Below are 56,494 nucleotides of genomic sequence, written 5' to 3'. Positions count from 1 at the left end.
AGCGCAAGGAGATCATCGCCGACGCCCAGAAGGCGCTGCAGAGCATCGACACGACGGCCCAGGAGATCGCCAACCTGTCGCGCTCGACCCAGGGCGTGGTCGACGGCGACGGCCGCAAGGCGATCAAGGACCTCGGCGCGGCCGCCGACGAGATCAAGGCGGCCGCCAAGGACGTGCGGACCATGGTCAGCAACCTGGAAGGCCCGACCAGCGACTTCGCCTCCACCGGCCTGCCGCAGCTGTCCTCGGCCATCGTCACCCTACAGTCGGCCGCCGAGTCGCTCGACCGCCTGGTCGGCGAGGTGGAGCAGAACCCGCGCGGCCTGGTGGGCAAGGCCCCGGCCAAGGAAGTGGAGATCAAGCCGTGAGCGCATTCCGGATCAAGACCCTGGTCGCCGGCGCGGCGGCCCTCGGCCTGGCGCTCAGCCTCTCGGCCTGCATCAGCGTGTTCCCCAAGGCCAAGCCGTCCGGCATGTACCGCTTCGGAACCACGCCTCCGGCGGCGGCCAAGGGTCCGCCCGGCGCGATGTTCGGCGTGCTCAAGGCCCCCACGGTCTTCACCCGCCCCTCGGCCGGCGACCGCATCCTGACCACCAGCCCCGGCGGCGAGGCGGCCTATGTCGCCGACGCCCGCTGGATCGCCCCGGCCAGCGTGCAGTTCGACGAGGCGATCGCCCGGGCCTTCGACGCCGATCCCGGCCGCGCCCGCCTGATCGGCCGCGGCGAGGTGGCCAAGGCTCAGATGGTGGTCCGGCTCGAGGTCCGCGCCTTCGAGGCCGCCTATGTGAACGGCCCCAAGGCCCCGCCCGAAATTGTCGTCCAGGTGCGCGGCGTCATCAACCGCACCGGCGACCGCGCCCTGGTCGGCGACCAGCTGTTCGAAGCCAGGGTGAAAGCCTCCGACAACCGCGTCGGCGCCATCGTCGCCGCCTTCGACCAGGCCAACGCGAAAGTCATCGGCGACATCGTCGGCTGGATCAACGCGGCGGGCGCGGGTTTGCCGGCGGAATAGGGACCCTCCCCCTCTGGGGGAGGTGTCGCGGAGCGACGGAGGGGGGCCGTTTTCAGCTTCCGAAGCGCTTGCCTTCCCCTCCCCCGTAAAATCCCCGCGAAAGCGGGACAACGGATCCCTCTCCCCCTGCGGGAGAGGGTGGCCTGCGAAGCAGGTCGGGTGAGGGGTCTCTCAAAACCCAACACCGCGTGGAGCGGTCAGGCCGGGCGAAGCGTCTCACATCTGAGAGACCCCTCATCCGTCGGCCTTCGGCCGCCACCTTCTCCCGCAAGGGGAGAAGGGTCGCTGACGGGAATAGAGCGCCCTCTATCCCCGCCGATCGCGCCAAAGACCCCAACCAATCCAGCCGCTTGCAACTTTCTCAGCGCTCTGGATCAGACGCGCTGAAACCCGCTGCATAATGGACCCGTCCCGTCGCAGGGAGAGGGCGCAAGGATCCGGCCCGAAGCGTGCGATGGCGATGCGATCGAGCGGGGCCGCCGGAGCTGTGTGAGCAGGGCCGAACGGCTTAAATGAGGATGGAGGACGTAAACCCATCCATCGGGAGCTTGCCTGTATCGGCTCCCGCCCGTCCGAGGGTCCGCTCCGGCGCCTTCTGTCTGCACGCGATGGCTAGCGAAGCTTACAGCCCGGTTCCGGGGAAGGCATACGCCGAAGGGGGTGAAGGGCGGAAAAGGCCCGCGCGCCCCGGCCTGAGGGATAGAACGATCGCGCGGGGCGTCCAGCTTCGTCGAAACGGTATTCAAACTCACAACTCCGGGCGAGGCCCGGACGCCCCGCGCCCTCTCCACACCCTCAGCGGTTCACCGCGTGAGGGCGAAGCCGCACGCCAAGGAACCTCCCCCTGTGGCGGAGGCGGCCGAAGGCCGGTGGGGGGACGTTTTCAGCTTTCGAGCCGCTGGCCGATCCCGCGCCAACTCCCCCCTCCGATCGCTGCGCGATCGCCTCCCCCACAGGGGGAGGTTCCTCGGGAACGGCCGCCACCTTCTCCCTCAAGGGGAGAAGGACGCCCTACCCCGCCGCGCGGGCCTTGAAGCCCGCCAGGCGGTCCAGCTTGTCGAGGAGGTAGTCGTGCTCTTCGCGCGAAACGGCCTGGGACGAGGTCAGGAACCGCTGCAGCATGTGCTCCTGGAAGCGCTCGCGCTCGCCGGGGCGGCCGTCGAATTCCATGCCGTGATAGGCGTCGACCCCGGCGCGGAAGGCCGGGAACAGGCGCGACGGCAGGCCGGCCCGCTCGTAGACGGCCTTCAGGCCCAGGGCCCCGGCGTCGTGCACCATCAGCCAGGTGCGGTGATGCGGAACCCCGGCCAGCTCGGAGAGGCCCCACTCGAAGAAGGTCATGTGGCCCTGGGCCACGGCCCGCAGCAGCAGCGACGGCGTCAGCCGGCCGGCGCGGTGCAGATGGGCGGCGAAGGCCTGCGGGTCGGCGGTGCGGCCGGCCTGGTCCACCAGGTCGATCGTCGCCCGCTCCTTGGCGCCTACGATGATCTCCAGCGCCCGCTCGGCCGAGAGGGCGTGGTTGTCGAGGATGTGCTCGCGCAGCTGGTCGCCGACCATGTCGATCAGGCGCTCGGTCACCGACAGCGGCAGCACCGAGCGGTAGGCCACGGCCTTGAGCACGGTCTCCGACTTGGCGAAGCGGTCCAGGGCCTTCTGCAGGGCCATGTCCGAGAAGCGGGCGTTGTCGTTGGCGCAGGCGGCGGCCACGACGTCTTCCGGCGCCTGGTCGACCAGCAGGCCGGTGACCTTGCTCGACAGCTTGGGCCGGCGGGCGATGGCCATCTGGCGCACGGGGCCGCCCAGGCGGATGATCTCGGCCAGGTCGTTGTCGTTGAACACCGGCGAGAAGCTGATCACCGGCAGCGACACGCTCTCGACGTCGCGGGCCAGGCGGTTGGCGACGTCCGGCGGCAGCAGCGGCGAGGTCTTCAGCGTCACGGCCAGGGCGCGGCGCACCAGCTCGGCGGCGTCGGCGGCCATGACCCGCAGGATGTCCTGGGCCTGGAGGCGTTCGTCCTCGCTCAGTTCGGCGCGGTCGATCTTGCGGCACAGCTTGTGAGCGGCCAGCGCGCGCTCGTCAGGCGTCGCGCCCTTCACGAGCATGCGGATGTCGTCGGTGGTGAGCGCGGCGCGGGTCGTGGCCATGGGCCTGGCCTTCTGCGAATGAACGTCGAATCAAACAATGTGACGGTTAGCGTTAACGATTGTTTGCCCTGGATACCTCCCCGATTAACGATACCCCGTAACCAGCCGCAAACCGTGAGCGCATAGCGTCCTCCCCTGACTGTCCGAGGATCCGATTCTTGCTCGCCGAGCGCCGAACCCAAGACCTGACCAGGCCCGGGGCCGACACCGCGCTCGCCCTCGGCGTGCAGAGAGCGTTGCTGCCCTACGCCCTGGCCATCTTCGCCGTAAGCCTGCCGTTCTTCGTCTGGGCGGGATCGCACGCGGCCAACGCGCTGTGGATGACGATGACCTTCGCGGTCTTCGCCATCAACTGGGGCGTGTTCTACGGCGTCACCAACTGGCTGAGGACCCCGGAGGCCGAGGACCTGACCCGCCGCATGCGGCTTCAGGTCGCGGGCGGCCTGCTGTGGGCGCTGGCCGTCGTGCAGATGTCCGCCTTCGCGGAAGGATCCGGTCCGGCCCGCGAGACCCTGCTGCTGCTGGCCGCCGCCGCCGGCATGGTCTGCATCTTCTTCGCCGCCCCCGTGCTGCCCTGCCTGATGGTCGTGGCCCCCGTGGCCGCCGCTGGCCCGCTGGTCGCCCTCTTCAGCCGGCCCGAGAGCCGCTCGGCCGGCGTCATGGCCTGGGGCGGCCTGGCGCTCGCCATGGCCATGGCCATGATCTTCAACCGCATGCTGCGCCGCCAGCACGCCCTGGCCGTCGCCCACGAGGCCCTGATCGAGGAACGCCTGCGCGTGCTCGAGGCCGCCGAACGCACCGCCCGCTCGAAGTCCGACATCGTCGCCACCCTCAGCCACGAGATCCGCAACGGCCTGACCGGCGTCACCCACGTGCTGGCCGCCGCCGCCGGCAAAGGCGGCCGCGCCGCGCCGTCGCGTGAGCAGCTGAACGCCGCCCTCGACGCCGCCCAGGACCTGATCGCGGTTCTGAACGCCACGCTCGACGCCGAGACCGCCGAGGCCGGCCGCCTGGCCGTCGAGCGCCAGGCCTTCGAGCCCGTCCGCCTGGTCCGCGACCTGGCCTTGCTGGAACGCCCCCACGCCCTGGCCAAGGGCCTGGAGCTGGCCGTCCACGTCGATCCGACGCTGGAGGCCCGCCTCCTCGGCGCCGCCGTCGCCGATCCGATGCGCACCCGCCAGATCATAGCCAATCTCGTCGGCAACGCGGTGAAGTACACCGTCCGCGGCCGGGTCGAGGTGCGGATCGAGCCGCGCGGCGACCGCATCGCCATCGAAGTCGCCGACACCGGCCCCGGCCTGTCGGCCGAAGAACTGGAGCAGGCCTTCGAGCCCTTCCGCCGGGTCGAGCGCACCGGCGCCGGCGTCAACGGCGCGGGCCTTGGCCTGTCGCTGTCGCGCCAGCTGGCCAAGCTGATGGGCGGCGCGCTGGAGACCAGCAGCGCCCTGGGCGTCGGCAGCTGCTTCACCCTGCTGCTGCCCTACGACGTCGCCGCCCCCTGCCCGCAGGAGCCGGTCGAGGAGACCCTGGCCGCCGCCGATCAGGCCCCCGACGTCCAGCGCAGCCTGCGCGTGCTGATCGCCGAGGACGACGCCCTCAACGCCGCCATGCTGCGCGCCATCCTCGAGCAGCTGGGCCACCAGGTCGTCCACGCCCAGAACGGCCGTCGCGCCGTCGACCTGGCCAAGGTCTGCGAGTTCGACCTGCTGATGCTCGACGGCCGCATGCCGGTTCTGGACGGTCCGGAGACCGCCGCCGAGATCCGCGCCCTGCCCGGCGCCAACGGCCACATGCCGATCATCGCCGTGATCGGCGGCGACGCCGACGAGGCCCGCGAGTGCACCGAGGCCGGCGCCGACACCGTGCTGCGCAAGCCGGTCAGCGTGGCGGGCGTCGCCCGCGCCGTGGCCGACGCCGCCGCCCTCACCCGCCAGCCACGCGCCGAAGGGGTTCGCGGCGCGGCCTGAGCGGGCTTTCCAACGAGCGTTTGAACGCCCATCCTGCCCGCAACGAGAAAAGCGGGAGGAAGCGGATGCTGCGGGACCTCAAGGTCGTCGAGCTGGCCACCTACATCGCCGCCCCCGGCGCGGCCGGGATCATGGCCGACTGGGGCGCCGACGTGGTCAAGGTCGAGTCGCCCGAGGGCGACCCGATGCGGCGCTTCTTCGAGACCATCGGCGCCGACCAGGCCGCCAACCCGATCTTCGAACTCGACAACCGCGGCAAGCGCTCGGTCGTGCTCGACATCCGCAGCCCCGCCGGGGCGGAGGCCCTGAAACGCCTCGTCGCGACGGCCGACATCTTCCTGACCAACGTCCGCCCCGCCGCCCTGCGCCGGGCGGGCCTGGATCACGAGACCCTGCTGAGCGCCTTCCCGCGCCTGATCTACTGCAGCCTGACCGGCTACGGCCTCACCGGTCCCGATGCCGACAAGCCGGGCATGGACGTCGCCGCCTTCTGGTCCCGCGCCGGGGTCGGGGCCCTGACCGCGCCCAAGGGCGCCGAACCCTTCCCGATCCGCACCGGCATGGGCGACCACGTGACCTCGCTAGCCACGGTCTCGGCGATCCTGGCGGCCGTGCACGAGCGCCATCGGACCGGTGTCGGACGGCTGGTCGAGACCTCGCTGCTGCGCACCGGCGCCTATGCGATCGGCTCCGACCTCGCCATCCAGCTGCACTTCGGCAAACTGGCCTCGACCCGCCCGCGCCGCGAAGCCGTCCAGCCCCTGGCCAACTTCTTCCAGACCCGGGACGGCCGCTGGATCTGCCTGCTGGCCCGCCAGGGCGCGACCGACTGGCCGCGCATCGCCGCCGCCGTCGGCCGGCCCGAACTGGTCGACGACCCGCGCTTCTCCGGCGCCCGCGCCCGGCGCGAGAACACCGCCGCCCTGGTCGACATCCTCGACGAAGCCTTCGGATCGATGGACTACCAGACCGCCGCCGCCGCCCTCGACGAAGGCGACATCACCTGGGCGCCCTGGCAGACCCCGCGCGACCTGGTCGAGGACCCGCAGGCCCTGGCCGCCGGCTGCTTCGTCGAGACGACCGCCGGCGTCCGTTCGCCCGCCGCCCCGGCCCGCTTCCCGGGGATCGAAGAACACGCCCGCAGCCCCGCCCCGGCGCTCGGCGCGGATACGGCGGCGGTGCTGGCGGAGCTCGGCTATTCGGAGGAAGAGATCAGGGAGATGGGCGCTTAGCGCGCCTTGCCGCTCGAGCCGACGTTGGCGTCCGACAGCATGCGCAGCATCTCGGCCGAGAACAGGCTGTTGGCCACGCGGCTCGTGCTGCTGCCTTCGCTCTTGCCGGCCCCGAAGGCGCCGTCGAAGCCCTGCGAGCCGCGCAGCACCAGATCGACCACCGCCTGCTGCTGCTGGATGCGGTCCATCCGGCGGCCGGTGGCGTACTGCAGGAAGCCCTCGCCGTCGTCGGCCTGGCTCTCACGCGCGGCCGGCGCGGAGACCGCGCCGCCGCCGCCGGCGGTCTTGGTCAGGTTGGCGTAGACCTCGCTCACCGTGGCGGCGCGGCCCTCGCGGTAGAAGATCGAACGGTTGGCGGCCGCGGCCTCGGGGAACATCGAGGCGGCGCTGGCGCCGGGATTGTTGTTGGCGGCCTCGATCAGCCGCGCCGAGCCCTGCGGACCCAGGAAGTGGGCGGCGTACAGCTCGCCCGAGGTCGGCGACCGGCCGACCCGGCCGCGCAGGTAGGAGGCGTGGTCCGAAGCCAGCTCGCCGGCCATCAGCGAGGCGGCGTGCGGATCGAGCTTGAGGCCCAGCACGGCCTTACGGGCCTCGTCGCCGGCCACCCGGTACTTGCCGTCGGAACCTTGCTGGATCAGGTCGGCGTAGCGGGCGTAGCCGTACTTGGCGCCGTGCTTCTTCAGCGTGGCCAGCCAGGTCTGGTCGACGAACTGGAACAGGCCCGAGGCCGAGGAGGTGCGGGCCTTGGCGGCAGGGTTGTAGCCGCTTTCGCGCTTGGCCGTGCCCATCAGGAACGTGAAATCCACCCCCGTCGCGCTGGAAGCGCGCTGGATCGCCGATTCAACGACGTTGCGGATGGATTGGACGGCCATGCCCTGAATGTCTGAACGAGCATGGTTAACGCCGCCTTAACCACGTTTAACGACCCCGCCCCTGCGCGCTCCGGTCGCACCCGGAGCTTACGCCCGGCGACAAAATATCACGTTCGTAATTTTATCTGTTTACACGCGTCATTCCCCATGTGAGCGTCGGGGTGTCGAAGTTGATCGACGCCGCTCTTTGGAGGTCGCCATGATCGCCCAACCCGCCGACTTCAACCCGCGCATCGCCGGCCTGGACCGCGACGACAAGCGCAAGCTCTCCAAGGGCCTGGTCGCCGCCCTGGCGATCTCCGGCGCGGCGCACGTGGCCCTGTTCGCCTACATCGCGGTGCAGAAGTACGTGACCATGCCGACCGAGATCGTCGATCCGGGCGGCATCGAGATCCTGCCTCCCACGCCCAAGCCGCCTCCTCCGCCGCCTCCGGAAAAGCCGCTGCCGACGCCGAAGGCTTCGAACCCGATACCGCTGCACACGCCCGTGCCCACGCCGATCCCGACTCCCGAGCCCCTGATCGCGCCGATCCCGAAGGACGCCGGTCCGCCCACGACCGCCCAGCCGCCGACCTTCACCGACGATCCGCCGGCGCCTCCGGGACCGCCCGCGGCCCCGGCGCCGAAAACCATCACCCGGGCGACCTGGCTGAGGATGCCCAGCGCCGACGACATGTCGCGCTACTACCCCGAAAGCGCCCAGCGGCGCGGGGTGTCGGGCGGCGCGACGCTGAACTGCGCGGTCACCGTCAAGGGCACGGTGGAGAACTGCATGGTGGTCGACGAAAACCCGGCCAGCGAGGGCTTCGGCTCCGCGGCCCTGAAACTGGCGCGGTTCTTCAAGATGAAGCCGCAGCTCGAGAACGGCCAGGCGGTCGGCGGCGCGCAGGTGAGGATCCCCATCCGCTTCAACGCCGCTGACTGAGGGGGCGTCGGACGGGCGACCGCGTATCGGGTCGCCCGTCCGAGTTCATCAATAGCTCTTGGCCTAATAGCTCTTGGGAAGGCCCAGCACGCGCTCGGCGATGAAGTTCAGGATCATCTCGCGGCTGACCGGTGCGATACGGGCGATCATCGCCTCGCGGAAATAGCGCTCGACGTCGTACTCCTTGGCGTAGCCCATGCCGCCATGGGCCAGCACCGAGGCCTCGCAGGCCGTGAAGCCGGCCTCCGCACCCAGGTACTTGGCGGCGTTGGCCTCGGCCCCGCAATCCTTGCCGGCGTCGTAGAGCGCCGCGGCCTTGAAGGCCATCAGGTTGGCCGCCTCCAGCTCCGCCCACGACTTGGCCAGCGGGTGGGCCACGCCCTGGTTCTGGCCGATCGGCCGGCCGAACACCACGCGCTCCTTGGCGTAGGTCGAGGCTTTCGCCAGAGCCGCCCGGCCAAGGCCGATGGCCTCCACCGCGAACAGCACCCGCTCCGGATTGAGGCCGTGCAGCAGGTACTGGAAGCCCTTGCCCTCCTCGCCCACCAGGTCCTCCTGGGGCACGAACAGGTCCTCGATGAAGAGCATGTTACACTCGACCGCCTTGCGGCCCATCTTCGGGATCGGCTTGGCCTCGATGTGCTCGCGGTCGGTGTAGAACAGCGACAGCCCGCCGGTCGGCTTGGCGCACTGGTCCTTGGGGGTGGTGCGGGCGATGATCAGGATCTTGTTGGCGCGCTGGGCGCCGGTCGTCCAGATCTTGCGGCCGTTCAGGCGATAGCCGCCGTCGATCTTCTCGGCCCGGGTCTCCAGGCTCGAAGTGTCCAGGCCCGAATTGGGCTCAGTGACGGCGAAGCACATCTTGTCTTCGCCCGAGATCAGGCGCGGCAGCAGGCGCTCGCGCTGCTCGTCCGTGCCGAACTTCACCAGCGGCATCGGGCCAAAGATGTTGAGGTGGATGGCCGAAGCGCCGGAAAAGCCCGCGCCCGACTGGGCCACGGTCTGCATCATCACGGCCGCCTCGGTCAGGCCCAGGCCCGCACCGCCGACGCTCTCGGGCATGGCCACGCCCAGCCAGCCGCCTTCGGCGATGGCGGCCACGAATTCCTCGGGGAAGTTTCCGGTCTCGTCGGTCCGCCGCCAGTACTCGTCGTCGAAGGCGGCGCACACCTTGGCCACACCTTCGCGGATCGCTTCCTGTTCCTCGGTCAGCCAGAAACCGGCCATGTCGTCCCTTCCCTGCGCTCTGTCGTTCTTTTTCTAGCCTTCGAAACGCCGCGGGTCGAAGGCGGCCGCGTCCTCTCCGGGATCGGCGCCCGTCAGATACGCCGCGACCATGTCGGCCACAAGCGGAGCGAGCAGCCAGCCGTTGCGGCGCGCGCCAGCCGCCAGGATCACGCCCGCCGCCCGGCTTTCGCCGACCAGAGGAAGACCATCCGGCGTCGAGGCGCGCACACCGACCTCGATGCTGGCCGAGGCCCCGGCCAGCTCTGGACGCAGGCGCACCGCGGCGACGCGCAGCGGCTCGACCACCGCCGGGTCGGCCTCGCGGTCGTCGCGCCCGGCCTCCATCGTCGCCCCGATCGCGGGTCTCGGTCCCGGCGCGACATAGACGCCCTTGCCGCGCAGCACCGGACCTTCAGCCATCGGCGCGTCGAAGCGCAGGATCTGGCCCTTGATCGGAGTCAGGACCGAGAGTTCGGGCGCGAGCCCCTCGCCGCCCGCGCCGGTCGCCACGACCAGGGCCTCGAAGGCCAGGACCGCGCCGTCGGCCAGGGTCAGTCGCCCCTGCGCGAACGCGCTCACGGCGCGGGGATCGAAGACGGCGCCCGCTTCCGAAGCGGCGTCACGCAGGGTCGCCAGGGCCTGGCGCGCGTCCAGCCGCCAGTCTTCGTCGCTGAACAGGCCGTCCGGCGTACGCGAAAAGTCCGCGCCGGCCTCGACCAGGGCGGCCTCGATGTCGGCCAGAAAAGACGCTTCGCCCTTGATGGAGAGACCGCCGCGATCAAGCGCGATCCCCAGGTCTTCCGCGAAGGCCGTCCAGCGATCGCGGCCTCGCCGCAGCACGGGCATGTGCCCGCGCGACACCGGATCGAACACCGCCTCGGCCGCCGGCGCCAGCATGCCCGCGGCCACGCCGGAGGCGTTGTCGCCCGGCGCCGCGGGGTCGAACACCGTCACCTGGAAGCCGAGTCGGGAGAGAATCAGCGCCGTCGCCGACCCGAAGGCTCCGGCTCCGGCCACCGCCACGGGCGCGCCTGACTGCAAAATCATGGGCGGCAGACACCGCCCGGCGACCGAAAGGTCAAGTCAGAATGCTTTTACGTCGCCCAGACGACGTTTCAGGGACTGCTTTTGTGTCGAGTTAGCGACATGCGACGTCGTGGCGACGTGACGGAATACGATCAGCGGTCTATTCTGCCCATTAAACAACCGCACCACGTGCATCGCGGTCCGCCGAGGACGAGACAGAATGACCCAGAAGCCCGCCGTCGATCCCGCCCATCCCGTCGACATCTATGTGGGCGCCCGTATGCGGATTCGACGCAAGGTCCTCGGCTTGAGCCAGACTCAGCTCGCCGACGCTCTGGGCATCACTTTCCAGCAGATCCAGAAGTACGAGCGCGGCGCCAACCGCATCAGCGCCAGCAAGCTCTATGACGCCGCCCGCCTGCTGCAGTCGCCGGTGTCCTACTTTTTCGAAGGCCTGGACGAGACCGACAACGGCGAGGACGATGGCGTCGCCCAGCGCATGACCCAGTTCGTGGCCACGCCCGAGGGTCTGGAACTGGCCGACCTGTTCCCCCGCCTCGGCGACCGTCGCCTGCGCCGCCGCGTGGTCGACCTGGTCAAGGCCATGGTGGACGACGATCCGGCCTAACCCCCGGACCTCGTCCCTCCCTTCGAGCAACGCCTTCCTCGCCGCCGGCCAGGAAGGCGTTTCTGTTTTGAGCCGAGCGCTCCCTACAGCGCCGCCCGCAGCGTCAGCCCGCCCACCCAGGCGTCCGGGATCGAACCCGTCGCCCCCGGGCGGTGGATGAACTGCAGGTTCGGCCGCACCACCAGCCATCCCGTCGCCTGGGCCGCATAGAAGGCCTCGACCGAGCTCTCGCTGGTCTGCACCCCGCTCCAGTCTCCGGTCAGGGTCGCCCGCTCGCGCTGAGCGTCTTCCAGCCGCTCGTTGACCCGGACATAGGCGACGGCGACGCCGGCCTTGTCCTTGGGTCGGCTGGCGAACGGCGCGGTGCGCACCAGGCCCGCGCTGTAGAAATGGCTGTAGCGCGCCGTCGAGCGATCGAAAGCCAGGGCGTTGGCGAAGACGCTCAAGGCCGCCGGTCCCTTGCGCCAGACCATCTGCTCGCCCATCGCCCAGGCGCCCCAGCGGCTGTCCTCCAACGCCGGGCTCGTGCCGTTCAGCACGTAGGACCGGCCCAAGGCGTCACTGTAAACGTTCGAGCGCTCGGCCGTCTCGTAGTAGCCGCCCACGTGATAGAAGCCCGGCAGGCTGCCCGGCCCCTTGTCGGGCTTGCTCCAGCCGATCTCGACCGGCAGCAGCACACCGTTGGAGTCGATGGCCAGGTTCCAGCCCTTGTTCTCCTGCACGCGGTAGGCGTTGACCTCGTAGACCCCGGCCGTGACCGTCCAGTCCTTGGCCGGCCGCAACCGCGCCCGCGCCGCCCAGCGCGGGGCCGGATAGCCCGAGAAGCCGCTGTTGTAGAGCAGCGCCGGCGAGCGCGGACAGAAGGCGAAGTTCTGGAAATTGCAGTTCAGGGCCGACGAGCCGAAGTCGTCCCCCGTGTGCATCAGGCCGGCCTTCACGTTGAACTTGTCGCCGGCGAAGGCCTGCGCCCAGGTCAGCTCGGAGATGCGGAAGTCCATGCCCGCGCCGTAGAGTTCCTGCACCATGAACAGGTTGCCGACGCCCTCGGTCGAGAGGTTGCGGCCCGTACGCTCCTCGACGGCGATGTTGACTACCGCGCCATCGATCCCGGCCAGCTTGCTCATGTCGAGCACGGCGCGGGCGTTCAGTTCCTGGGTGTAGCCCCCGACGCCGCCGCCCTCCTTGCCACCCGACAGGGTCAGGGCGCTTTCGGAAGCGTAGCCGAGGCTGAGGGTCACGCCCTTGGCCTTGAGCCGCGAGCGCAGGCCGCCCCAGTCGCCGGTCAGGGTGGAGCGGACCTTCCAGTCCGGTTGGACGGGCTCGGCCGCTTGCGCTGCACCGGTCAAAGCCAGCACTGAGGGCGCCAGCATCGAGGCGGCCAGCATCAGGATCCGCGACATGGAACCTCCTTCGCGGTCCGGCAGGATCCGCGTCTCTAAAGTCGATGGGGGACCGGGCTCCGCCGTTGGGGGCACGCGGAGCCCGGTCGTTCAGCGCGCCAGGGGGGATGGCGCGCTGAAGCTGGACGTCGCGCCGCCGGCCGAGGTGGCCGTGGCGGTCAGGAACTGGGCGGACAGGTCTTTCGGCAACGGGATGGCGAAGCGCGCCTCCCCGTCGGTATTGGCGGCGACCACCTGGTCGGCGACGAAGGTCTCGCCCTGGTTGGCGTCGGCCGTGCGGTTGGCGAAGAGCTCGATCGTGACCACCTGACCGGGCGCGGCCTTGACCGTGCCCTCGGCGGCGCCCGCCTTGACGCCCTCGATGACCGGCGCGGCCTGGCCGCCGTTGGGGAGGCCCTGGCAGGGCTGCGCCTCGGGGCAGATCCGGGCCATCTTGCTGGTGTCGGTCGAGACGCCGTAGCCGCGCTTGCCCACGAAGCTTGCGTGCTCCAGGCCCGGCAGGCCCAGGACGATCCCGCCCTTGGCCAGCTTTGGATCGCAGCTGCCGCCGGCCGAACAGCGGCTGATCGGGGCGGCGTTGGCGAAGATGCGGTTGCGGCTGATGCGGTTGGCGGTCGCGCCGGCCTCGGACCGCACGGCCACGCCCACGGCGTTGCCATTGATGACGTTGCCGTCGACGATGTTGCCGTCGCCGGTCAGGCTGATCCCGAAGCCGTTGGCCCGAAAGACGTTGGCGCCGAGATAGTTGCGGCTGCCCCAGTTGATCTGCAGGCCGTCGGTGTAGTTCTGGAAGAGGTTGCGCACGACGGTGTTGTCGTTGCCGCGCAGGATCTCGATGCCCTGCGAGGGCTCCAGATTGTCCACACCAGCGTCGAACACGTTGTCGGCCACCAGGTTGAAGGCCGCGCCGCGCGTCAGCTCCAAGCCGTCCCCGTTCTCGTAGAAGACGTTGCGCAGCACCTTGTTGTTGATCGTCGTGGTGGCGGTCGAGCCGCCCTGCCCGTCGTCGCCGCTGAACATCACCCCGGCCCCGCCGATGTTCCGCACGAAGCGGTTGTCGTGGAAGACCGAGTTGCTGGTCCGCAGCACCAGCACGCCGATGCAGAAGTTGCGCACCTCCAGGCCCGTCAGTTCGACCTCGCGGGTGTCGATCAAGGCCAGGCCCGGCTTGGTGGTGGTGCGGATGTTGGTGCCGTACTCGGCCGGATTGGCCCCGGGGCAGTCCTTGAGGTCGCGCTTGACGTAGCCCGAGCCGTCGATGACAGCGTAGCGGCCGTCGGCCTTCCAGGCCGTACCCTCGATCTTCACCGGCCCCTTGATGGACGGCAGCGGCGAGTCGACGCGCAGCTCGATGGGTCCGGGACCGGTGGGCACGATCTCGATGCGGTAGCGACCGGGTGCGGCGTTGCTGGTCTCCAGCGCCCAGCGCAGCGAACCGGGCTGGCCGTCGTCGGCCGGGCGGTCGACCTTCAGCACTTCGCGCGTGTCGGGCGTGACCGCGGTCTGGGCCTGGGCGGCCGCCGGGAGAATGGCGGCGACGGCGGCGAGCAGGAGGAGCTTTCGCATGGCGTCTTCCTTGTGGTTTTGCGTCAGGCCGAAGCCAGGGCGCGCGGGGCGTGCCGGCGGATGAGCGCCAGGCTGACGAGGGTGAAGGTCATGGTCAGGGCGATGGCGCCGAAATAGGCCGCGCCTCCGGTCGAGACGACCGCCGCCCCGACGAAGGAGCTGACGATCGCGCCCAGCCGTCCGACGGCGGCGGTTGCCCCGACGCCGGTCGCCCGCACCGCGGCCGGATAGACCTGGGCGGCCAGGGCGTAGAGCGTGGTCTGCACGCCGTTGATGAAGGCGCCGGCGACGAACAGCCCGGCCATCAGGCGGGTCGCTCCGTGACCGGCGTCCAGCGGGGTCAAGGCCAGCAGGGCGCACGAGATCACCGCTCCGGCCGCCATGACCAGCATCGAGACCCGCGAGCCGTAGCGCAGGATCGCCCAGGCCCCGGCCACCGCGCCCAGCACGCCGCCGAGGTTGAAGGCCGCCAGGCCGTTGCTCGACACGGCCAAGTCGAAGCCCGACGCCGACAGCATCGACGGCGCCCAGCTGAACACGACATAGGTCGACAGGATGCAGAAGAAGAACGCGCCCCACAGGGCCACGGTGTCGAGACGGAAGGCCTGGTCGAACAGCTGGCCGAACGAGGCGCGCTTTACCTGGGTCTCGCCATGGTCGGTGAAGCCGGTGCCGTCGTGGGCGTGACCCATTCGCGCCATGACCTTGTCCAGCTCGCCGGCGCGGCTCGGACGGCCAGCGAGGTAGCGCGGCGATTCCGGCAGCCAGACCGCCAGCACGCCGGTCAGGATCAGCGGCGCGATCCCGCCCATGATGAACAGCGCCCGCCAGCCCAGGCTCGGCAGGGTGTGGGCGGCGATCAGGCCGCCGACAAGGCCGCCCAGCGGGATGCAGACGATGCCCAGGGTCACCGCCAGGCTGCGGCGGCGGGTCGGGCTGAACTCGGCGATCAGGGTGGTGGCGTTGGGCATGGCCGCGCCGAGGCCGAAGCCCGAGATCGTCCGCAGCACGCCCAGCCAGACGAGGTTCGGCGCGAAGGCCGAGGCCAGGGTGGAGACGCCGAACAGGGCCACCGCCGCGATCAGCGCCGTGCGCCGCCCGGCCCGGTCGCCGAGCATGCCGCCCAGGGCCGTGCCCAGGCTCATGCCCAGGAAGCCGATGGCGAAGATAGGAGCGAAGGCGGCGCGGCTGACGCCCCACTCCTTGACGATGGCCGGAATGGCGAAGCCCAGCACCTGGTTGTCGAAGCCGTCGAGGATCACCGCCAGGGCGGTCATGAACAAAACGAGCTTCTGGTAGCCGCCCCACGGGCCGTGATCGAGCAGCGGGCCGATCTCGACCGGCTTAGAAGCCAGTTGGGAGGATTGGGACATGGCGGCTTTCCTCAAACGATCGAGACGATCTTGCCGGCCGCTTCGCGCAGCACCGGCAGGACGGTGTCGATCAGTTGCTGGGGCGTGGTGCGGCTGGCGTGGGTGGAGACATTGATCGCCGCCGCCACCCGTCCGGTGCGGTCGCGCAGCGGCACGGCGATGGACAAAAGGCCGATCTCCAGCTCCTGGTCGGTCAGCGACCAGCCCTGCTGGGCGGTGCGCTTCAGGATCGCCCGCAGCTCCTCGGTGTCGGTGACGGTGTTGGGGGTCAGTTTCTCGAAGGTGCGGCCTTCGAGCATGCGGTCCAGCTCGGCCGGCGGCAGATGCGCCAGCAGCATGCGGCCCATCGAGGTGTGGAAGGCCGGCAGGCGGCTGCCCACCCGCAGGCCGACGGTCATGATCCGGCTGGCGGCCACCCGGGCGACATAGACGATCTCGTCGCCGTCCAGGACGCTGGCCGAGCACGACTCGCCGATGCGGCGGGTGACGTCGGTCAGCACGGTCTGGGCCGACTCCCACATGCCCAGGGTCGACAGATAGGCGAAGCCCAGATCTAGCACCCGGGGGGCCAGGCCGAAGGTCTTGCCGTCGCTGAAGGCGTAGCCCTCGTCCACCAGTGTCAGCAGGAAGCGGCGGGCGGCCGCGCGGGTCAGGCCCGTACGCTCGGCCACCTGGCTCAGCGTCATCCTGGGGTGATCGGCGTCAAAGGCCCGGATCACGTCGAGGCCGCGGGCGAACGCCTGCACGTAGTCCTTGCCTGGGGCCGAAGCCGTCACGTTTCTCACCCTTTTTGTCATCTTTGTCAGAAGTTTCGCCATTTGTGCGCAATGCGAACATTTGTGCGAAATTTCGATGTCAGGGATTGAAAGCGCAAAACGCGGCCGACCGCAAGCGCCGTGTCTTCCCCAACGGAAACTTCCAGATCCGTCAAAAAAGGCCGGTGCGGAGATCCCCTCTCCGGCTCTGCTTCAATCGGCCGCAGCGCAAAACGGCGTTCGTTCAGGAGATATGAAGCGCAGCGGAGGCAGGTTGCTCGCCTCCAGATAGCGACGCGTTCCGATGCTCGAACAAGACCGATTGGCGGCCCTGGCCTCCTACCGCATCCTCGACACGGCTCCCGAGCCGTCGTTCGACCAGTTGACCGCCTTCGCCGCGGAACTGTTCGGCGCGCCCATCGCCCTGATCTCGCTGGTCGACGAGCACCGGCAGTGGTTCAAGTCCCGCCACGGCCTGGGCGCTGAATCCACCCCGCGCGAACTGGCCTTCTGCGCCCACGCCCTGCGGCAGGAACCTCATTCGGTGATGGTGGTCGAGGACGCCACTCGCGACCCGCGTTTCGCCGCCAATCCCCTGGTCACCGGCGCGCCGGACATCCGCTTCTACGCCGGCGCGGTGCTCAGCGATCGCGACGGCGCCAATCTCGGCACGCTCTGCGTCATCGACACCGATCCCCGCCCGCGCCCCAGCGACGACGAGCTCGACCGCCTGCGCATCCTGGCCGACGCGGTCGTGGCCCGCATGGAGAAAAGCCGCGCCGAGCGCCAGGCCGCCGAGCAGCGCCGCATCCTGTCGATGACCGAGACCATCTCCGGCGTCGGCCACTGGCGCTGCGACCTGGTGAACCGCACCATCGGCTGGTCGGACGAGGTCTATCGGATCTATGGCCGCGACCGGGCCGAGTTCACGCCGACCTTCGACAACTGGCTGGAGATGTACCATCCCGACGACCGCGCCGCCGCCCAGGCCCGCGCCCATCAGGTGGTCGTCGACCGGACGGTGATCGAGCACGAGGTGCGCCTGCTGCGCGCCGACGGCGCCATCCGCCAGGGCCATTCGCGCGCGACCTGCGAACTCGACGAGAACGGCCGCGTGGTCGCCGTGTTCGGCGTGCTGCGAGACATCACCGAGGAACGCGTCCTGCGCCGCAAGCTGGAAGCCAGCGAAGCGCGCGCCCGCCGCGTCATCGCCGACGCCTACCAGGCCATCGTCGGCATGGACGAGCACGGCGTCGTCACCGACTGGAACCGCTTCGCCGAGACCACCTTCGGCTGGCGCGCCGAAGAGGCGATCGGCCGCCGCCTGGCCGACCTGATCATCCCCGAAGGCCTGCGCGAGTCCCACCAGCGAGGCCTGCAGCGCTTCCTCTCCACCGGCGAAGGCGTGGTCCTGGACCAGCGGATCGAGGTCCCGGCCGTGCGTCGCGACGGGCTGAGCTTCCCGATCGAACTGGCGATCAGCGCCGCCCGCAGCAACGACGGCTGGCAGTTCACCGCCCTGATGCACGACATCAGCGCCCGCAAGGCGCAGATGGAGGAGTTCGAGACCGCCTTCCACAGCGCCTCGGTCGGCATGGCCCTGGTCACGCTGGACGGCGGCTTCAACAAGATCAACGCCGCCTTCTGCGGCATCGTCGGCTACAGCGAAACCGAGATGCTGCGAACGGACTTCCAGACGATCACCTACCCGTCCGACCTCGACAAGGACCTGTCGCTGCTGGGCCGGCTGATCGACGGCGAGATCACCAGCTACGCCATGGACAAGCGCTACATCCACAAGGAAGGGCGCATCGTCTGGGTGCACCTTTCGGTGTCGCTGGTCCGGGCTCCGGACGGCTCGCCCCGGCACTTCATCGCCCAGGTCCAGGACCAGACGGCCCGGGTCGAGGCCCAGGAAGCCCTGGAGCGCCAGACCCTGGAACTGGCCGCCATGGCCACCCAGCTGGCCTCGGCCCGCGACGCCGCCGAAAGCGCCAACCACGCCAAGGCCGAGTTCCTGGCCAATATGAGCCATGAGCTGCGCACGCCGCTGAACGGGGTGATCGGCTTCTCGCGGCTGCTGGCCGAAAGCCCCAATCTCGGTCTCGAGGACCGTCGGCGCGCCGAACGGGTGCGCGGCGCCGGCGAGGCGCTGAACGCCCTGATCAACGACGTGCTCGACTTCTCCAAGCTCGAGGCCCGCGCCGTCACCCTGGAAAGCGATCCCTTCTCGCTGAAGGACATGATCGTCGAGACCACGGCCATGGTCGAGACCCAGGCGGGCGAGCACCAGGTCGACCTGCGCATCGTCGGCGACCTCGACGGCCGCTATGTCGGCGATCGCCATCGCCTGCGCCAGGTGCTGCTGAACCTGCTGTCCAACGCCGTGAAGTTCACCCGCCAGGGCACGGTGACCACCCGCGTCGAGCTCCTCGGCTGCGAAGGCGGCCGCGCCCGGCTGCGGATCAGCGTCGAGGACAACGGCGTCGGCATCGCGCCCGACAAGCTGGACCGCCTGTTCAAGCGCTTCTCCCAGACCGACAGCTCGGTGACCCGCACCTTCGGCGGCACGGGCCTGGGCCTGGCCATCTCGCGCGAGCTGGTCGAGCTGATGGGCGGGCGCATCTGGGTCGAGAGCGAGGTCGGCGAAGGCTCGACCTTCGCCTTCGAGATCGCCCTGCCCCTGGCCCATGGCGAAACCGCGACGCCGTCGGCCGAGGCCTCGGTCCGCGCCGTCTTCCCCGGCCGCCGCATCCTGCTGGTCGACGACGTCGAGCTGAACCGCGAGCTCTTCCGCGAACTGCTGGAGCGTCGCGGCTGCGCGGTCGAGACCGCCGCCGACGGCGCCGAGGCCCTGAAGGCGCTGGAAAACGCCGCCTTCGACCTGGTGCTGATGGACGTCCACATGCCGGTGATCGACGGCCTGACGGCGACGCGCGAGCTGCGCCGCCGCGGACTGACGACCGCCCCGGTGCTGGCCCTGACCGCCAGCGGCGCGCCCCAGCAGATCGCCGCATGCCTGGACGCCGGCATGGTCGGCCATCTGCTCAAGCCGCTGAGCGAACGCGACCTCGACCAGGCCCTGACCCATCATCTGTCCCAGCATCCGGGGGGCGCCGGTTTCGTCGCCGAGCGCTCGGCGCAGGACGCCGACGAGGCCGCCACCCGCAAGGCCCTGGCCGCCACCATGGGCGCGGCGCGCACCGCCCGCCTGGCCGGCATGCTGCGCCAGCAACTGGACGCCCGCTTCCTCGACGAGGCGCCCGAGGTGCTGCGCGAGGACGCCCACCGCCTAGCCGGTTCGGCCGGCATTCTCGGCTTCATGCAGCTCAGCCACATGGCCGCCGACCTGGAGACGGCCTGCGTCGAGGACCTGCCGCTGGACGAGCCGCTGGCGCGCCTGCGGGCCGGCGTCCGGCGGGCCCGGGCCGACCTCGACGCCTGGATCGAGGACCTGTCGCGGCAGGCCGCCTGACAACAGACGTCGGTGAAGTTGCAGGCCGTCGAGCCGCAGGTCTATGGTGAGCGCCAGACCCTTCGGGAGAGCCTCGTCATGCGCCGCTCCGTCACCGTCCTCAGCGCCCTCGTCCTGACCGTCGCCCTCGCGGCGCCAGCCCTGGCGGCCGACGCCGCCAAGGCCAAGCCCTCCCGGCGCGACGGCTGTTTCTTCGCCGACCAGGTGCGCGGCTATCAGGTCATCGACGCCAAGACGATCAACGTCAACATCCGCCAGGACGAGGCCTATCAGCTGACGCTTATGCGCTCGGCCTTCGACCTGGAGACCTCCACCCGCATCGGCGTCAAGTCGCGCGTCGGCTCGTGGATCTGCGCGCCGCAAGACGCCTCGGTGGTCGTTCCCGAGACCAACGGTTCGGGCCGCTACCAGGTCCGCGAAATCCGCCGGCTGACGCCCGAGGAATACGCCGAGGCCTGGCCGCGACTGAAGAAGAAGCCGAAGTCCTGACCGTCCGCGCGGCCGCCACAATCGGCCGCAAATCGGCAATGCGGCGATAAAATCGCCGGTTTATGATCACCCCTCGTCCAGTTTGGGAGAGCCTCGCATGCGCCGCTCCGTCTCCGTTCTCAGCGCCCTGGTCCTGACGGCGGCCGTGACCCTGGCGAATTGGGCCGCGCCGGCCCTGGCCCAGACCCCGGCCCCAGAAGCCGCGCCCGCCGCCAAAGCCAAGCCGGCCAAGGCGTCCGGACGCGACAGCTGCTTCTTCGCCGACAACATCCGCGGCTACCAGGTGGTCGACGACAAGACCCTGAACGTCGAGATCAGCCGCAAGGAAGTCTACGAACTGAAGCTGTTCTACTCTTCGTTCGACCTCGACACCGCCCTGCGCATCGGCATCAAGTCGCGCGGCGGCTCCTGGATCTGCTCGCCGCTCGACGCCGAGGTGATCGTGCCCGAAGCGATCCGCCACTCCTATCCGGTCCAGTCGATCCGCCGGCTGACGCCCGAAGAGGTGGAAAAGGCCTATCCGCCGCTGAAGAAGAAGCAGCCGAAGTCGTAAGGCTTCCAGCAGGCCCGTCTTTCGAAAGCACTTGCCGGAGCGCGCGCCGGCGGGACATCTATGCCTCGCCGCAGCGGCGTCGGGGGTCGGCGACGGCGGCCCCGGAGACGAGCCATGCTTCCCGCCGTCGCAGCCCCGCCGCGCCATGGCCCCTGGTACACGCATCTCTATGTCCAGGTGCTGGTCGCCATCGCCGCCGGCGCCCTGATCGGCCACTTCTGGCCGGGCTTCGGCGAGAGCCTCAAACCGCTGGGCGACGCCTTCATCAAGCTGGTGAAGATGGTCATCGCCCCGGTGATCTTCCTCACGGTGGTGACCGGCATCGCCGGCATGCGGGATCTCGGCCGCTTCGGCCGCGTGGCGCTGAAGGCCTTCGCCTATTTCCTGACCTTCTCGACCCTGGCCCTGATCATCGGCCTGATCATCGCCAACGCCGTGCATCCCGGCGCGGGCATGAACGTCGACCCCAGCACGCTGCACAACGCCAAGGTCGCCGACTACGCCGCCAAGGCCCACGAGACGACCATCGTCGGCTTCCTGATGAATATCATCCCGGCCACGGTGGCCGGGGCCTTCGCCGACGGCGACATCCTGCAGGTGCTGTTCTTCTCGGTGATGTTCGGCATCGCCCTGGCCTTGGTCGGCGACCGCGGCCAGCCGGTGATCGACCTGCTGGAAGCCGTCGCCCACGCCTTCTTCAAGCTGGTGGCCATCTTGATGAAAGCTGCCCCGATCGGCGCCTTCGGGGCCTTCGCCTTCACGATCGGCAAGTACGGCATCGGCTCGGTGATCAACCTGGCCGCCCTGGTCGGAACCTTCTATCTGACCTCGCTGATCTTCGTGCTGGTGGTGCTGGGGGCGGTGGCCCGGTTCAACGGCTTCTCGATCCTCAAGCTGATCCGCTACCTGAAGGGCGAGCTGCTGCTGGTGCTGGGCACCAGCTCGTCGGAGTCGGCCCTGCCCAGCCTGATCGAGAAGCTGGAGCGCGCCGGCTGCGCCAAGCCGGTCGTCGGCCTCGTCGTGCCGCTCGGCTACTCGTTCAATCTCGACGGCACCAACATCTACATGACCCTGGCGGCCCTGTTCATCGCTCAGGCCACAGGCGTGCACCTGTCGCTGGAGGAGCAGGTCCTGCTGCTGGGCGTGGCCATGCTGTCGTCCAAGGGCGCGGCGGGCGTCACGGGGGCCGGCTTCATCACCCTGGCGGCGACGCTGTCGGTGGTGCCCAGCGTGCCGGTGGCCGGCATGGCGCTGATCCTCGGCGTCGACCGCTTCATGAGCGAGTGCCGGGCCCTGACCAACTTCATCGGCAACGCGGTGGCCACCATCGTCGTCGCCCGCTGGGACAACGCCCTCGACAGGGACGCCCTCGACCTGGCCCTGGCTGGCGGCGAGCCAGCGCCGGTGCTGCTGACGACCGATCCCGCCCTGCACGACGCGGACTAAATCCTTCTCCCCTTGCGGGAGAAGGTGGCGGCGAAGCCGTCGGATGAGGGGTTTCTCAGACATCCGACATCGCGCCCGGCCTGACTGCTGCACGCGGTGTTGAGTTCTGAGAGACCCCTCACCCGACCTCCTTCGGAGGCCACCCTCTCCCGCAAGGGGAGAGGGACACGGGTTGGCGATCTCCCGCGCGAAGGCGCGTTAGGTCGGGGAGGCGCGGAGCGGCCGGGCGGAGCCCGGAGACCGTGATGTTGTTTAGCGTTTCGGCTTCGTCTGACCGCTCCGCCACATCGTAGGCTCGAAGGACCGGGGGCGCGGGTGCTTTTTCAACCCTGGACCCGGTTGTCCCTCGGACGGGCAGGACCAATAGCCCCGCGGTGATCCGGCGGCGCCTCGGCTGATCCTGTTAGGCCGGTTTGAAACGATCCCGGCCCTGTCGACCCGCTCGTTACGTCACGGAACGGCTGGCGGCCCAATCACGCCTTCTGAGCGATCCTGCAAACCCGCCCTTCCCATGACGCCCCAAGCGGCCCCGCTCGATGCGATCTCAGCCGCTAACTCGGGCCGGTACCAAGAGCCCTCCCCATGGCTGGGATGGGGATAATTATGGGGGGTCTGGAGTGGGTGGGGGTAAGTTGGGGTTATAAAGTTGTAGGGCCTTGAGTTCGCTCAACTCTTTTCCGATTATGCCGTGTGAGTAGCGTGCGTAAGGCCGCCCCAACTCCGTAAAATCCCCGCGAAAGCGGGGACCCAGGCTTTTTCTGAAGCCCCCGGGCGCTCGACAATAAAACACCTGGGTCCCCGCTTTCGCGGGGATTTTACGGGAGCTAGGCGTCAGGCTCTCCCCGCCCTCGCCCAACCCAAAACCGCCTTCCTGGGCCTTGTGCCCAGGATCCATCGTTCAGCCGCTCAGAACTTTGCAGGACGGACCAGGTTTGAGCGGTCGCAGGCGTGGACCCTCGCCACGAGGGCGAGGGAGGCGGAGTTTGTTTGTTGCCGGATGCGAGACGGCCGGCGCTGCGGAAGCTGAAAACGCCCCCCCTCCGGCCCTCCGGGCCACCTCCCCCAGAGGGGGAGGATCTTGAACTCACTTCGGGGGCGACTGGAACTTTTCGAACCAGGCCAGGATGGCCGAGGCCTTGGCGGCCGATTGGGAGGGGCGGCTGGCGATACCGCCATGGCTGGCGCCGGGGACCTTGACCAGGGCGGTGGGGACCCCGCGCAGCTGCAGGGCCTGGTAGTACTGCTCGGCCTCGCCGACCGGGGTGCGCAGGTCCTGGTCGCCGACCACGACCAGGGTCGGGGTCTTCACATTGCCCACCAGCGACAGCGGCGAGCGGGCCCAGTAGCCCTGCGGATCCTCCCACGGCATCTTGCCGAACCAGTAGGAGGCCATGGAGCTGTAAGCGTCGGTGGTCAGCACCTGGCTGGTCCAGTTGATCACCGGCTTCTGGGTGGCGGCCGCGGCGAAGCGGCTGGTCTTGCCGACGATCCAGGCCGTCAGCGCCCCGCCGCCCGAACCACCGGTGACGTAGAGGCGGTCGCTGTCGACGAAGCCCTTGGCCACGGCCGCGTCCACCGCGCTCATCAGGTCGTCGTAGTCGTGGCTGGGATAGTTGCGGTCGATCTCGTTGGCGAACGCTTCCCCATAGGAGGTGGAGCCGCGCGGGTTGGCGTAGACCACCACATAGCCGGCCGCCGCATAGAGCTGGTAGTCGGTCGAGAAGCCCGGCCCATAGGCCGAGAACGGCCCGCCGTGGATCTCGAGGATCAGCGGATACTTCCTGGCCGAGTCGAAATTGGGCGGAGTGACGATCCAGGCGTCGATCGGCTTGCCGTCATAGGACGACTTCACCGGCAGGGCCTCGACCTTGCCCAGGGTCTTGGCCCCCAGCAGGTCGGCGTTCAGCGCGGTCAGGCGGCGGGCCTCGGCGCCCTTCCTGGCCACGGCGATGTCGGAGGGCCGGCTGGTCGAGCCTTGGGTGAAGGCCACGGTCCCGTCGCGCGAGACGCTGAAGGCGCCGCCGCTGTAGGGGCGGTCCAGGCCCGCGCCGTTCAGGCCGGCGACGATGGTCTCGATCTCGCCCGAGAACAGACCGACCCGGGCCACCCGCACCGAGCCATGATCGTCGTAGTCGACATAGAGGCTGCGGCCGTCGGCCGACCACACGGGAGCGTCCACCGAGCGGTCGAGACCGCCGGTCAGGACCCGGCTGTTCCCGCCGTCGATGTCCATCACGTAAAGGCGCTGGTTCTCGTAGCCGCGACGGCGGGAGTCGTCGTAGCCGACATAGGCCACCTGGCGACCGTCGGGCGAAACCACCGGACTGGCGTCGGGACCGATGCGGCTGGTCAGGGCCTTGAGCGCCCCGTCGGCCAGGGTCAGGCGCCAGATCTCGGTCTGGTTGCCGTCCCGCTCCCAGCCCTCGGACCGGTTGGCCGAGAACAGCAGGTAGCGGCCGTCCTTGGTGAAGGACAGCGGGCCCCGGTCGTCGAACCTGCCGAAGGTCAGCTGGCGCGGCGCGCCGCCCTCGGCCGAGACGGTGTAGATCTTGGAATAGCCGGGCTTCAGCGTGCCCTCGCCGTCCTCGCGGAAGTTGACGCGGGTCTCGACGGTCAGGGCCGGCGCCCACTTGGCGTTGTCGGGCTTGCCCTCGGGGGCCGAGCCCAGCTTGGCGCCGTCGTCGCCGGTGAGCATGGTGAAGGCGATGGTCTTGCCGTCCGTCGACCAGGTCAGGTCGCTGGGGGCCTCGTCCAGCGTCGCCAGCCTGGCGGTGCGGCCGGTGGCCACCCACTGGACATAGAGCTGGGCGCCGGCGTCGGGCGTCACCTGCACATAGGCCAGGCGCTGGCCGTCGGGCGACCAGCGCGGCGACATGGCGGAACCCGGCCCCGCCACCAGCGGCGTCTGCACGCCGGTCTTGGCGTCGACCAGCCAGATCGAGCGCACGGCGCGGTCGACCATGATGTCGTTGGTCGCCCGCACATAGGCGATGACGTCGCCGTCGGGGCGGATCTGCGGGTCGCTGGCGACCTCGAGGCCGAAGAGATCGCGGCCGGTGAACAGCGCCTGGGGCGCTTCGCGCACGGCCGCGCCGGCCATCGGTCCGGCCGCCGTCAGGGCCAACAGCGAAACGAGCAGCAGTTGGGTCGGGCGGCGCATGGACGATCCTGGCGAGGCTGACGAAAGAACGGGTGGATACTGCCCCGCTCGCGGCCAGCGTCCACCCCCATTTCGACGTCTCGTGGAAGGATCTTGCGTGGAAGGATCCTGTCGCCTCGCGATCCCGGCGCGACCCGTTCCCCATTCACCGAGCATCCCCGCGAAGGCGGGGATCCAAGCGGAGGCTGCGGATGAACCACGGCCTCGCCCAGCCCGGAAAGTCAGCTTGGATCCCCGCCTTCGCGGGGATCTAGCGGTTGAGGGTGAGGCTCAGCAGTTGAGCTCAGCCCCTACCCCGCCTTCAGCGCCAGCGAGGCCGGCTTCAGGCCCGGGGCGGAAGCCAGGACCCGGACCTCGCCCGCCTGGCCGCGCTTGGTCCGCACGATTGCCTGGGCCAGGCCGTTGAACAGCTTGCGCGAACTGGCGACGTCGCTCTCGTGGCTGGTGGGGTTGCCGTTGCCGACGCCGATCACCTCGCCGGGGCCGGTGACCGCGAAGGTCACCAGATCCTCGGCCTTGGGCACGAGACGGCCCTTGGCGTCGACGACCTCGACCTTGAGGATCCCGACGTCCTGGCCGTCGGCCGCCAGGGCCGAGCGGTCGGTGGTCAGGCGCAGGGCGGCGGCGGGACCGGCGGTCTCGCGGCGCTGGCGCAGGATCACCTTGCCGCCCTTGTAGCCGTGGGCCTCGATGACGCCCGGGGCGTAGGGCACGGACCATTCGACGTGATGGTTGGCCTTCACCTCGCGCACGCCCTGGCTCTTGCCGTTGAGGAACAGCTCGACCTTGTCGCAGTTGCTGTGGACCCAGACCGGAACGGGCTGGCCCTCCTGGCCTTCCCAGTTCCAGTGCGGGAAGAGGTGCAGCAGCGGCTCGGAGCGCCACCAGGCGCGGTAGTAATAGTAGTTGTCCTTCGGGAAGCCGCAGGTGTCGAGCGCGCCGAAGTGCGAGCTGATGCTGGGCCAGCGGTTGAAGGGCGTCGGCTCGCCGCGATAGTCGAAGCCGGTCCAGATGAAGCCGCCGGCCATCCACGGACGGTCGGCCGCGTGGCTCCACCACTTCTCGGCCGTGGTCGCCCACCAGGGGTGGTCGGTGTCGTAGGCCGGGACGTAGCTCTTGGCCTCGCTGCGCAGATATTCGCCGCGCGTGGTGACCGTGCTGCCGCTCTCGCTGCCTATGATCGGCAGCTTCGGGAAGCGGGCATGGAAGTCGTCCATCTTCTCGTGGCGGTAGTTGAAGCCGATGACGTCAAGCTCGGCGGTGATGCCGTCGCCGAAGCCGTTGTCCATCGCCGCCGTGACGCCGCGGGTCGGGTCCAGGCGACCCACCAGGCGCTTCATGGTCTTGGCGACCTTGGCGCCGCGCGGCGTGCCCTGCTGGGGCTCCTCGTTGCCGATCGACCACAGGATGATGGACGGGTGGTTGCGGTCGCGGCGGATCAGCCGCTCCATCTCGTCCAGCGAGGTCGGGTCGCTGGACATCCGCCGGGTCTCGGCGATCAGCAGCATGCCCAGGCGGTCACAGGCGTCCATCAGCTCGGGCGTGGCCGGGTTGTGCGAGGCGCGATAGGCGTTGCAGCCCATCGACTTCAGCTGCTCCACCCGCCAGACCTGCAGGGCGTCGGGGATGGCCGCGCCGACGCCGGCGTGATCCTGGTGGTTGCAGGTCCCCTGCAGCTTGACGTGCTTGTCGTTGACGAACAGGCCCTGGTCGGGATCGAAGCGCACCGAGCGCACGCCGAACGGGGTGGCGAAGCGGTCGACCACCGCGCCGGCGACCTTCACCTCGGTCACCAGGGTGTAGAGGTGCGGGTTTTCCAGCGACCACAGGACGGGGCTGGCCAGGGTCACGGTCTGCGACAGCGACTGACGCTGCCAGGCCGGCAGGCGGCCGCTCGCGGGGGCCACGGCCAGGGCCGGCTTGCCCGCGCCGTCGAGCACGGTGTGGACCAGCTCGAACGCGGCGGCGGCGTCGCCGTCGTTGGCCAGGTCGGTTTCGATCTCCAGCGCGCCGTCGACCTTGGCCTTCACGAAGACGCCCCACTGGGGCACGTGGACCGGAGCGGTCTTGACCAGCCAGACGTGGCGATAGATGCCCGCGCCCTCGTAGAACCAGCCTTCGCCCAGGCTGGCGTCGACGCGGACGGTGATCAGGTTGTCGCCGCCGAGATTGGCGATGTCGGTGATGTCGACGCGGAAGCTGGCGTAGCCGCTGTCCTCGCGCTCGAGGATGTAGCCGTTGATGATCACCAGGGCGTCGCGCATCACGCCGTCGAACTCGATCGACAGGCGCTTGCCCGCGTCGGCGGCCGGCAGGGCGAAGCTCTTGCGGTACCAGCCGACGCTGGTGTCGGGGAATTCGCGGCCCAGCGCCTTGTAGCCGTGGGCGGCGCGCAGGTCCTCGTCGTCGGGCTTGCCGCTGGGGACGTAGGCCGGGTTGTCGACGAACGGAAGGGTGACGGCCCAGTCGTGCGGCAGGGTCACCGGGGTCCAGGCGCTGTCGTCGAAGTCCTTCTGGGCGGCGGCGGCCACCCACCAGTTGGGGGCGTTGGCGCCGGCCTTGGCGTAGGTGCGCTGGTTGGCGCCGAAGCCGAAGTCGCGGGCCGGGTCCTGGGCGTGGCCGAGGTGGAACTTCCAGTCGAAGTCGAGGCTCGAACGCTCGCGGGGCGCAAGGTCGACGACCACGGGCTTGGCTTCGGGCTTGGCGGGGGCGGCGGGCTTGGCGGCGGCTTGCGCGGAAGACGCGGCGAAGGCGGCGACGCCGGCGGTGGCGACCAGAGCTTGCCGGCGGCTGAACTCGACCATCGGGGGACCTCTCAAAGCAAAAAGAAAGGGAGGAAGCCTGCGAGGCTTCCTCCCCTCACAAAGGATCGTCGGGGAGGAATGACGTCCTGGATAGTGGTCCCCTCGCCGAAGCGAGGGGAGATTAGTCGAACTAGAACTTCACCGTCACGTCGACCAGGTAGCGACGGCCGTAGCTGTCGTAGCGACCGATCCGGTTGGGATCGTTGTCGCGGTACATGCGCAGTTCCTGGTTGGTCAGGTTGTTGACCTGGAAGCGCACGCCGACCATCTCGTTGATCTGGTAGGACGAGCTGAAGTCCAGCGTCTTCTCGGTGGCGAGAGTCTGCAGGTCCGAGCCGCTCCAGCCGTAGATCACGGTCATCGGCGAGTGGTACTTCCAGCCCAGGCGCGCTTCGATCGGACCGTTGGCGTACCACAGGTCGACCGTCGCGGTGTTCTTGGCCAGGCCCGTCAGGCTGAGCGGATTGTTGACCGGCGAGAACTCGTGCAGGTCGGAGTCCACATAGGCGTAGTTCGAGTAGATGCCGAACTTGTCGAAGCCCTTGGGCAGGAAGAAGAACGGCGTCTGGAAGGTGAACTCGACGCCCTGGATGTAGCCGCCGCCGCCGTTGGTCGGGCTGGAGACCGCGTAGGTCTGGCCACCGTAGGTCACCGCGCTCTGCTTCCAGCCGATGTAGGAGTCGACGTCCTTGTAGTAGTAGGAGATCGCCGCCAGGGCTTCCGGACGGAAGTAGTATTCGAACGAGGCGTCCAGCTGGAGGGCCTCGAACGGCTTCAGGTTCGGGTTACCGGCGCTGCCGGTCCACGGCGCCCAGTTGGCGAGCGAGCGGCTGGCGCGCAGTTCGTCGAGCGGCGGACGGGCGATCACCTTGCTCAGGCCCAGGCGGAAGATCCGGCCTTCCTGGAAGTCGAACTTGAGGTTCGCGCTGGGCAGGACGTCGGTGTAGTCGTTGTCGACGGTGACGGCGGTGTAGCTGTTGTCCGTCTGCTGCTGCATGCCGTCGCTGCTGGTCTCGGTGTGGACCACGCGGACGCCGACATTACCCGTCAGCCACGAGCCGGCGAAGGCGTCGGCGGCGAAGTTCAGCTTGCCGTAGCCTTCATAGACCTTCTCGTTGACGCTCCAGCGCTCGGCCAGTTCCTCGGTGGCGTTGGAGACGTCGAAGGCATGCGCTCCGTAGATGTAGGCGGCCAGCGCATCGATGTCGCCGGTCAGTAGGGCCGGCACGTTGGCGCCGTCGCTGAGCTTGTACGAGGTCAGCATGCTGGCCGGCACGGTCTTGCCGGTGGCGGCGGGAGCGAAGCTGTAGCTGTCGTGCTTCTTGGTGCGGTCGGAGATGCGGGCGCCGAACTGGACGCTCTTGAACACGCCGCCGCCGAAGTCGCGGGTGACGTCGAGGGCCGCGGCCTTCAGCTCGTCGCGCAGATGCTCGGGACCGTCGTAGGAGCCGGCCAGGTCGGCGGTCTGCGACAGGTTGATGCTGTCTTCGCTGGTGGTGATGGTCGGCGTGCGGCCGGCGCGCCAGTCGAAGCTGGTCCATTCCGGCCAGGCCTCGAAGCGGACGGCCTTCCAACTGTTGGTGCGCTTGGCCTTCGAATAGGAGACGTCGCCCGCGATCGTCCACTGGTCGCCGGTCCACTTGCCGTTCAGGCCGCCGGCGAACAGGTCCTTGTCCTCGCTGTACTTGGCCAGGACGGTCTGCACCGAGCTGTAAGGCAGGGTGGCGGCGACGACGGTGTTGTTGACGATCGTGTAGGAGGCGCCGGTGGCGTTGTAGACGCCGTCGTTCCAACCGAGGTTGGTGCCGTCGTCACGGTTCCAGTTGCCCCAGTTGTTGGCGCCCCAGACGGTCTGGTCCTGCACTTCGGTGATCTTGATCTTCGAATAGAGGGCGTCGGCCTTCAGTTCGAAGTTGTCGGTCGGCTTCCACTGCAGGCCGCCCGAAACGCCGGTGCGCTTCTGGTCGATGCGGCTGGCCGACATCTGGGCGCCCCAGGGGGTCGCATCCCGGTCGCCGTCGTGGTCGACGTCGCTGCTGTAGTCGCTGGCGCCGGCCGGCGGACGAGCGGCGGAGTCGTTGTAGCCCCAGCCCGTGAACGAGCCGTAGCCGTTCTTCTGGCGCTGGTTGGTCAGGCCGAGCACGAAGGCCAGGTCGTCATTGATCTTGTGCACGAACGAGCCGCTCGCGCGGTAGCCGGTCGTGTTGTAGTTCGGGATGTCCTTGCCGCCGTCGTAGAACACCGGGCCGGCGCGCAGCACGACCGACGGGCCCTTGTAGTCCAGCGGATCCAGGGTCGAGATGTTGATGGTGGCCGCGACGCCGCCGGCGATCAGGTCGGCCGACTGCGACTTGTAGACCTGCACGCCCGAGACGACTTCCGACGGGTAGATTTCCCAACGGACGTTGCGGTCGGGTTCGGTGGAGGCGACTTCGCGGTTGTTGACGGTGCCGAGCACGAGGCGGGCGCCGAGGCCGCGGACCACCGCCTGGCTGTCGTTGCCGCGGTCGCGGGTGGCGTTGACGCCGGGCAGGCGCGCGATCGACTCGGCGATCGTCACGTCGGGCAGCACGCCGATATCCTTGGCCGAGATCGCCTCGACCACCTTGTCGGAGCCCTGCTTCACGTCGAGGGCGTCACGCAGGCTCTTGCGCACGCCGGTGACGACGACTTCTTCGACCTGCGTGTCGGAGACAGCGGTGTCTTGAGCCCAAGCGGCCGACGAAACGGCGAGCAGGCTCAGGCCGCTGGCGGCGGCGAGCAGCATGGTTTGACGGGTCATCTAGTTCCCCCAATTGGAAACGCGACGCCTTCTGCGGGCGTGGCTGTTTTCTGGTTTTGTGGATTGGACCGGCGCTCAGATCGCCGGATCAGTGGGGCGCGACGGTCCGCGCCGAAGTCGACCGCGCCTCTGCGGGCGCTGACGCGCCGGTTCTGCCGATCGACGCGTCGGTGCTATTTATCATACCAATCACATATGACAAGCGGTCACGGTTGAGCCGGCAACCTCAGTGCACTCGGCTTGGCCGCGATGGTCGCGGTAACGGCGGACGCCGAACCCACGGCCTCGGCGGTCGGGGCGGTGGCCACGGTCACCGAAGCGCCCGGCATCAGGCGGGTGCGATAGACGAAGTCGGCCCCTTCGCGAACCATCGGGCGCGGCCCCGCCCCGCCCAGGAAATCACCGTCGATGAAGGCCGCCGGCTGGTCGCCCGCCGCCACCTTGAACGTGGTCTCGACCGGGAAGGCGTAGGTGGTCGACAGCCACTGCATGCCCTGCGTCGGCTGGCCCTTGAAGTCGAACAGGGTCGAATTCTCCCAGTTCGAGCCCGTGCCCCAGCGGGTCTTGCACTTGGTCGAGACCCAGGCCGGCTCCCAGTAGAAGACGCCCGTGCCGCCGTTGGCGAAAACGAGTTGAGTGAGGTCGGTCAGGTACTTCTTCTGGCCTGCCTGCGTCGCCGGATAGCCAGGGATCAGCGAATCCTCGCCCAGCAGATTGGGCGAGCTGTCGGCGCCGTCGGTGGTGAAGGGATAGGAGGTCTCAACCACCACCACGTCGGCCGCATAGGTGTTGCGCAGGCGGTTGATGGTCGCGCCCAGCTGCGCCATCGAGCGTTTGGACCACTTGCTGTAGTAGCTGATGCCGATCATGTCGAAGTCGGTGACCCCGGCCTTGGCCGCGGCGGCGAACCAGTATTCGACCGTGTCGGGCTGGGCGATGTGCAGCATCACCCGCGGCTTCTTCGAACCGGCCGCGCCCGCGTCGCGCACGGCCTTGATGCCGGCGTTGAACAGGACGGCGTTGCGCTCCCAGTTGATCGGGTCCTTGGCCTTGGCCAGGGTCGAGACGATCTCGCCGTTGGTCTCGTTGCCGACCTGCACCAGGTCGGGCATCAGGCCCTGGGCGTCCAGCTTGCGCAGGGTGTCATAGGTGAAGGCGTAGAGCGCCTTGGCCTGGTCGGGCGTGGACAGCTTTTCCCAGGCCTTGGGGGCCAGCTGCTTCTCGCCGTCGGCCCAGTCGTCGGAATAGTGGAAGTCGAGCAGCACCTGCAGGCCCGCGGCCTTGGCGCGCTTGATGCTGCGGACCACGTCCTCGGGGTTGGAGTACTTGGTCCACTTGGGATCGTTCCACAGGCGGATGCGGGCGATGTTGGCCCCGGCCTGCTTGAAGTAGGCGTATTGCTCGACCTTCTGGTCGCCCGAGCGGTAGACCGCGCCGCAGTCGTCCATCTCGTTGGCGTAGGAGATGTCGACACCCAGATAGGTCTTGGGCGGCAGGGGCTCGGCGGCCAGGGCGCTGGTCGAGGCGAGCAGCCCGGCGATGAGGCCCAGCCCCAGCTTCTTCAATCCCGACATGGCGTAAGCTCCCGTTCGATCTTGTAGGCCGCGGGCGTGCGCGGCCGGATTTGCGGGCGGAATATCTTCGTATTGATATTACAAATCAAGCCACAGAACCGGCTGTCATGTTTCGTCATGCAAGGCCGCCCCTTCCTTTCGTCATCCCGGGCGGAGGGCCGCGTAGCGGACCGTAGACCCGGGACCCAGGGGGACTGGGCGCGGCGCTTGGGCTCGCCGCCCCAGCGTTGGCCAGCGCCTTGCGGCGGCCCCTGGGTCCCGGCTCTTCGCTGCGCTTCGGCCGGGATGACGACGAGGGGTGTGTGGATCCCCGCTTGACTCCCAAACCCTTCGGACTGATATTTCTGTCATGACAGAAGCAGCCGACATGACCAGAAAGCTCCCCGCTGCGGTTGAGCAGTTCGTCCTGCGCTGGGGCGACATGGGCGGCCAGTGGGGCGTCAACCGGTCGGTCGCCCAGATCCACGCCCTGCTCTATCTGGCCGAAAAGCCGATGACGGCCGAGGACATCGCCGAGACCCTGGGCCTTGCCCGTTCCAACGTGTCCAACAGCATCAAGGAGCTGATCGGCTGGAAGCTGATCCGCCGCATCCCCGTGCTGGGCGACCGCCGCGACCACTACGAGGCCGAGGCCGATCTCTGGCTGATGCTCACCCGCATCGCCGAGGGCCGCAAGGAGCGCGAGATCGACCCGATGGTCGAGGCCCTGACCCACGTGCTGGCCGCCGCCGACGGCGACCCGACCCTGGGCAAGACAGCCAAGAGCCGCCTGCGCTCGATGCACGAGTTCGTCAGCACCATCGACGGCTGGTACGGCCAGATGCTGACCGTGCCGCCCTCCACCCTGATGGCCCTGATCAAGATGGGAACCAAGGTCGTGGCCCTCCTGGGCCTAGGCCGGAGCAAGCCGCCCTCGTAGGGCGTCGCGCCCGGCACGGGGCGTCGGGGGACGCCTCAAAAATTTTGACCGACAATTTCTGTTTTTACAGAAATAACTGAGAATACGGGGAAGGCAGATGTTTCATCTCGCAGCTCACGAGGTTCCGGCCCAGGTCCGCCAGGCCCCGCCGCCCGCCGCTCCCGACATGCTGCACGACCTGCGCTTCGCCGCCCTGCTGGGGGCGCAGGCCTGGGCCGGCCTGCCGCCGGTGGTGCGCGAGCGGTTCAGCAAGCGGATGGCGCCCGGCCTGGCCGTCACCTACGCTGGCGAGATCGTCGAAAGCCGCCGCAACGCCGCCGGCTGGATCCTGGCCCAGCTGTGCCGCCTGATCGGCGCGCCCCTGCCCCTGGGCGACGACCTGGGCGTGGCGGCGGTCGTCACGGTCACCGAGGACCATCAGGCCGGCGGCCAGTTCTGGACGCGGATGTACGGCCGCGCCCATGGATTTCCCCAAGTGATCCACAGCAGCAAGCGCTTCGCCGGCCCCACGGGCCTGGAGGAATATCTCGGCGGCGGCTTCGGCATCGCCCTGGCCGTCAGCGCCGACGCGCGCGCCCTGCACTTTCACAGCGACCACTACTTCCTCGCTCTTGGCCCCATGCGCCTGCGGCTGCCGGCCTGGCTAGCGCCCGGCGAGCTGACCATCAGCCATGTGGACCGCCCCGACGGGCGGTTCGACTTCGTCCTTCGCCTGCATCACGCCCTGCTGGGCGAGGTGATGCGCCAGGTCGGCGTGTTCCGCGAACGCGCCGCCGAACCCAAGGAGATCCGCCAATGACCGACCTGATCTGGATCCTGGTCTTCGTGCAGGTGGCCATGGGCGGCTTCGACACGCTCTACCACCACGAACTGACCCAGCGCCTGGCCTGGAAGCCGTCGCAGAAGAGCGAGCTCGTCCTGCACGGCGTGCGCAACCTGGCCTATGGGGTGATGTTCGCCGCCCTGGGCTGGAGCCGCCCCGAAGGCGCCTGGGCCATCGCCCTGCTGGCCCTGATGGCCGGCGAACTGGTCATCACCCTGTGGGACTTCGTCGAGGAGGACCGCACCCGCAAGCTGCCGGCCAGCGAGCGCGTGCTGCACACCCTGCTGACCCTGAACTACGGGGTGGTGCTGGCCATACTGACGCCGCTGCTGCTGGGCTGGGCCGGACGCCCGAGCGACGTCGTACCCGCCTTCCATGGCGCCTGGAGCGTGCTCTGCGCCATCGCCGCCGTCGGCGTGGTGGTCAGCGGCCTGCGCGACCTGGCCGCCGCCGGACGGACGGCGCGGATCGCGGTCGATGACCCGACGCCCCTGGTCGCCGCCCTGCCCCCGCGCCGGTCGGTGCTGGTCACCGGCGGCACGGGCCTGATCGGCGCCCGCCTGGTCGCGGCCCTGGTCGGCGCCGGCCACGAGGTGACGGTGCTGACCCGCCATCGCGCCAACGCCGCCGCCCTGCCCGCACCGATCCGCATCGTCACCGATCTTGCCCAGATCGCCGACGACACGCGCCTGGACGCCATCGTCAACCTGGCCGGCGAGCCGATCTCCGACGGCCTGTGGACGATCGCCAAGCGCCGCCGCATCGTCCGCTCCCGCGTGCGCACCACCAAGGCCGTGGTCGCCCTGATCGCCCGGTTGGAAAAGAAGCCCAAGGTGCTGGTCAGCGGCTCGGCCATCGGCTGGTACGGTCTGCGCGGCGACGAGCCGCTGACCGAGGCCGATGGCGGCGAACCCTGCTTCTCCCGCTTCATCTGCGCCCTGTGGGAGAAGACCGCGATCCGCGCCGAGGCCCATGGCGTGCGCGTGGTGCGGCTGCGCATCGGGCTCGTTCTCTCCACCGAGGGCGGCATGCTCTCCCGGATGCTGACGCCGTTCGAGTTCGGCCTGGGCGGGCCGTTCGGGGCCGGCCGCCACTGGATGAGCTGGATCCACCTGGACGACGTGGTGCGGATGATCGCCCACGCCATCGCCACCCCGCAGTGGAAGGGCGCGGTCAACGCCACGGCGCCGCGGCCGGTGACCAACCGCGCCTTCGCCGCCGCCCTGGGCCGCGCGCTGAACCGCCCCGCCCTGCTGCCGGCCCCGGCCTGGCCGCTGCGCGCGGCGCTGGGACCATTCGCCGACGAGCTGCTGCTGAGCGGCCAGAAGGTGCTGCCGGCGGCGGCCCGCGACGCCGGCTTCCGCTTCGCCTATCCGATGCTCGACGAGGCCCTCGCCGCCCTCGTCGGCCGTCGGACCGCTCCTCGCAAGAAGCGGGCTCTGGCCAGGGAGACCCCCGCCAAGGCCTGATTCCAGCATGCGGGACGGCAAGCCCCGCAAGACTTGCTACCGGTAACCCGTCAAGCCGAAAAATCACCGTTCGGAACCCGACGTTCCTCGAAAGTTCCCCTTCCGTAGCGGCGCCACGGCCTGCCATACCTGCACTCAACCACAACGCCGCATAGAGACGGCGACCTAGGAGGAGATGAGGGATATGGCTGACGCCGCTGCGACGTCTGGCGCTAAGGACGGTAAGGTCGTGGAGCGCAAGGACGCCCTGGTCATCGGCGCGGCGTCGGTGGGCACGGTCTTCGAGTGGTACGACTTCTACCTGTACGGCTCGCTGGCGACCTACATCACCCACCACTTCTTCTCGGGCGTGAACGAGACCACGGGCTACATCTTCGCCCTGCTGGCCTTCGCCGCGGGGTTCGCGGTGCGGCCGTTCGGGGCGCTGGTGTTCGGGCGCCTGGGCGACCTCTGGGGCCGCAAGAACACCTTCCTCGTCACCATGCTGCTGATGGGCCTGTCAACCTTCGTCGTCGGCCTGCTGCCCAGCTACGAGCAGATCGGCGTGATCGCGCCCATCGCCCTCGTCGTGATGCGCCTGATCCAGGGCCTGGCCCTGGGCGGCGAGTACGGCGGGGCTGCGACCTATGTGGCCGAGCACGCCCCGCACGGGCGTCGCGGCTTCTACACCAGCTTCATCCAGATCACCGCGACCTTCGGCCTGTTCCTGAGCCTGGTGGTGATCCTGGCCACCCGCTCGACCGTGGGCGAGGACGCCTTCCAGGCCTTCGGCTGGCGCATTCCGTTCCTGATCTCGATCGCCCTGCTGGGCGTGTCGCTGTGGATCCGCCTGCAGCTGTCGGAGAGCCCGTCGTTCCAGAAGATGGTCGACGAGGGCAAGGGCACCAAGCAGCCGCTGAAGGACAGCTTCGCCCGCTGGGGCAACCTGAAGATCGTCATCCTGGCCCTGGTGGGCCTGACCGCCGGCCAGGCCGTGGTCTGGTACACCGGCCAGTTCTACGCCCTGTTCTTCATCGAGAAGATGCTCAAGGTCGACGGCGCCCTGGCCAACACCCTGGTCGCCATCGCCCTGCTGATCGGCACGCCGTTCTTCGTGGTCTGCGGCTGGCTGTCGGACAAGATCGGCCGCAAGCCGATCATCATGCTGGGCTGCGCCCTGGCCGCCCTGACCTACTTCCCGCTGTTCAAGACCCTGACCAGCGCCGCCAACCCGCAACTGGCCGCCGCCACCGCCTCGGCCCCGGTGACCGTGATCGCCGACCCGGCCGACTGCTCGTTCCAGTTCGATCCCATCGGCAAGACGGTGTTCAACACCTCCTGCGACCTGGCCAAGTCGTACCTGGCCAAGGCCGGCGTCAGCTACAACAACCAGCCGGCCGCGGCCGGCGAGACCGCCGAGGTCCGCATCGGCGGCGCCACCCTGCCCTCGTTCCGCGGCGAGACCCTGCCGAAGGCCGAGTTCGCCGCCGCCAAGAAGGCCTGGGAGGCAAAGCTCGCCGAGGCCCTGAAGACCGCCGGCTATCCGGCCAAGGCCGACCCGGCCAAGGTCAACAAGCCGCTGGTGGTCTTCGTCCTGACCCTGCTGGTGATCTACGTCACCATGGTCTACGGCCCGATCGCGGCCATGCTGGTCGAGATGTTCCCGACCAATATCCGCTACACCTCGATGAGCCTGCCCTACCACATCGGCAACGGCTGGTTCGGCGGCTTCCTGCCGACCACGGCCTTCGCCATGGTCGCGGCCACGGGCAACATCTATTACGGGCTCTGGTACCCGATCGCGGTGGCCGGGGTGACGGCGGTGATCGGCATCCTGTTCCTGAAGGAAACCAAGGACGTGGATATCGAGGCGTAGGTTTACGCCTCTCCCCTCCTCGTCATCCCGGAAAGCGCGCAGCGCTTATCCGGGACCCAGGGGACTGGGCGCCGCGCTTGGGTTCACCGCCTGAGCGGTCGCCAACGCTTTGCGGCGGCCCCTGGGTCCCGGCTCTCCGCTACGCTGCGGCCGGGATGACGAAATTGGTTTATTAGCCCCGCAGCGAGAACGGCACCCACCGCCTGTCGTCCTCGAACACCTCGAAAGCCCGGTCCACCGGCGGGAAGGCGCGCTGGGAGCAGTCGTCACGCTCGCAGATCCGGCAGCTGACCCCGATCGGCGCCGAAGGCCCGGCCAGGTCCAATCCATCGGCATAGACGAGCTGATCGGCGTAGCGGGCCTCACAGCCGAGACCGAGCGCGTAGCGCCGCTCGGCCTGGCGATAGGCGCCAGACGGCTTCACCACCCCCCGCGCCAGACAGATGTAGCGCGTCGCGTCGGGCATCTGGGCCAGTTGCACCAGCCAGGCGTCGGGCCGGGCGAAGGCGTCGTGGACGTTCCACAGCGGGCAGGCCCCGCCGAAGCGGGCGAACTGCAGGCGCGTGGCGCTGTGGCGCTTGGTGATGTTGCCGGCCCGGTCCAGCCGCACGAAGTAGAACGGCACGCCCCGCGCGCCCGGCCGCTGCAGCGTCGAAAGCCGGTGGAACACCTGCTCCAGGCTGGTCTGGAAGGAGAGCGCCAGCCGCTCGATGTCATGCCGCGCCGCCCTCGCCGCCTCGCGGAACCGCTCATAGGGCAAGACCAGCGCCCCGGCCGCGTAGTTCAGCAGGCCCGTGCGGCAGACCTTGGCGGCGCTGTCGCTGCGAAAGCCCGCCGCCGCCAGCTCGGCCTCGACGATGTCGGATAGGGTCAGGGCCGCAATCTGGTAGGCCAGCTGGAAACTGCGGGTGGCCTCGGGGTGGGCCGCGCCCACGGTCACGGTCCGCGATGCGGGGTCCCAGTGGCGCAGCAAGTCGGCCTCATCGCCGCGGGCCACGCGCACGCCCAGGCGATCGGCGAGATACGCTTCGAGCGCCCGCTCGCCGCCGCCGCCGATCTCGCTCGCCAAGGCCTCGGCGGCGACGTCGAGGCTGTGGATGTAGTTGTTCTTGTAGTGGAAGAAGTCGCGGACCTCTTCGTAGGGCAGCAGCGCACTGGCCGCCCCGCGCTCGTCCAGCGACACCGCCTCCTCGGTCGCCTTCAGCCGCTCGTCGAGCCGGCGATAGGCGCGGTGCAAATCGAGATACGCCTTGGCGAGGTTGGGCGTGTTGGCCACCGCTGCCTTGATCTCCGACAGGCTGGGGGCTTCCCCGCCGGACGGGGCGTCCACGCTGGCCTCGCGCAGGTCGGCGATCAGGCGCTGGTCGTCGGCGGCGTCCAGCGAGGCGGCGTCGACCTCGAACACCCGCATCACGTCGATCAGCACCCGGGCGGTGACCGGCCGCTGGTTGGCCTCGATCTGCGACAGATAGCTGGCCGAGAGGCCCAGCTGCGCCGCGCAGGCCTCCAGCTTCCAGCCCTTGGCCTGGCGCAGCAGCCGCAGGCGCGGCCCGATGAACAGCTTCTCTCCCATTTCGCAACTTTGCTATTTCACAAGATGCAAGTTCGCAAGCCCTCGCCGAAACCTCAATTTCCTTGAGCCTTCAGCACCTACGCCCGCAAAATCCGATCTTTGCGACGTTCACGCACCGGGCCGGAGTCTTCCTTGCAGCACATTCTCGAAGAACTCGAACGCCGCCGGACCCAGGCCCGCGCGGGCGGCGGCGAGCGCCGCGTCGCCGCCCAGCACGCCAAGGGCAAGCTGACCGCCCGCGAGCGGATCGACCTGTTGCTCGACGAGGACTCGTTCGAGGAGTTCGACATGTTCGTCGAGCACCGGGGGACCGAGTTCGGCATGGCCGAGCAGAAGGTGGCCGGCGACGGGGTGGTCACCGGCTGGGGCACGATCAACGGCAAGGTCGTGTTCGTGTTCTCCAAGGACTTCACGGTGTTCGGCGGCTCGCTGTCGGGCGCCCACGCGGCCAAGATCGTCAAGGTCCAGCGCCAGGCGATGAAGGCCGGCGCGCCGATCATCGGCCTGTTCGACGCCGGCGGGGCGCGCATCCAGGAGGGCGTCGACAGCCTGGCCGGCTATGCCGACATCTTCCTGGAAAACACTCTGGCCTCGGGCGTCATCCCGCAGATCAGCGTGATCATGGGCCCCTGCGCCGGCGGCGACGTCTACAGCCCGGCCATGACCGACTTCATCTTCATGGTGAAGGATACGAGCTACATGTTCGTCACCGGGCCGGACGTGGTCAAGACCGTCACCAACGAGGTGGTCACCGCCGAGGAGCTGGGCGGGGCCCGCGTCCATGCGGCCAAGTCGGGCGTGGCCGAAGGCGCGTTCGAGAACGACCTGGAGGCGCTGACCCAGGTGCGCCGCCTGATCGACTTCCTGCCCTCGTCCAACCGCGAGAAGGCGCCGATCCGTCCCAGCTTCGACGACCCGCATCGTCAGGAGGCCAGCCTCGACAGCCTGGTCCCGACTGATCCCGGCAAGCCCTACGACATGAAGGAGCTGATCCTGAAGATCGTCGACGAGGCCGACTTCTTCGAGATCTCGTCCGAGTGGGCCAGGAACATCGTCTGCGGCTTCGCCCGCATGGACGGCCAGACGGTGGGCGTCGTGGCCAACCAGCCGCAGGTGCTGGCGGGCGTGCTCGACATCGACTCATCGCGCAAGGCCGCCCGCTTCGTGCGCTTCTGCGACGCCTTCGAGATCCCGATCGTCACCCTGGTCGACGTGCCGGGCTTCATGCCGGGCACCAAGCAGGAGTACGGCGGCCTGATCAAGCACGGCGCCAAGCTCTTGTTCGCCTATGCCGAGGCCACGGTGCCCAAGGTCACCCTGATCACCCGCAAGGCCTATGGCGGGGCCTATGACGTGATGAGCTCCAAGCACCTGCGCGGCGACGTCAACTACGCCTGGCCCACCGCCGAGATCGCGGTGATGGGGGCCAAGGGGGCGGTCGAGATCATCTTCCGCCAGGAGGCCAAGGATCCGCAGGCGCTGGCCGCCCGCGAGGCCGAATACAAGGACCGCTTCGCCAACCCGTTCGTGGCCGCCAGCCGCGGTTATGTCGACGACGTCATCATGCCCCATGGCACCCGCAAGCGCATCGTCCGGGCGCTGCATTCGCTCAAGGGCAAGGTGCTGACCAACCCGGCCAAGAAGCACGACAACATTCCGCTTTGACGATGCCGGCCGCCCGCAGAACGCTCCTCTCCATCCGTAAAATCCCCGCGAAAGCGGGGACCCAGGCTTTTTCTGAAGCCCCAGGCGCTCGACGATAAAACACCTGGGTCCCCGCTTTCGCGGGGATTTTAAGGGAGGGGCATCCGCCCCTCAGCAGTTGCCTCCCCCTCCGGCCCTCCGGGCCACCTCCCCCTTCAGGGGGAGGGTCTGTGAACCGACCAAGGACCGCCGCCGATGTTCAAGAAGATCCTGATCGCCAACCGGGGCGAGATCGCGGTGCGGGTGATCAAGACGTGCCGGCGGCTGGGGATCGCGACGGTGGTCGTGTACTCGGACGCCGACGCCGACAGCCTGGCGGTGGAGATGGCCGATGAGGCCGTGCACATCGGCGCCTCGCCGGCCGCCCAGAGCTACCTCGTCGCCGACAAGATCATCGCCGCCTGCAAGCAGACGGGCGCGCAGGCGGTGCATCCGGGCTTCGGCTTTCTGTCGGAGAAGGCCGAGTTCGCCCAGCGCTGCGCCGACGAGGGGATCGTGTTCATCGGCCCCAACCCCGGCGCCATCTCGGCGATGGGCGACAAGATCGAGAGCAAGAAGTTCGCCGCCGCTGCTGGGGTGTCTTGCGTGCCGGGCCACATCGGCGAAATCGCCGACGTCGCCGAGGCGCTGAAGGTGTCGGAGACCATCGGCTATCCGGTGATGATCAAGGCTTCGGCCGGCGGCGGCGGCAAGGGCATCCGGGTGGCCTGGAACCGCCAGGACGTCGAGGAAGGCTTCCCGGCCGTGCGGGCCGAGGCCGCAGGCGCGTTCGGCGATGACCGCATCTTCATCGAGAAGTTCATCGAGAGCCCGCGCCACATCGAGATCCAGGTGCTGGGCGACAAGCACGGCCACGTCGTCCACCTGTTCGAGCGCGAGTGTTCGATCCAGCGCCGGAACCAGAAGGTCATTGAGGAAGCGCCGTCTCCGCTTTTGGATCCGGAGACCCGCGCGGCCATGGGGGCGCAGGCCGTGGCCCTGGCCAAGGCCGTGAACTACGACAGCGCCGGCACGGTCGAGTTCGTCGCCGGCCAGGACAAGAGCTTCTACTTCCTGGAGATGAACACCCGACTGCAGGTGGAGCATCCGGTCACCGAGCTGATCACGGGCCTGGACTTGGTCGAGCAGATGATCCGCTCAGCGGCCGGAGAGCCGCTGGCGTTCGGCCAGGAGGATCTGTCGATTAACGGCTGGGCGGTCGAGAGCCGGATCTATGCCGAGGATCCCTACCGCAAGTTCCTGCCCAGCATCGGCCGGCTGGTGCGCTATGCGCCGCCTGAGGAAGGCCAGAAGGACGGCTATCTCGTGCGCAACGACGCCGGGGTGCGCGAAGGCGACGAGATCTCGATGTTCTACGATCCGATGATCGCCAAGCTGTGTTCGTGGGCCCCGACCCGCGCCGAGGCGGTCAAGGGCATGGCCCGGGCGCTGGAGGACTTCCACATCGAAGGCCCCAGCCACAACGTGCCGTTCCTGGCCGCGGTGATGGACCAGGAGCGCTTCGTCTCGGGAAAGCTGGCCACCAGCTACATCAAGGACGAGTTCCCTGACGGCTTCGCGGGAACCGAGCCGACGCCGGCCCAGCTCGACATCCTGGCCGCCACGGGCTGCGCCCTGCAGCGGGTGCTGGCCCGGCGGCTCGGATCAAAGCGCACCGACTGGACGGTGGTGGTCGGCCACGCCAAGCGCCGGGTGCGGTTCGAGGCCGAGAGCGACCATGGCCTGACCATCGGCCTGCTCGACGAAGGCCGCAGCCTCGTCCTCACCGACATCGCCTGGCGGCCGGGGCTGGCGACGTTCCGCGCCAAGCTCGACGGCCAGGCCTTCACCGCCGAGGTCGCCCCGGCCGCCGAGGGCTTCACCATCCGCCACCGCGCCGCCAAGGCCCGGGTGCTGGTGCTGACCGCTCGCAGCGCCGAGCTGCACGAGAAGCTGCCGGCCAAGGCTCCGGCCGATACGTCCAAGCTGGTGCTCTCGCCGATGCCGGGTCTCGTCGTCTCGATGGACGTCGCCGTCGGCCAGCAGGTGCGCGAAGGCGAGATCGTCTGCGTGCTCGAGGCCATGAAGATGCAGAACATCCTGCGCGCCGAGCGCGACGCTACGGTGAAGGCTGTCAACGCCAAGGCCGGCGATCCCGTCGCCGCCGACCAGGTGCTGGTGGAGTTCGGATGAACCTCCACGACCTCTCCATCCCCGGCCCGCGGACAAAGGCGGCTATCGCCCTGGCCGAGCGCCGCCGCCGCGCCCAGACGAGCCTTCGCAAGGGAGTTCCGATGCCTTCGATCCAGAGCACCGCCGTCGCCCCAAACTCGATGGGGTCCGCCCCGCGCTTCACCGTGCGCGCCTCGGAGATCCCGATCGGCGTCGTCGCCGAGCAGCTGGGTCTGACCCTGCGCGCCATCCGTCACTACGAGGAGATGGGCCTTATCGCCTGCGGTCGCGGCCCCAAGAACGTCCGCACGCTGGGCCAGGCGGCCCGCGCCCGGCTGGCGGCCATCGCCGACCTCAAGGCCCTGGGCCTGCCGATCTCGGAGATCGCCGAACTGCTGGGCGAGGACGGGGCGTGTCCGGAGCGGCTGCGTGATCGCCTGCGGGCGCAGCTGGAGGCGCTGGACGCGCGGCGGACGGCAATCGCGGGGTATCTTTCCGGCCTCTGATCCCTCTCCCCTTGCGGGAGAGGGTGGCCCGCGAAGCGGGTCGGGTGAGGGGTCGAAAGACCTGTCGGCTGCTTGAAGTCGCCCGATTGGGTGCGGGGTCAAAGGTTTGAGAGACCCCTCATCCGACGGCCTTCGGCCGCCACCTTCTCCCGCAAGGGGAGAAGGACGCGCTGTCAGCCCCGCACCAGCTCCCGCATCGCCTTGTCGAGCCCGTCGATGGTCAGCGGGAACATGCGCTCGTTCATCAGCTGCTTCATCACACCGATCGACTGGGTGTAGTCCCAGTGGCGCTCGGGCGTGGGATTGAGCCAGATGCAGCTCTGGTAGATGTCGGTGACCCGGCTCATCCAGATGGCGCCCGGCTCCTCGTTCCAGTGCTCGACGCTGCCGCCCGGATAGGTGATCTCGTAGGGGCTCATGGTCGCGTCGCCGACGAAGATCACCTTGTAGTCGGCCGGGAACTTGTGGAGCACCTCCCAGGTCGGGACCTTCTCGGTGTGCCGGCGCTTGTTGTCCTTCCACACACCTTCGTAGAGGCAGTTGTGGAAGTAGTAGAACTCCAGGTTCTTGAACTCGGTCTTGGCGGCGGAAAACAGCTCCTCGCAGAGCTTGATGTGGCCATCCATCGAGCCGCCGATGTCGAAGAAGATCAACACCTTGATGGCGTTGCGGCGCTCGGGGCGCAGCTGGATGTCGAGATAGCCCTTCTCGGCCGTGCCGCGGATGGTGCCGGGCAGGTCCAGTTCCTCGGCCGCGCCCGTGCGAGCGAACTTGCGCAGACGGCGTAGCGCCACCTTGATGTTGCGGGTGCCCAGTTCGACGCTGTCGTCGAGGTTCTTGTACTCGCGCTTGTCCCAGACCTTCACGGCCCGGCCGTGGCGGCCCTTGTCCTGCCCGATGCGCACGCCTTCGGGATTGTAGCCGTTGTTGCCGAAGGGCGAGGTTCCGCCCGAGCCGATCCACTTGTTGCCGCCCTGGTGGCGCTCCTTCTGCTCGGCCAGGCGCTCGCGCAGGGTCTCCATCAGCTTCTCGAAGCCGCCCAGGGCCTCGATCTGGGCCTTCTCCTCGTCGGTGAGGAACTTCTCGGTCAGGGCCTTCAGCCACTCTTCCGGAATGTCGGCCGTGATCCCTTCACCCACCGTCTCCAGCCCCTTGAAGACGTGGCCGAACACGCGATCGAACTTGTCGAGGTTCTTCTCGTCCTTCACCAGGCTGGCGCGCGACAGGAAGTAGAAGTCGTCGATCGAGCGGTCGATGACGCCCTTGTCCAGGGCCTCCATCAGCAGGAGGTATTCGCGCAAGCTGACCGGCACCTTGGCCTGGCGCAGCTCGGAGAAGAAGCGAAGGAACATCGGCCGGGTCTCGGGGAGTCTCTGGGGAGGTCTCGAACGTCTGTTTGGCAGAATGAAGCCTCAAAGCGTTCGGCGCAACGGCGACCTCCGGGGACCGAAGTTATCCACTCTTTCCTTGAGCCGGCCGCCCGCCGGGCGTAACTGGCGCCCGTGTCCGATCTCGCCTCAGATCCGCGCCCGGCGCCTTCCCTCGAAACCGAAGCGCCCGATCCGTCCCCCTGGACCACCCGGCTCGTCTCCCTGGCCGTCGCCAGCGCGCTGCTGATGGAGTTCATCGACTCCACGGCGCTGTCGACCGCCCTGCCGCGCCTGGCCCAGGCCTTCTCGGCCGATCCGATCCACCTGAAGCTGGCGCTGACCTCCTACATTCTCGCCCTGGCGGTGTTCACCCCGGCCAGCGGCTGGGCGGCCCAGCGCTATGGGGCGCGAAGGGTGTTCCTGCTGGCCATGCTGGTGTTCCTCGGCGGCTCGGCCCTGTGCGGCCTGTCGCAGAGCCTGGCCCAGTTGGTCGGGGCGCGGGTGATCCAGGGGATCGGCGGGGCGATGATGACGCCGGTGGCGCGGCTGATCGTCGTCAGCTCGACGCCCAAGGACAAGCTGATCAGCGCCATGGGCTGGTTCACCATGCCGGCGATGATCGGGCCGCTGATCGGACCGCCGATCGCCGGCTTCGTGCTGTCGATCGCCGACTGGCCGTGGATCTTCTACCTGAACCTGCCGATCGGCCTGGTCGGGGCGATCGCCGTACGCCGCTTCGTGCCCAAGGGCGCGCCCGACCGCGAGGCCGGCCGTTTCGACACGCCCGGCTTCATCATGAGCGCCATCGCGCTGTCGGGCCTGATCGGCCTGGCCGAGACCGCCGGTCTGCCGCTGCTGCCGCCGCCTTTGCAACTGGCCCTGCTGGTCGTGTCGCTGGGCGCGGGCTGGCTCTACCTGCGGCGCTGCAAGGTGGTGAGCCGGCCGATCCTGGACCTGACCCTGCTGCGTTTCCCGACCTATCGGGCCAGCCTGCTGGGCGGCACCTTCGTGCGGCTGGGGATCGGGGCGAGCCCCTTCCTGATGCCGCTGCTGCTGCAGGTCGCCCTGGGCTGGAGCCCGCTGAAGGCCAGCGCCGTGACCATAGCCACCGGGGCCGGCGTGCTGGTGGCCCGGCCGTTCGCCAGCGCCCTGCTCAAGCGCTATGGCTTCCGCTCGGCCCTGGCGGTGTTCGTGGTCGCCACGGCGATCATGACCGCGGTTCCGGGCCTCTTCACCGCCTCGACGCCGATGGGGCTGATGATCGGCCTGCTGCTGGTCGGCGGCTTCGCGCGGTCGAGCCAGTTCATCGCCGCCAACACCATCGCCTATGCCGACGTGCCCCAGCCGCGCGTGGCGGCGGCCTCGACCCTGGCGGCGGTCAGCCAGCAGGTCGGCCTGGCCCTGGGCGTCAGCTTCGGTGGTTTGATGCTGCACCTGACCCGCGACGTCGGCGCCGGCGGCCTGACGCCAGCCAGCTTCACCCTGCCGTTCGCGGCGATCGGGCTGGTGACCCTACTGGCCCTGCCGGTCTATCTGCGGCTGGACAAGGACGCTGGAGCGAGTTTGAGCGGGCGCTGATCCCTCTCCCCTTGCGGGAGAGGGTGGCCCCGCGGAGCGGGGTCGGGTGAGGGGTCGCACTGACGCAAAACGCCGCGACAGCGGTGCGGCTGTCGCGGCGTCTGATTTCTGAGAGACCCCTCATCCGACGGTCTTCGACCGCCACCTTCTCCCGCAAGGGGAGAAGGATTACGGACGCGCCGCCGCGATGCGCGCCCGGGCGATCTCGTCGGCGACCAGGTTGGCCGGGCGGCCTTCGGCCTTGGACTGATCGAGGACCTCGGCCAGGGTCAGGGCCAGGCGGTCGAGCTTGGTCGCCACCCAGGCCGGATCGAAGGCGCCGCCGGCTTCCAGGGCGCGGATCTCGGCGGCGACGTTGATGATGCCGCCGCCGTTGATGACGTAGTCCGGGGCGTAGAGGATGCCGCGGTCGAACACGGTCTGGCCGATCAGGGCGTCGGCCAGCTGGTTGTTGGCGCCGCCGGCGATGACCTTGACCTTCAGGCGCGGCAGGGTCGTCGCCGAGATGGCGCCGCCCAGAGCGCAAGGCGCGAACACGTCGGCCTCGACGTCGAAGATGGCGTCGGTCGAGACGATCTCGGCGCCCGTCTTGGCGGCCACTTCGGCGAGGGCGGCCTGGTTGACGTCGGCGATGATCAGCTGGGCGCCGGCCGCGTGCAGCTTCTCGGCCAGGTAGGCGCCGACATGGCCGACGCCCTGGATGGCCACCTTCACGCCCTTGAGGTCACGCCCCAGGGCGCGCTCGACGCACAGGCGCACGCCGCGGAACACGCCCTCGGCGGTGACCGGCGACGGGTCGCCCGAGGCGGCCGCGTGGCCTTCCAGGCCGGCGACGTAGCGGGTGGTCCTGCGGGTGCTCTCCAGGTCGGCCGGCGAGACGCCGACGTCCTCGGCCGTCCAGTAGCTGCCGCCCAGGCTGTCGACCGCGCGGCCGAAGGCCTCGAACAACTCGGGGCTCTTCTGGCTGCGGCTGTCGCCGATGATCACGGCCTTGCCGCCGCCGAAGTCGAGGTCGGCCATGGCGTTCTTGTAGGACATGCCGCGCGACAGACGCAGGGCGTCGGTCAGGGCCGCTTCGCTGCTGGCGTAGTCCCACATCCGGCAACCGCCGGCGGCCGGGCCGCGCGCGGTCGAGTGGACGGCGATGATCGACTTGAGGCCCGTCTTCTCGTCGTAGAACGAATGGACGCCTTCGTGTCCCTCGAAATCGGGGAGATCGAACAAGGTCATGCCGTGCCTCAGCCTGAAAACAGTGCGCCGGGATGTACGCCCCAACGACCGTCGCCGCAAGGATCACTTCATCGGCCTTTTGTCACATAGGCCGATGATCGTTCTTATCGCACTGCAATACGCCGGACGTTCGACTAGCGTCCGGCCGGAACACCCTGAACTTTGACGATATTCGGCGCAGTCGGCGCGCCTGGGATCGGCGGCGCGCCCGACGGCAGGTCGGCCTGCGGGTCCTTGAGGAACGCCGCCGCGTCGCGCCAGACGACTTCGGCCTGCTTGTCGACCAGAAGAAGATGGTAGCCGTTGGCGTAGAACGCCGAACGATCATCGGGCTTCAGCCGGCGGGCGGCCTGCTGCGTCGGCTCGTCGGGAATGATCTCGTCGTGCTCGCCGTAGAAATAGGCGACCGGGACCTTCACCTTGCCCAGCGACGCCCAGGCCCGCTCCATCAGCCCGACCAGGCCGTAGAGGGTGTCGGACCGCGCGCCCCAGATCATCAGCGGGTCGCGGCCCATGCGGCGCAGCTCGTCGATGTTGTCGGTGGGCTGGACCTTGGAGACCAGCCATTCGGGCGGCTTGACCACCCAGCTGCGGGCGGTGTGGGCGGTGATCCACAGGCTGGTCTTGTAGGGCAGAGGCTGGTTCGACCAGCCCCAGACGGCGGGCGCGAACAACAGCAGAGAATCCGCGGCCGGCGGGTTTTCGGTCGCCATGGCGGCGATGGCCAGGCCCCCGCCCATGCTGACCCCGGCCAGCGAGACCTTGGCCTCGGGATGGGCCTCGCGCACCAAGGCGACCAGGGTGCGGACGTCCTCGATCATCAGGTCGCTCGAGGCCCAGACGCCCCGGGCGGGCGAGCGGCCGAAACCGCGCAGGTCCAGCGCGTAGGTGGCGATCCCCTGCTGGGCCCACCACGGCGCGGCCAGGTGGTAGGCGTTGGAATAGTCGTTCATGCCGTGCAGGCCGACGACCACGTGGGTCGGCGCGCCGCCTTCCGGCAGCCAGCGCTTGATGCCCAGCTTGGCGCCGTCGAAGCTGACCAGCCAGTCGTCTTCCAGGCGGGCGCCGCGCAGGCCCAGCGGGGCGAGGTCCGGGCGCTGGGTGATGGGGGCGCAGGCGGCGGCGAGGCCGGCGGCCCCGACGGTGAGGAGGAGGCTCCGGCGGTTCATGCGGCCAACATGCCCGCGACACGGCGGCGAAGATAGGGCGTCACCTCGTCCTCGAACCAGGGATTGCGCTTGAGCCAGGCGGTGTTGCGCCACGACGGGTGCGGCAGGGGCAGAACGCCGTACCCGACGTATTCGCTCCAGGCGGCCACCGTCTCGGTCATTGTCGGCTTCATGGCGTCGCCCAGCGCCCAGGCCTGGGCGTAGCCGCCGACCAGCAGGGTCAGCTCGACCTTCGGCAGCAGGGCCAGCAGGTCCTTGCGCCAGAGCTCGGCGCAGCGCGGCGGCGGCGGATAGTCTCCGCCCTTGGGATTGGTCCCGGGAAAGCAGAAGGCCATGGCCGCGACACCGATCTCGGTCCGGCCGTAGAAGGTGTCGCGGTCGATCCCCATCCAGTCGCGCAGGCGGTTTCCGGACGGGTCGTTGAACGGCAGGCCGGTCTCGTGCACGAGCCGTCCCGGCGCCTGGCCGCAGATCAGCAGGCGCGTCCCCTCGCCCACCCGCACCACCGGCCGGGGTTCGGGCAGGTCGCCGACGCAGGCCCGGCAGGCGCGGATCTCGGAAAGCAGGGCGTCGAGCGACATGGCTCAGCAGTTAGGCGGCCGCCGGTCCCGCGCCAAGGGCGTGCGGCCCTACGACCTGGCCACGGGAAAGTGGAAAGGCACAGCGATGAGCTTTCCGGGCGCGTCGAGAGCAAGGGCTGTATCGAGCCGCAAGACGAGGGCGAGCGGGCCCGAGGCCGGGTTGTTGCTCGCGTCGCAGGTGACCTCGAAAGCCTCCTGGTCCGTCGCCCCGAACAGCGAGCCATGCTTCCAGAGCTGGGTCAGAAAATTCGTCGCCTGGGCCTTAGCCTCGACCATCATCGCGTCCGACAGCGGCTGGGTCGCCGTCCAGGCCAGCATGAGCTTGAAGTTGGCCTCGATCACCCGCAGCAGGCGCAGGCGATCCTGCGGGCCGGCCGCCAAAGAGAGCGCCTCCTCATCGGTGAGGAGGTCGGGTGGCGACGGGTTGGTCATGACGGCTGGCTCTCCCCGCGCTTGCCGCTCAATCTCCGCTGGCAAGCGCGGCTTGGCAAGCGATCAGGCCGCGGTCGGGGCCGCGAACATGGCCAGGAGGCCCTCTTCCCTGGCGATCAGCTCGGCGAACGAGGGCCGGGCTAGGATGCCGTCGGTATAGGCCTTGGTGCGCGGCCAGCGCGACAGGTCCAGCCCCAGGTGGCGCAGGTTGGCGAAGGGGCTGGCCACGGCGATGTCGGCCAGGGTCAGGCGATCCTCCAGCAGGAAGCCGCCGACGTCGGGCACGATGGTCTCCAGATAGTCGAGCACCGGCGGCAGCTCTTCAGCCTCGGCCTTGGCGGCGATCGCCTCGTCGCCAGGCTTGCGCATGAAGCGCGGGGCGACGATGCGGTTGAAGAAGATCTTGCCGCCGGCCGCCACCAGGATGGTGTCGGCGTATTCCTCGAACCAGACCGCCCGGGCGCGAGCGCGCGGCTCGGCCGGGATCAGGTTGGGCTCCGGATGCAGGGCTTCGAGATAGGTGATGATCGCCGTGGAGTCCGAGATGCGGAAATCGCCGTCCTGGAAGGCCGGGATCTTCCGGAACGGGCTGCACTCGGCGAAGTCGGGATCGGGGGTCCCGGGCGGCGACACCCGGTTCTCCAGCACGAGGCCCTTCTCGGCCCCGAAGGCCAGGGTCTTGCGCACATAGGGGGAAAGCGACGAACCAAAGACGATCATGACGAACCTCCCGATGTATTTGAGAAGCTCATAGGTTCATCGATGCAGTTGCATTTCAAGACCCACTCGCCGACGTCGTCGGGGCGGGTCCTGAAGCGGCTCAGGCCTCGGCGTCGTCGGCGCCGTCGTCAGCCACATCCGGGAAGCTGGTCGGGTCGCCTTCCAGCGGCAGGCGCAGGCGATAGACGCCCCGGAACTTCTCGGGATTGGCCGGCTTGTTGTGGCGCAGGATGACGATCTTGCCTTCCTTGGCCAGTTCGACGGCGTCGGTGCGGACGTGGCCGAGCAGCCGCTGCCAGCGCTCGGGCTGAATGGCCTTGGCCACCGACATCGGGTCGATGGACTTGCCGGCCGGCAGATCGGCCAGCTGCGAAAGGATGGTGTCTTGGATCGGGGTGGTCATTTGCTCGGCTCTAGCACCGACCAGTTTCCGTGGCGATAAAGGAAAATCGTCGTCGAGAAGACCTCGGGCTCGCTCTCGCTGACCTTCACGAACCGCCTGACGAGCGAAAGCCTGGCCGGATCGCCCGCGTCGGCCAGCAACAGCATGTTGCGCTGGAGGAAGACGACGGCCGCCTCGTCCTTGATCTGTATGCCCTGCTCGGCCCAGCGCTCGGGCATCGACACCAGGTTCAGCGCAAGATTTGCATCATCGGTGACGAGCCAGATTCCGGGCTCGAAAAGATCGATCCTGAACGGACCGATCTTCTCGCTGGTGTTCCTGCGCGCCGCCGCCCAGGCGTCGGCGATCCCGACGTCGGCCTTCTTCAGTTCCTCCTGAGTGGCCAGCCGAAAGCTCTCACCTTCGTCGATGGCCAAGATCTCGATGAAGTCGCCCACCAGAGGCCTTGCGACCAGTTCGCCGGCCTTCGCCGTTTCCAGGTAGTCCTGCGGTCGGATCAGGACCACCAGCTTCTTCGGTTCAAGCGCGGCGCGCTCCACCCCTGGCGCGACGCCCCGCGTCCATTGGCCAATGATCGCCTCCAGATCCTGGGGCGCTTTGCGATAGCGCTCATAGGCGTTGCCCAGAAACAGCGACAGACTCTCCTGGCCCTTCGCCTTGGCCTGGCGGACCTTGAGGCTGTCCTCCCCGACCAGCTCGATGCGAAGCGTGGGATCGACCTTGAGCAGCGCCGCCCGCATCTCCAGCTGGAACTCCGACATCGGCATGATCATCGGCGCGTCCTGCGCCATCGCCCCTGTCGCCAGGAACGCCGTCAAGGTCCAGGCCGCCAGGGCCGCGGCGATCGCTCTACCCCACATGCGTATTCCAAGCCCCCGCAAGTTCCGGGCGAACCTGCCCCAGTTCGACGCCTGCGGCCAGACGCCGGCTTGCTTCGGCGTCCGCCGGGGTCTTAGCTGAACAGCAAAACAACGAGAAAGTACGGGAGCGCAGGGCATGGACGGCGGCAACGAGATCGTCAGCGGGCCGATGCTGGTCGAGGACGGCGAGTGGGCGGGCTGGCGCACCTGGACGGGCCAGGATCCCTTTGAGGACACTGCCGGGCCGTTCTATTTCCGCGAGGAGGACGGCAAGGTGCGCTGCGCGTTCCGGGCCGAGCCGCGCCACATGAACGGCGGCGGCTTCATGCACGGCGGCTGCATGCTGACCTTCGCCGACTTCTCGCTGTTCGCCATCGCCTGGCGCGAACTGGACAACGCCAAGGCCGTGACCGTGTCGCTGAACGGCGACTTCGTCGGCCCGGCCAAGCCCGGCGACCTGATCGAAGCGACCGGCGAGGTGATCCGCGCCGGCGGCTCGATGATCTTCGTGCGCGGCCTGCTCTCCACCGGCGGCCAGCCGATGTTGAGCTTCTCTGGCGTGATCAAGAAGATCTGGACGATGGGCGGCGCCTAGCCGCCCGTCGAGCCCGCGCCCTCGGCCAGACGCTTGGCCTGGGCGACCCAGGCGTCGCGCTCGGCGCGGCCCTTGAGGCTGAGCAGCTTGTCGAAGCTTTCGAGCTCGTCGGCGCTCCAGTCGGCGATCTGACGGAAGCGGGTGACGCCCAACTCGGCCAGCGAGGCGGCCAGCTTGGGACCGATGCCGACCAGCAGGGTCAGGTCGTCGGCGACGTCCTTGGCGGAGGCCACGACCTTGGAGGCGACGTCGTTGGCGGGCGCGACGACCTCTTCGACCACGGTATCGACCGGCTCGGCGATCGCTTCCACCACAGGCTCGGGAACTGTTTCGACCACAGCCTCGACCACCTCGACCGAAGCTTCGGCGAGCGCCACGGGGACCTCGGCGGCGGTCTCGACGATTTCGGCCGTGGCGGCGGCGACCGTCTCGACGATCGGCTCGACCTCGGCGACGGCGGCCTCGACCACCTCGGCGGGCGTGGCGATCAGGGCCGGGGCCGGCTCGTCGAGCACGCCGCGCGACACCGGTTCGGGCGCCAGGGCGATCAGGGCCTCGATATTGACGGCCTCACGCCATCGATTGGACCACCACCACCATGTGGCGCCGGCGACGGCCGCGCCGCCGAACACCGCCCACAGGGGCGATGCGGCCCCAATGAGGAGGTTCGGCGCCGACGGTGTTTCTGGACTCTCGGAAGACAGGGGCAGGAAGGACGAGGAAGCCATGGCCGTTCACTCCGTCGATCGCGATTGTGCGGCGCAGCATAACACAGAACGCCGGTTCGCAAGCGCAAAAATGCTGACCTTAAGTAACCTTCAGAACAAAGCCGAACAGGCCAGGCCCGCCAACGTCATCACCCCCACCAGAGCCAGGATCGGCAGCCGCAAGGCGAAGGTCAGGCCGCAGGCGAGGACGGTCAGGCCCAGCGCGACGGGATCGAGGCTGAAGAGGTCGGGCAGCGTCGTCCGGAACGGCCCCCAGGCGGCCTCGTTCCCGCTGCGAAACAGCAAGTGAACGGCGAACCACAGCGCCAGGCTGGCGATCACCCCGACCACCGCCGCCCCCACCCACGACAGGGCCGCCGCGGCGCGGGCGTGGGCGCGCAGGCGCTCGACGAAGGGTCCGCCGGCGAAGATCCACAGGAACGACGGGGCGAAGGTCGCCCAGGCGGCCATCAGCCCGCCGGCGATCGCCGCTGGCCAGGCCAGGGTCGGGTCGGCGTCGCGCCAGGCGGCCACGAAGCCGACGAAGACGAAGGTCAGCACCAGCGGCCCCGGCGTGGTTTCGGCCAGGCCCAGGCCGTCGAGCATCTGGTTGGGCGTCAGCCAGTTCAGCTCGCCCGCCACCTGGCCGACATAGGCCAGGGCCGCATAGGCCCCGCCGAAACTGACCACCGCCAGGCCGCTGAACACCGCCCCGATCTGGGCCAGGGCCGAGCGCGGGGCCAGGGCGAAGGCCAGGACCACCGGCGCCAGCCAGACGGCGAGGCAGATCAGGGCCGCCCTCCCCGCGCCCTTCAGCGGCGCGTGCTCCGCCGAGGCGTCGAAAACCGCGTCGCGCGCGCCGAAGAACCAGCCCGCCAGGCCGGCGACGAGAATGACCAGCGGGAACGGCGCGATGGTGAAGCTCAGCGCCAGGAAGGCCAGGACGGCGGCGATCTTGCCCGCCTGGCCCCGCGCCGCCCGGCCAGCCATCCGGATCAGGGCCTGCAGCACCAGGGCGACCACCGCCGCCTTCAGTCCCAGCAGGGCCGGCGCGGCCCAGCTGGCCTGGCCATGGACGACATAGAGCGCCGACAGCGCGAGCATCGCCGCCAGCCCCGGCAGCACGAACAGCAGCCCCGCCGCCAGGCCGCCGCGCACGCCATGCAGCCGCCAGCCCAGCCAGGTCGCCAGCTGCTGGGCCTCGGGCCCCGGCAGCAGCATGCAGAAGCTCAGGGCATGGGCGAAGCGGTCCTCGTCGACCCAGCCGCGCCTCTCGATCACCTCGCGGTGCAGCAGGGCGATCTGTCCGGCCGGCCCGCCAAAGCCCAGGCAGCCGACCTTCAGCCAGACGGCGCAGGCTTGACGGAGGCTGGGGGCCTGGTTCACGCGGTCAGGCGCGCCAGACGCGGGCGGCCGCGCCCGCATCGCCCAGGCGCTGCGCCAGGAAGGTCGTGATCTCGCGGACCTGCGGCTCGATCGCCGCCGGGGCGCCGACCAGCACCATGGCGCTGCCGTTCATCTTCATCGGGTCCCTCAGAGGCCGCAGGCGGAGCTCGGCGACTAGCGCGTCGTCCGTGACGTTTTCTAGCGCGCGGATGAAGGCGTCGAAGGTCTCCAGGTCCTTCAGCGGGGTCCAGATCGCCAGCACGGCGGCCGGATCGACCTTGCGCACCGCCCGCACCGTGGCCACGCACTGGGCGTAGTCGTCGGGCCGCTCGAACGGCGGGTCGATCAGCACGAAGGTGCGCCCGCCGCGCCCGGCGCGGGCCTCGGCGGTGGCGTAGCCGTCGGCCTGCAGGGCCTGGGCGAAGGCATAGGGACCCAGCACCTTGCGCAGCTGGTCGAAGTCGTCGTCGCGCAGCTCGCAGGCGGCGTAGCGGTCGCCGCGGCGCAGGGCACGGGCGATCAGCAGCGGCGAGCCCGGATAAAGCGGCGCCTCGGCGTCGCCGACGTTCAGTTCCTCGACCGCCTTCAGCAGCGGCGCGAACGGCGCGGGGGCGTCGCCCTCGGCCAGCAGCCGCCCGATGCCGGCGGCGGCTTCCTTGGATTTCTGGGCCATGTCGCCGCGCAGGTCATAGGCCCCGGCGCCGGCGTGGGTGTCGATAACCGCCAGCGGCGACTCGTCGGCGGTCAGGCCCGCGAGCAGGGCCAGCAGGATCGCGTGCTTCTGCAGGTCGGCGAAATTGCCGGCGTGGAAGGCGTGGCGGTAGTTCATCGAAGCTCCCCGGAACGGACGAACCGTCTACCACGTTGGCCGGGATTGGGTTGGGAGCGAACGCATGACCCGGCATTTTTCCGTCTTCAGCGCGCGGTGAGCGCCATGGCCCGCGACACCAGCCAGACGCCCGCCGCCGAAAAGACCCTGCTGGCCTATGTCAACGACCAGGAGCAGGGCCTGACCCGCCTGGGCGAGCCCGGCCGGTTCTCCTACGCCGACCCCGACGGCCGGACGGTGAAGGACGAGGCCACGCTGGAGCGGATCCGCGCCCTGGTCATCCCGCCGGCCTGGACCAGCGTGTGGATCTGCCCCGACCCCAACGGCCACATCCAGGCGGTCGGCCGCGACCAGAAGGGCCGCAAGCAGTATCGCTATCACCCCGACTGGCGGGCCGACCGCGACGCCCGCAAGTACGAGCGCATGGCCGCCTTCGGCCGCGCCCTGCCCCGCCTGCGAAAGCGCGTCGACGCCGACCTCGCCCGCCGCGGCCTGCCGCGCGAAAAGGTGCTGGCCGCCGTGGTCCGCCTGCTGGAACTGACCCTGATCCGGGTCGGCAACGACGAATACGCCAAGACCAACAAGAGCTTTGGCCTCACCACCATGCAGAAGCGCCACCTGAAGCTGGCCGGCGGCGGGGCGGTGTTCGAGTTCAAGGGCAAGAGCGGCAAGGTGCACCACACGGGTTTCCGCGACCGGCGCCTCGCCCGCATCGTCGCCGCCTGCCAGGAGCTGCGCGGCCAGCGCCTGTTCCAGTATCTCGACGAGGACGGCCAACGGCGCTCGATCGAGAGCCACGACGTCAACGACTACATCCGCGCCGTAGCCGGCGAGGACTTCTCGGCCAAGGACTTCCGCACCTGGTACGGCTCTCTGGCGGCGCTGGAGGCGCTGAGCCTGCAACCGGAGCCCGCGACCAAGACCGAGGCGAAGAAGGCCCTGAACCTCTGCATCAAGGCCGTGGCCGGCCTGCTGGGCAACACCCCGGCCGTCTGCCGGGCGGCCTACATCCACCCCCGCGTGCTGGAGGCCTTCGAGACCAGCGCCCTGCCCAAGCGCCGGGCCAGTTCGGCGCGGGCGCGGGAGTTGGCGTTGCTGAGGCTGGTGACCTGAATCTCCTTCTCCCCTTGCGGGAGAAGGTGGCGGCCGCAGGCCGACGGATGAGGGGTCTCTCAGAAATCGAAGACCACATCCGGTCGAACCGCTGCTGCGGCGGCAAAGTC

The 56,494-nt window shown here is 69.1% G+C and carries 45 protein-coding genes and 1 pseudogene (1 of these 46 cut by a window edge); 21 read left to right on the top strand and 25 right to left on the bottom strand.

All coding sequences use genetic code 11. The annotated features are described in order from the left end of the window. Both AC2YHT_RS20305 and AC2YHT_RS20300 read left to right on the top strand, forming a co-directional pair. Positions 1–368, top strand: partial view of an MlaD family protein gene (locus AC2YHT_RS20305; RefSeq protein ID WP_487291708.1) — the 3' portion only. Its footprint begins 571 nt before the window's first position; only the last 368 of its 939 coding nucleotides appear in the window; the start codon falls outside the window, past its left edge; the stop codon is at positions 366–368. Further along, the gene (locus AC2YHT_RS20300) at positions 365–1,012 is read left to right on the top strand and encodes an ABC-type transport auxiliary lipoprotein family protein (protein ID WP_487291707.1); all 648 of its coding nucleotides are present in this window, start codon (positions 365–367) and stop codon (positions 1,010–1,012) included. The genes AC2YHT_RS20305 and AC2YHT_RS20300 overlap by 4 nt, the downstream gene beginning before the upstream one ends. Positions 1,013–2,023: 1,011 nt before the next feature. Here AC2YHT_RS20300 and spbR read toward each other — a convergent pair. Further along, positions 2,024–3,157, bottom strand: a complete 1,134-nt coding sequence (gene spbR, locus AC2YHT_RS20295) for a pole-localized protein SpbR (protein WP_487291706.1) — start codon at positions 3,155–3,157, stop codon at positions 2,024–2,026. A gap of 158 nt (positions 3,158–3,315) precedes the next feature. Between spbR and AC2YHT_RS20290 the strand changes: the two genes are divergently transcribed. After that, the gene (locus tag AC2YHT_RS20290) at positions 3,316–5,124 is read left to right on the top strand and encodes an ATP-binding protein (RefSeq protein WP_487291705.1); all 1,809 of its coding nucleotides are present in this window, start codon (positions 3,316–3,318) and stop codon (positions 5,122–5,124) included. A 65-nt stretch (positions 5,125–5,189) separates the two neighbouring features. Further along, entirely contained in the window at positions 5,190–6,356 is a 1,167-nt protein-coding gene (locus tag AC2YHT_RS20285) for a CaiB/BaiF CoA transferase family protein (RefSeq protein WP_487291704.1), read from the top strand. On the opposite strand, the gene AC2YHT_RS20280 is transcribed toward AC2YHT_RS20285, so the two are convergent. Beyond that, positions 6,353–7,228 (bottom strand): lytic transglycosylase domain-containing protein, encoded by an 876-nt coding sequence (locus AC2YHT_RS20280; RefSeq protein ID WP_487291703.1) that lies wholly within the window; start codon positions 7,226–7,228, stop codon positions 6,353–6,355. The genes AC2YHT_RS20285 and AC2YHT_RS20280 overlap by 4 nt on opposite strands. Positions 7,229–7,427: 199 nt before the next feature. Here AC2YHT_RS20280 and AC2YHT_RS20275 point away from each other — a divergent pair, with 199 nt between their 5' ends. Next, positions 7,428–8,153, top strand: coding sequence for an energy transducer TonB family protein (locus AC2YHT_RS20275; protein WP_487291702.1), 726 nt, complete (start codon positions 7,428–7,430; stop codon positions 8,151–8,153). 63 nt (positions 8,154–8,216) lie between these two features. Here the strand turns inward: AC2YHT_RS20275 and AC2YHT_RS20270 are convergent, their stop codons facing one another. After that, on the bottom strand, positions 8,217–9,380 hold the full coding sequence (locus tag AC2YHT_RS20270; protein WP_487291701.1) for an acyl-CoA dehydrogenase family protein: 1,164 nt from the start codon (positions 9,378–9,380) through the stop codon (positions 8,217–8,219). A 33-nt stretch (positions 9,381–9,413) separates the two neighbouring features. Next, the gene (locus AC2YHT_RS20265) at positions 9,414–10,427 is read right to left on the bottom strand and encodes an NAD(P)/FAD-dependent oxidoreductase (protein WP_487291700.1); all 1,014 of its coding nucleotides are present in this window, start codon (positions 10,425–10,427) and stop codon (positions 9,414–9,416) included. A gap of 199 nt (positions 10,428–10,626) precedes the next feature. Here AC2YHT_RS20265 and AC2YHT_RS20260 point away from each other — a divergent pair, with 199 nt between their 5' ends. Beyond that, positions 10,627–11,034: a helix-turn-helix domain-containing protein gene (locus tag AC2YHT_RS20260; RefSeq protein ID WP_110122149.1), complete on the top strand. Its 408-nt coding sequence runs from the start codon at positions 10,627–10,629 to the stop codon at positions 11,032–11,034. Positions 11,035–11,117: 83 nt separating this feature from the next. Here AC2YHT_RS20260 and AC2YHT_RS20255 read toward each other — a convergent pair whose 3' ends face one another. The 4 genes from AC2YHT_RS20255 to AC2YHT_RS20240 form a co-directional block, all read right to left on the bottom strand. Further along, positions 11,118–12,434, bottom strand: coding sequence for a carbohydrate porin (locus AC2YHT_RS20255; RefSeq protein ID WP_487291699.1), 1,317 nt, complete (start codon positions 12,432–12,434; stop codon positions 11,118–11,120). Positions 12,435–12,524: 90 nt separating this feature from the next. After that, positions 12,525–14,000: a NosD domain-containing protein gene (locus tag AC2YHT_RS20250; RefSeq protein ID WP_487291698.1), complete on the bottom strand. Its 1,476-nt coding sequence runs from the start codon at positions 13,998–14,000 to the stop codon at positions 12,525–12,527. Between the two features lie 23 nt (positions 14,001–14,023). Next, positions 14,024–15,373, bottom strand: a complete 1,350-nt coding sequence (locus AC2YHT_RS20245) for an MFS transporter (protein ID WP_487291697.1) — start codon at positions 15,371–15,373, stop codon at positions 14,024–14,026. An 11-nt stretch (positions 15,374–15,384) separates the two neighbouring features. Next, entirely contained in the window at positions 15,385–16,149 is a 765-nt protein-coding gene (locus tag AC2YHT_RS20240) for an IclR family transcriptional regulator domain-containing protein (protein ID WP_487291696.1), read from the bottom strand. A gap of 283 nt (positions 16,150–16,432) precedes the next feature. Between AC2YHT_RS20240 and AC2YHT_RS20235 the strand changes: the two genes are divergently transcribed. From AC2YHT_RS20235 to AC2YHT_RS20220, 4 genes are all read left to right on the top strand, one after another. After that, positions 16,433–19,603, top strand: a complete 3,171-nt coding sequence (locus tag AC2YHT_RS20235; protein ID WP_487291695.1) for a PAS domain S-box protein — start codon at positions 16,433–16,435, stop codon at positions 19,601–19,603. A 12-nt stretch (positions 19,604–19,615) separates the two neighbouring features. Next, the gene (locus tag AC2YHT_RS20230; RefSeq protein ID WP_487291694.1) at positions 19,616–20,092 is read left to right on the top strand and encodes a DUF6491 family protein; all 477 of its coding nucleotides are present in this window, start codon (positions 19,616–19,618) and stop codon (positions 20,090–20,092) included. 97 nt (positions 20,093–20,189) lie between these two features. After that, the gene (locus tag AC2YHT_RS20225) at positions 20,190–20,645 is read left to right on the top strand and encodes a DUF6491 family protein (RefSeq protein WP_487291693.1); all 456 of its coding nucleotides are present in this window, start codon (positions 20,190–20,192) and stop codon (positions 20,643–20,645) included. Between the two features lie 114 nt (positions 20,646–20,759). After that, a complete protein-coding gene (locus AC2YHT_RS20220) occupies positions 20,760–22,091 on the top strand; it encodes a dicarboxylate/amino acid:cation symporter (protein WP_487291692.1) in 1,332 nt (443 codons plus the stop codon). 1,084 nt (positions 22,092–23,175) lie between these two features. Here the strand turns inward: AC2YHT_RS20220 and AC2YHT_RS20215 are convergent. From AC2YHT_RS20215 to AC2YHT_RS20195, 5 genes and pseudogenes are all read right to left on the bottom strand, one after another. Continuing rightward, a complete protein-coding gene (locus AC2YHT_RS20215; protein WP_487291691.1) occupies positions 23,176–25,251 on the bottom strand; it encodes a prolyl oligopeptidase family serine peptidase in 2,076 nt (691 codons plus the stop codon). A gap of 290 nt (positions 25,252–25,541) precedes the next feature. Next, on the bottom strand, positions 25,542–28,055 hold the full coding sequence (galA, locus tag AC2YHT_RS20210) for a beta-galactosidase GalA (RefSeq protein WP_487291690.1): 2,514 nt from the start codon (positions 28,053–28,055) through the stop codon (positions 25,542–25,544). A gap of 130 nt (positions 28,056–28,185) precedes the next feature. Then, a complete protein-coding gene (locus AC2YHT_RS20205) occupies positions 28,186–30,837 on the bottom strand; it encodes a TonB-dependent receptor (protein WP_487291689.1) in 2,652 nt (883 codons plus the stop codon). A gap of 206 nt (positions 30,838–31,043) precedes the next feature. Next, complete coding sequence (locus AC2YHT_RS20200; protein WP_487291688.1) at positions 31,044–32,411, bottom strand: glycoside hydrolase family 53 protein; 1,368 nt, start codon at positions 32,409–32,411, stop codon at positions 31,044–31,046. Positions 32,412–32,552: 141 nt separating this feature from the next. Then, positions 32,553–32,699 (bottom strand): annotated as a pseudogene (locus AC2YHT_RS20195) (hypothetical protein); the annotation flags it as partial. 79 nt (positions 32,700–32,778) lie between these two features. On the opposite strand from AC2YHT_RS20195, the gene AC2YHT_RS20190 reads away from it, so the two are divergent. The 4 genes from AC2YHT_RS20190 to AC2YHT_RS20175 all read left to right on the top strand — a co-directional run bounded on the left by AC2YHT_RS20190 (position 32,779) and on the right by AC2YHT_RS20175 (position 37,477). Continuing rightward, positions 32,779–33,330, top strand: a complete 552-nt coding sequence (locus AC2YHT_RS20190) for a GbsR/MarR family transcriptional regulator (protein WP_487291687.1) — start codon at positions 32,779–32,781, stop codon at positions 33,328–33,330. Positions 33,331–33,427: 97 nt separating this feature from the next. Continuing rightward, positions 33,428–34,129 (top strand): DUF4166 domain-containing protein, encoded by a 702-nt coding sequence (locus AC2YHT_RS20185; RefSeq protein WP_487291686.1) that lies wholly within the window; start codon positions 33,428–33,430, stop codon positions 34,127–34,129. Continuing rightward, complete coding sequence (locus tag AC2YHT_RS20180; RefSeq protein ID WP_487291685.1) at positions 34,126–35,622, top strand: TIGR01777 family oxidoreductase; 1,497 nt, start codon at positions 34,126–34,128, stop codon at positions 35,620–35,622. The genes AC2YHT_RS20185 and AC2YHT_RS20180 overlap by 4 nt, the downstream gene beginning before the upstream one ends. A gap of 184 nt (positions 35,623–35,806) precedes the next feature. Then, positions 35,807–37,477 (top strand): MFS transporter, encoded by a 1,671-nt coding sequence (locus AC2YHT_RS20175; RefSeq protein ID WP_487291684.1) that lies wholly within the window; start codon positions 35,807–35,809, stop codon positions 37,475–37,477. Positions 37,478–37,649: 172 nt separating this feature from the next. On the opposite strand, the gene AC2YHT_RS20170 is transcribed toward AC2YHT_RS20175, so the two are convergent. Beyond that, positions 37,650–39,050 carry a helix-turn-helix domain-containing protein gene (locus AC2YHT_RS20170; RefSeq protein WP_487291683.1) on the bottom strand — a complete coding sequence of 467 codons (1,401 nt, stop codon included), beginning with the start codon at positions 39,048–39,050 and terminating at the stop codon, positions 37,650–37,652. 132 nt (positions 39,051–39,182) lie between these two features. On the opposite strand from AC2YHT_RS20170, the gene AC2YHT_RS20165 reads away from it, so the two are divergent. From AC2YHT_RS20165 to AC2YHT_RS20155, 3 genes are all read left to right on the top strand, one after another. Further along, positions 39,183–40,715, top strand: coding sequence for an acyl-CoA carboxylase subunit beta (locus tag AC2YHT_RS20165; protein WP_487291682.1), 1,533 nt, complete (start codon positions 39,183–39,185; stop codon positions 40,713–40,715). Between the two features lie 234 nt (positions 40,716–40,949). Continuing rightward, positions 40,950–42,926: an acetyl-CoA carboxylase biotin carboxylase subunit gene (locus AC2YHT_RS20160; RefSeq protein ID WP_487291681.1), complete on the top strand. Its 1,977-nt coding sequence runs from the start codon at positions 40,950–40,952 to the stop codon at positions 42,924–42,926. After that, positions 42,923–43,411, top strand: a complete 489-nt coding sequence (locus tag AC2YHT_RS20155; RefSeq protein WP_487291680.1) for a MerR family transcriptional regulator — start codon at positions 42,923–42,925, stop codon at positions 43,409–43,411. The genes AC2YHT_RS20160 and AC2YHT_RS20155 overlap by 4 nt, the downstream gene beginning before the upstream one ends. A 173-nt stretch (positions 43,412–43,584) precedes the next feature. On the opposite strand, the gene AC2YHT_RS20150 is transcribed toward AC2YHT_RS20155, so the two are convergent. Then, on the bottom strand, positions 43,585–44,763 hold the full coding sequence (locus AC2YHT_RS20150; protein WP_487291679.1) for a vWA domain-containing protein: 1,179 nt from the start codon (positions 44,761–44,763) through the stop codon (positions 43,585–43,587). Between the two features lie 150 nt (positions 44,764–44,913). Between AC2YHT_RS20150 and AC2YHT_RS20145 the strand changes: the two genes are divergently transcribed. Beyond that, positions 44,914–46,359, top strand: coding sequence for an MFS transporter (locus tag AC2YHT_RS20145; RefSeq protein WP_487291678.1), 1,446 nt, complete (start codon positions 44,914–44,916; stop codon positions 46,357–46,359). A gap of 168 nt (positions 46,360–46,527) precedes the next feature. On the opposite strand, the gene AC2YHT_RS20140 is transcribed toward AC2YHT_RS20145, so the two are convergent. The 7 genes from AC2YHT_RS20140 to AC2YHT_RS20110 all read right to left on the bottom strand — a co-directional run bounded on the left by AC2YHT_RS20140 (position 46,528) and on the right by AC2YHT_RS20110 (position 51,634). Then, positions 46,528–47,589 carry a Leu/Phe/Val dehydrogenase gene (locus tag AC2YHT_RS20140; RefSeq protein WP_487291677.1) on the bottom strand — a complete coding sequence of 354 codons (1,062 nt, stop codon included), beginning with the start codon at positions 47,587–47,589 and terminating at the stop codon, positions 46,528–46,530. A 134-nt stretch (positions 47,590–47,723) separates the two neighbouring features. Beyond that, on the bottom strand, positions 47,724–48,758 hold the full coding sequence (locus AC2YHT_RS20135; RefSeq protein WP_487291676.1) for a lysophospholipase: 1,035 nt from the start codon (positions 48,756–48,758) through the stop codon (positions 47,724–47,726). Then, the gene (locus tag AC2YHT_RS20130; RefSeq protein WP_487291675.1) at positions 48,755–49,339 is read right to left on the bottom strand and encodes a uracil-DNA glycosylase family protein; all 585 of its coding nucleotides are present in this window, start codon (positions 49,337–49,339) and stop codon (positions 48,755–48,757) included. The genes AC2YHT_RS20135 and AC2YHT_RS20130 overlap by 4 nt, the downstream gene beginning before the upstream one ends. A gap of 48 nt (positions 49,340–49,387) precedes the next feature. Further along, positions 49,388–49,771, bottom strand: coding sequence for a hypothetical protein (locus tag AC2YHT_RS20125; RefSeq protein ID WP_487291674.1), 384 nt, complete (start codon positions 49,769–49,771; stop codon positions 49,388–49,390). A 63-nt stretch (positions 49,772–49,834) separates the two neighbouring features. Beyond that, positions 49,835–50,491, bottom strand: coding sequence for a glutathione S-transferase family protein (locus AC2YHT_RS20120; RefSeq protein ID WP_487291673.1), 657 nt, complete (start codon positions 50,489–50,491; stop codon positions 49,835–49,837). Positions 50,492–50,591: 100 nt separating this feature from the next. Continuing rightward, positions 50,592–50,894: a DUF3253 domain-containing protein gene (locus AC2YHT_RS20115; protein WP_487291672.1), complete on the bottom strand. Its 303-nt coding sequence runs from the start codon at positions 50,892–50,894 to the stop codon at positions 50,592–50,594. After that, a complete protein-coding gene (locus tag AC2YHT_RS20110; protein ID WP_487291671.1) occupies positions 50,891–51,634 on the bottom strand; it encodes a DUF1444 domain-containing protein in 744 nt (247 codons plus the stop codon). Before AC2YHT_RS20110 ends, AC2YHT_RS20115 begins: the two co-directional genes overlap by 4 nt. On the opposite strand from AC2YHT_RS20110, the gene AC2YHT_RS20105 reads away from it, so the two are divergent. Continuing rightward, positions 51,615–51,854 (top strand): hypothetical protein, encoded by a 240-nt coding sequence (locus tag AC2YHT_RS20105; RefSeq protein ID WP_487291670.1) that lies wholly within the window; start codon positions 51,615–51,617, stop codon positions 51,852–51,854. The two genes, AC2YHT_RS20110 and AC2YHT_RS20105, sit on opposite strands and share 20 nt — an antisense overlap. Positions 51,855–51,890: 36 nt before the next feature. Beyond that, positions 51,891–52,349 (top strand): PaaI family thioesterase, encoded by a 459-nt coding sequence (locus AC2YHT_RS20100; RefSeq protein ID WP_487291669.1) that lies wholly within the window; start codon positions 51,891–51,893, stop codon positions 52,347–52,349. Here the strand turns inward: AC2YHT_RS20100 and phaH are convergent. The 3 genes from phaH to rlmJ form a co-directional block, all read right to left on the bottom strand. Continuing rightward, complete coding sequence (phaH, locus tag AC2YHT_RS20095; RefSeq protein ID WP_487291668.1) at positions 52,346–53,077, bottom strand: phasin PhaH; 732 nt, start codon at positions 53,075–53,077, stop codon at positions 52,346–52,348. The two genes, AC2YHT_RS20100 and phaH, sit on opposite strands and share 4 nt — an antisense overlap. Positions 53,078–53,167: 90 nt before the next feature. Then, positions 53,168–54,442: a chromate efflux transporter gene (gene chrA / locus AC2YHT_RS20090; RefSeq protein ID WP_487291667.1), complete on the bottom strand. Its 1,275-nt coding sequence runs from the start codon at positions 54,440–54,442 to the stop codon at positions 53,168–53,170. Positions 54,443–54,446: 4 nt separating this feature from the next. Continuing rightward, on the bottom strand, positions 54,447–55,271 hold the full coding sequence (gene rlmJ / locus AC2YHT_RS20085; protein ID WP_487291666.1) for a 23S rRNA (adenine(2030)-N(6))-methyltransferase RlmJ: 825 nt from the start codon (positions 55,269–55,271) through the stop codon (positions 54,447–54,449). A gap of 105 nt (positions 55,272–55,376) precedes the next feature. Between rlmJ and AC2YHT_RS20080 the strand changes: the two genes are divergently transcribed. Next, on the top strand, positions 55,377–56,384 hold the full coding sequence (locus tag AC2YHT_RS20080) for a DNA topoisomerase IB (protein ID WP_487291665.1): 1,008 nt from the start codon (positions 55,377–55,379) through the stop codon (positions 56,382–56,384). The last annotated feature ends 110 nt before the right edge of the window (positions 56,385–56,494 follow it).

This window comes from Caulobacter sp. SRI_008 (genome assembly GCF_057586355.1).
Note: the sequence above shows the minus strand (reverse complement) of the source record. Positions and strands in the feature narration are given on the sequence as shown.

Bases quoted from the DNA above. Each gene is read 5' to 3' on its own strand.
- AC2YHT_RS20155 (WP_487291680.1), top strand. From the start codon at position 42,923: ATGAACCTCCACGACCTCTCCATCCCCGGCCCGCGGACAAAGGCGGCT.
- AC2YHT_RS20160 (WP_487291681.1), top strand. From the start codon at position 40,950: ATGTTCAAGAAGATCCTGATCGCCAACCGGGGCGAGATCGCGGTGCGG.
- AC2YHT_RS20140 (WP_487291677.1), bottom strand. From the start codon at position 47,589: ATGACCTTGTTCGATCTCCCCGATTTCGAGGGACACGAAGGCGTCCAT.
- AC2YHT_RS20260 (WP_110122149.1), top strand. From the start codon at position 10,627: ATGACCCAGAAGCCCGCCGTCGATCCCGCCCATCCCGTCGACATCTAT.
- AC2YHT_RS20190 (WP_487291687.1), top strand. From the start codon at position 32,779: ATGACCAGAAAGCTCCCCGCTGCGGTTGAGCAGTTCGTCCTGCGCTGG.
- AC2YHT_RS20185 (WP_487291686.1), top strand. From the start codon at position 33,428: ATGTTTCATCTCGCAGCTCACGAGGTTCCGGCCCAGGTCCGCCAGGCC.
- AC2YHT_RS20180 (WP_487291685.1), top strand. From the start codon at position 34,126: ATGACCGACCTGATCTGGATCCTGGTCTTCGTGCAGGTGGCCATGGGC.
- AC2YHT_RS20135 (WP_487291676.1), bottom strand. From the start codon at position 48,758: ATGAACCGCCGGAGCCTCCTCCTCACCGTCGGGGCCGCCGGCCTCGCC.
- AC2YHT_RS20215 (WP_487291691.1), bottom strand. From the start codon at position 25,251: ATGCGCCGCCCGACCCAACTGCTGCTCGTTTCGCTGTTGGCCCTGACG.
- AC2YHT_RS20205 (WP_487291689.1), bottom strand. From the start codon at position 30,837: ATGACCCGTCAAACCATGCTGCTCGCCGCCGCCAGCGGCCTGAGCCTG.
- phaH (WP_487291668.1), bottom strand. From the start codon at position 53,077: ATGGCTTCCTCGTCCTTCCTGCCCCTGTCTTCCGAGAGTCCAGAAACA.
- AC2YHT_RS20280 (WP_487291703.1), bottom strand. From the start codon at position 7,228: ATGGCCGTCCAATCCATCCGCAACGTCGTTGAATCGGCGATCCAGCGC.
- AC2YHT_RS20225 (WP_487291693.1), top strand. From the start codon at position 20,190: ATGCGCCGCTCCGTCTCCGTTCTCAGCGCCCTGGTCCTGACGGCGGCC.
- AC2YHT_RS20250 (WP_487291698.1), bottom strand. From the start codon at position 14,000: ATGCGAAAGCTCCTCCTGCTCGCCGCCGTCGCCGCCATTCTCCCGGCG.
- AC2YHT_RS20080 (WP_487291665.1), top strand. From the start codon at position 55,377: ATGGCCCGCGACACCAGCCAGACGCCCGCCGCCGAAAAGACCCTGCTG.
- AC2YHT_RS20220 (WP_487291692.1), top strand. From the start codon at position 20,760: ATGCTTCCCGCCGTCGCAGCCCCGCCGCGCCATGGCCCCTGGTACACG.
- AC2YHT_RS20125 (WP_487291674.1), bottom strand. From the start codon at position 49,771: ATGACCAACCCGTCGCCACCCGACCTCCTCACCGATGAGGAGGCGCTC.
- AC2YHT_RS20120 (WP_487291673.1), bottom strand. From the start codon at position 50,491: ATGATCGTCTTTGGTTCGTCGCTTTCCCCCTATGTGCGCAAGACCCTG.
- AC2YHT_RS20175 (WP_487291684.1), top strand. From the start codon at position 35,807: ATGGCTGACGCCGCTGCGACGTCTGGCGCTAAGGACGGTAAGGTCGTG.
- AC2YHT_RS20245 (WP_487291697.1), bottom strand. From the start codon at position 15,373: ATGTCCCAATCCTCCCAACTGGCTTCTAAGCCGGTCGAGATCGGCCCG.
- AC2YHT_RS20255 (WP_487291699.1), bottom strand. From the start codon at position 12,434: ATGTCGCGGATCCTGATGCTGGCCGCCTCGATGCTGGCGCCCTCAGTG.
- AC2YHT_RS20100 (WP_487291669.1), top strand. From the start codon at position 51,891: ATGGACGGCGGCAACGAGATCGTCAGCGGGCCGATGCTGGTCGAGGAC.
- galA (WP_487291690.1), bottom strand. From the start codon at position 28,055: ATGGTCGAGTTCAGCCGCCGGCAAGCTCTGGTCGCCACCGCCGGCGTC.
- AC2YHT_RS20285 (WP_487291704.1), top strand. From the start codon at position 5,190: ATGCTGCGGGACCTCAAGGTCGTCGAGCTGGCCACCTACATCGCCGCC.
- AC2YHT_RS20170 (WP_487291683.1), bottom strand. From the start codon at position 39,050: ATGGGAGAGAAGCTGTTCATCGGGCCGCGCCTGCGGCTGCTGCGCCAG.
- AC2YHT_RS20200 (WP_487291688.1), bottom strand. From the start codon at position 32,411: ATGTCGGGATTGAAGAAGCTGGGGCTGGGCCTCATCGCCGGGCTGCTC.
- AC2YHT_RS20265 (WP_487291700.1), bottom strand. From the start codon at position 10,427: ATGATTTTGCAGTCAGGCGCGCCCGTGGCGGTGGCCGGAGCCGGAGCC.
- spbR (WP_487291706.1), bottom strand. From the start codon at position 3,157: ATGGCCACGACCCGCGCCGCGCTCACCACCGACGACATCCGCATGCTC.
- AC2YHT_RS20130 (WP_487291675.1), bottom strand. From the start codon at position 49,339: ATGTCGCTCGACGCCCTGCTTTCCGAGATCCGCGCCTGCCGGGCCTGC.
- AC2YHT_RS20275 (WP_487291702.1), top strand. From the start codon at position 7,428: ATGATCGCCCAACCCGCCGACTTCAACCCGCGCATCGCCGGCCTGGAC.
- rlmJ (WP_487291666.1), bottom strand. From the start codon at position 55,271: ATGAACTACCGCCACGCCTTCCACGCCGGCAATTTCGCCGACCTGCAG.
- AC2YHT_RS20270 (WP_487291701.1), bottom strand. From the start codon at position 9,380: ATGGCCGGTTTCTGGCTGACCGAGGAACAGGAAGCGATCCGCGAAGGT.
- AC2YHT_RS20235 (WP_487291695.1), top strand. From the start codon at position 16,433: ATGCTCGAACAAGACCGATTGGCGGCCCTGGCCTCCTACCGCATCCTC.
- AC2YHT_RS20110 (WP_487291671.1), bottom strand. From the start codon at position 51,634: ATGCGGGCGGCGCTGCTCAAGGTCGATCCCACGCTTCGCATCGAGCTG.
- AC2YHT_RS20115 (WP_487291672.1), bottom strand. From the start codon at position 50,894: ATGACCACCCCGATCCAAGACACCATCCTTTCGCAGCTGGCCGATCTG.
- AC2YHT_RS20150 (WP_487291679.1), bottom strand. From the start codon at position 44,763: ATGTTCCTTCGCTTCTTCTCCGAGCTGCGCCAGGCCAAGGTGCCGGTC.